Annotated in this window: 47 protein-coding genes (1 of these 47 running past the window's edge); 21 read left to right on the forward strand and 26 right to left on the reverse strand. The window is 48.6% G+C overall.

Annotation, left to right across the window (positions count from 1 at the left end; all coding sequences use genetic code 11):
• Positions 1-115 precede the first annotated feature (115 nt).
• The 11 genes from BTV99_RS07370 to BTV99_RS07415 all read right to left on the reverse strand — a co-directional run bounded on the left by BTV99_RS07370 (position 116) and on the right by BTV99_RS07415 (position 11,855).
• Entirely contained in the window at positions 116-1,642 is a 1,527-nt protein-coding gene (locus BTV99_RS07370; protein WP_256713750.1) for a GPI inositol-deacylase, read from the reverse strand.
• Between the two features lie 261 nt (positions 1,643-1,903).
• A complete protein-coding gene (locus BTV99_RS07375) occupies positions 1,904-4,105 on the reverse strand; it encodes a PhoX family phosphatase (protein ID WP_075101737.1) in 2,202 nt (733 codons plus the stop codon).
• Between the two features lie 91 nt (positions 4,106-4,196).
• Positions 4,197-4,436: a hypothetical protein gene (locus BTV99_RS13290; protein WP_143507101.1), complete on the reverse strand. Its 240-nt coding sequence runs from the start codon at positions 4,434-4,436 to the stop codon at positions 4,197-4,199.
• 15 nt (positions 4,437-4,451) lie between these two features.
• Entirely contained in the window at positions 4,452-5,168 is a 717-nt protein-coding gene (locus BTV99_RS07380; protein WP_083608572.1) for a fumarylacetoacetate hydrolase family protein, read from the reverse strand.
• 60 nt (positions 5,169-5,228) lie between these two features.
• Positions 5,229-5,954 (reverse strand): ABC transporter permease, encoded by a 726-nt coding sequence (locus BTV99_RS07385; protein WP_075101738.1) that lies wholly within the window; start codon positions 5,952-5,954, stop codon positions 5,229-5,231.
• Positions 5,955-5,966: 12 nt separating this feature from the next.
• On the reverse strand, positions 5,967-6,701 hold the full coding sequence (locus tag BTV99_RS07390; RefSeq protein ID WP_075101739.1) for an ABC transporter permease: 735 nt from the start codon (positions 6,699-6,701) through the stop codon (positions 5,967-5,969).
• 488 nt (positions 6,702-7,189) lie between these two features.
• Positions 7,190-8,095, reverse strand: coding sequence for an ABC transporter substrate-binding protein (locus BTV99_RS07395; RefSeq protein ID WP_075101740.1), 906 nt, complete (start codon positions 8,093-8,095; stop codon positions 7,190-7,192).
• Between the two features lie 101 nt (positions 8,096-8,196).
• The gene (locus BTV99_RS07400; RefSeq protein ID WP_075101741.1) at positions 8,197-9,132 is read right to left on the reverse strand and encodes a transporter substrate-binding domain-containing protein; all 936 of its coding nucleotides are present in this window, start codon (positions 9,130-9,132) and stop codon (positions 8,197-8,199) included.
• 106 nt (positions 9,133-9,238) lie between these two features.
• On the reverse strand, positions 9,239-10,039 hold the full coding sequence (locus BTV99_RS07405) for a transporter substrate-binding domain-containing protein (RefSeq protein ID WP_178377939.1): 801 nt from the start codon (positions 10,037-10,039) through the stop codon (positions 9,239-9,241).
• 381 nt (positions 10,040-10,420) lie between these two features.
• Positions 10,421-11,218 (reverse strand): ABC transporter ATP-binding protein, encoded by a 798-nt coding sequence (locus BTV99_RS07410; RefSeq protein ID WP_075101743.1) that lies wholly within the window; start codon positions 11,216-11,218, stop codon positions 10,421-10,423.
• A gap of 316 nt (positions 11,219-11,534) precedes the next feature.
• Positions 11,535-11,855 carry a hypothetical protein gene (locus BTV99_RS07415; RefSeq protein ID WP_178377940.1) on the reverse strand — a complete coding sequence of 107 codons (321 nt, stop codon included), beginning with the start codon at positions 11,853-11,855 and terminating at the stop codon, positions 11,535-11,537.
• A 381-nt stretch (positions 11,856-12,236) separates the two neighbouring features.
• On the opposite strand from BTV99_RS07415, the gene BTV99_RS07420 reads away from it, so the two are divergent.
• The 5 genes from BTV99_RS07420 to BTV99_RS07440 all read left to right on the forward strand — a co-directional run bounded on the left by BTV99_RS07420 (position 12,237) and on the right by BTV99_RS07440 (position 17,240).
• Positions 12,237-13,538, forward strand: coding sequence for a glutamate-5-semialdehyde dehydrogenase (locus tag BTV99_RS07420; protein ID WP_075101745.1), 1,302 nt, complete (start codon positions 12,237-12,239; stop codon positions 13,536-13,538).
• Between the two features lie 554 nt (positions 13,539-14,092).
• A complete protein-coding gene (locus tag BTV99_RS13190; RefSeq protein ID WP_218607469.1) occupies positions 14,093-14,626 on the forward strand; it encodes a ribonuclease domain-containing protein in 534 nt (177 codons plus the stop codon).
• A 1-nt stretch (position 14,627) separates the two neighbouring features.
• Entirely contained in the window at positions 14,628-14,969 is a 342-nt protein-coding gene (locus tag BTV99_RS07430) for a barstar family protein (protein ID WP_075101746.1), read from the forward strand.
• A gap of 88 nt (positions 14,970-15,057) precedes the next feature.
• Positions 15,058-16,332 carry a sodium/glutamate symporter gene (gltS, locus tag BTV99_RS07435; protein WP_075101747.1) on the forward strand — a complete coding sequence of 425 codons (1,275 nt, stop codon included), beginning with the start codon at positions 15,058-15,060 and terminating at the stop codon, positions 16,330-16,332.
• 209 nt (positions 16,333-16,541) lie between these two features.
• Positions 16,542-17,240, forward strand: coding sequence for a ZIP family metal transporter (locus BTV99_RS07440; protein ID WP_075101748.1), 699 nt, complete (start codon positions 16,542-16,544; stop codon positions 17,238-17,240).
• A gap of 341 nt (positions 17,241-17,581) precedes the next feature.
• Here the strand turns inward: BTV99_RS07440 and glyA are convergent, their stop codons facing one another.
• From glyA to BTV99_RS07455, 3 genes are all read right to left on the reverse strand, one after another.
• The gene (gene glyA / locus BTV99_RS07445; protein WP_075101749.1) at positions 17,582-18,838 is read right to left on the reverse strand and encodes a serine hydroxymethyltransferase; all 1,257 of its coding nucleotides are present in this window, start codon (positions 18,836-18,838) and stop codon (positions 17,582-17,584) included.
• 284 nt (positions 18,839-19,122) lie between these two features.
• Complete coding sequence (locus tag BTV99_RS07450; RefSeq protein ID WP_075101750.1) at positions 19,123-19,668, reverse strand: chorismate lyase; 546 nt, start codon at positions 19,666-19,668, stop codon at positions 19,123-19,125.
• 56 nt (positions 19,669-19,724) lie between these two features.
• The gene (locus BTV99_RS07455; RefSeq protein WP_075101848.1) at positions 19,725-21,101 is read right to left on the reverse strand and encodes a GNAT family N-acetyltransferase; all 1,377 of its coding nucleotides are present in this window, start codon (positions 21,099-21,101) and stop codon (positions 19,725-19,727) included.
• An 852-nt stretch (positions 21,102-21,953) separates the two neighbouring features.
• On the opposite strand from BTV99_RS07455, the gene BTV99_RS07460 reads away from it, so the two are divergent.
• Positions 21,954-24,173: an NADP-dependent isocitrate dehydrogenase gene (locus tag BTV99_RS07460; protein ID WP_075101751.1), complete on the forward strand. Its 2,220-nt coding sequence runs from the start codon at positions 21,954-21,956 to the stop codon at positions 24,171-24,173.
• 181 nt (positions 24,174-24,354) lie between these two features.
• Here BTV99_RS07460 and icd read toward each other — a convergent pair whose 3' ends face one another.
• On the reverse strand, positions 24,355-25,614 hold the full coding sequence (gene icd, locus BTV99_RS07465; RefSeq protein WP_075101752.1) for an NADP-dependent isocitrate dehydrogenase: 1,260 nt from the start codon (positions 25,612-25,614) through the stop codon (positions 24,355-24,357).
• 527 nt (positions 25,615-26,141) lie between these two features.
• On the opposite strand from icd, the gene BTV99_RS07470 reads away from it, so the two are divergent.
• Positions 26,142-26,774: a pseudouridine synthase gene (locus tag BTV99_RS07470; RefSeq protein ID WP_075101753.1), complete on the forward strand. Its 633-nt coding sequence runs from the start codon at positions 26,142-26,144 to the stop codon at positions 26,772-26,774.
• Positions 26,775-26,884: 110 nt separating this feature from the next.
• The gene (locus BTV99_RS07475) at positions 26,885-27,754 is read left to right on the forward strand and encodes a DUF305 domain-containing protein (protein WP_075101754.1); all 870 of its coding nucleotides are present in this window, start codon (positions 26,885-26,887) and stop codon (positions 27,752-27,754) included.
• Positions 27,755-27,871: 117 nt separating this feature from the next.
• Here the strand turns inward: BTV99_RS07475 and BTV99_RS07480 are convergent, their stop codons facing one another.
• A complete protein-coding gene (locus BTV99_RS07480; RefSeq protein WP_075101755.1) occupies positions 27,872-29,869 on the reverse strand; it encodes a M61 family metallopeptidase in 1,998 nt (665 codons plus the stop codon).
• Between the two features lie 346 nt (positions 29,870-30,215).
• Here BTV99_RS07480 and BTV99_RS07485 point away from each other — a divergent pair, with 346 nt between their 5' ends.
• A complete protein-coding gene (locus BTV99_RS07485) occupies positions 30,216-30,701 on the forward strand; it encodes a peptidylprolyl isomerase (RefSeq protein WP_075101756.1) in 486 nt (161 codons plus the stop codon).
• A gap of 541 nt (positions 30,702-31,242) precedes the next feature.
• On the opposite strand, the gene BTV99_RS07490 is transcribed toward BTV99_RS07485, so the two are convergent.
• Entirely contained in the window at positions 31,243-33,459 is a 2,217-nt protein-coding gene (locus tag BTV99_RS07490; protein WP_075101757.1) for a carboxy terminal-processing peptidase, read from the reverse strand.
• 606 nt (positions 33,460-34,065) lie between these two features.
• On the opposite strand from BTV99_RS07490, the gene nagZ reads away from it, so the two are divergent.
• A complete protein-coding gene (gene nagZ / locus BTV99_RS07495; protein ID WP_075101758.1) occupies positions 34,066-35,148 on the forward strand; it encodes a beta-N-acetylhexosaminidase in 1,083 nt (360 codons plus the stop codon).
• A gap of 149 nt (positions 35,149-35,297) precedes the next feature.
• On the opposite strand, the gene BTV99_RS07500 is transcribed toward nagZ, so the two are convergent.
• Together BTV99_RS07500 and BTV99_RS07505 are read right to left on the reverse strand one after the other, a co-directional pair.
• The gene (locus BTV99_RS07500; RefSeq protein ID WP_075101759.1) at positions 35,298-36,893 is read right to left on the reverse strand and encodes an OmpA family protein; all 1,596 of its coding nucleotides are present in this window, start codon (positions 36,891-36,893) and stop codon (positions 35,298-35,300) included.
• Between the two features lie 321 nt (positions 36,894-37,214).
• The gene (locus tag BTV99_RS07505) at positions 37,215-38,738 is read right to left on the reverse strand and encodes a hypothetical protein (protein ID WP_075101760.1); all 1,524 of its coding nucleotides are present in this window, start codon (positions 38,736-38,738) and stop codon (positions 37,215-37,217) included.
• A 684-nt stretch (positions 38,739-39,422) separates the two neighbouring features.
• Between BTV99_RS07505 and BTV99_RS07510 the strand changes: the two genes are divergently transcribed.
• The 6 genes from BTV99_RS07510 (at position 39,423) to BTV99_RS07535 (ending at position 44,724) form a co-directional block, all read left to right on the forward strand.
• Entirely contained in the window at positions 39,423-40,031 is a 609-nt protein-coding gene (locus tag BTV99_RS07510; RefSeq protein WP_075101761.1) for a rhomboid family intramembrane serine protease, read from the forward strand.
• Between the two features lie 114 nt (positions 40,032-40,145).
• On the forward strand, positions 40,146-41,096 hold the full coding sequence (locus BTV99_RS07515) for a metallophosphoesterase (RefSeq protein ID WP_075101762.1): 951 nt from the start codon (positions 40,146-40,148) through the stop codon (positions 41,094-41,096).
• 142 nt (positions 41,097-41,238) lie between these two features.
• Complete coding sequence (gene purE / locus BTV99_RS07520; RefSeq protein ID WP_075101763.1) at positions 41,239-41,793, forward strand: 5-(carboxyamino)imidazole ribonucleotide mutase; 555 nt, start codon at positions 41,239-41,241, stop codon at positions 41,791-41,793.
• 213 nt (positions 41,794-42,006) lie between these two features.
• Complete coding sequence (locus BTV99_RS07525) at positions 42,007-43,374, forward strand: 5-(carboxyamino)imidazole ribonucleotide synthase (protein WP_083608574.1); 1,368 nt, start codon at positions 42,007-42,009, stop codon at positions 43,372-43,374.
• On the forward strand, positions 43,374-43,823 hold the full coding sequence (locus BTV99_RS07530) for a YaiI/YqxD family protein (protein ID WP_075101764.1): 450 nt from the start codon (positions 43,374-43,376) through the stop codon (positions 43,821-43,823). The genes BTV99_RS07525 and BTV99_RS07530 overlap by 1 nt, the downstream gene beginning before the upstream one ends.
• A gap of 262 nt (positions 43,824-44,085) precedes the next feature.
• Positions 44,086-44,724 carry an NAD(P)H-binding protein gene (locus BTV99_RS07535; protein ID WP_075101765.1) on the forward strand — a complete coding sequence of 213 codons (639 nt, stop codon included), beginning with the start codon at positions 44,086-44,088 and terminating at the stop codon, positions 44,722-44,724.
• 113 nt (positions 44,725-44,837) lie between these two features.
• On the opposite strand, the gene epmA is transcribed toward BTV99_RS07535, so the two are convergent.
• Genes epmA through BTV99_RS07550 form a run of 3 tightly spaced genes read right to left on the reverse strand, consistent with a single transcriptional unit; the run spans position 44,838 to position 48,265 of the window.
• Positions 44,838-45,896: an EF-P lysine aminoacylase EpmA gene (gene epmA / locus BTV99_RS07540; RefSeq protein ID WP_075101766.1), complete on the reverse strand. Its 1,059-nt coding sequence runs from the start codon at positions 45,894-45,896 to the stop codon at positions 44,838-44,840.
• 44 nt (positions 45,897-45,940) lie between these two features.
• Complete coding sequence (locus BTV99_RS07545) at positions 45,941-47,098, reverse strand: 4-phosphoerythronate dehydrogenase (protein ID WP_075101849.1); 1,158 nt, start codon at positions 47,096-47,098, stop codon at positions 45,941-45,943.
• A gap of 39 nt (positions 47,099-47,137) precedes the next feature.
• The gene (locus BTV99_RS07550) at positions 47,138-48,265 is read right to left on the reverse strand and encodes an AI-2E family transporter (RefSeq protein ID WP_075101767.1); all 1,128 of its coding nucleotides are present in this window, start codon (positions 48,263-48,265) and stop codon (positions 47,138-47,140) included.
• Positions 48,266-49,100: 835 nt separating this feature from the next.
• Here BTV99_RS07550 and BTV99_RS07555 point away from each other — a divergent pair.
• Positions 49,101-50,792, forward strand: a complete 1,692-nt coding sequence (locus BTV99_RS07555; RefSeq protein ID WP_075101768.1) for an NAD+ synthase — start codon at positions 49,101-49,103, stop codon at positions 50,790-50,792.
• A 220-nt stretch (positions 50,793-51,012) separates the two neighbouring features.
• Positions 51,013-52,287, forward strand: coding sequence for a hemolysin family protein (locus BTV99_RS07560; protein ID WP_075101769.1), 1,275 nt, complete (start codon positions 51,013-51,015; stop codon positions 52,285-52,287).
• Between the two features lie 34 nt (positions 52,288-52,321).
• On the opposite strand, the gene BTV99_RS07565 is transcribed toward BTV99_RS07560, so the two are convergent.
• Positions 52,322-53,017, reverse strand: a complete 696-nt coding sequence (locus BTV99_RS07565) for a YggS family pyridoxal phosphate-dependent enzyme (protein ID WP_075101770.1) — start codon at positions 53,015-53,017, stop codon at positions 52,322-52,324.
• A 351-nt stretch (positions 53,018-53,368) separates the two neighbouring features.
• Between BTV99_RS07565 and BTV99_RS07570 the strand changes: the two genes are divergently transcribed.
• Together BTV99_RS07570 and BTV99_RS07575 are read left to right on the forward strand one after the other, a co-directional pair.
• Positions 53,369-54,424 (forward strand): type IV pilus twitching motility protein PilT, encoded by a 1,056-nt coding sequence (locus BTV99_RS07570; protein WP_075101771.1) that lies wholly within the window; start codon positions 53,369-53,371, stop codon positions 54,422-54,424.
• Positions 54,425-54,548: 124 nt separating this feature from the next.
• On the forward strand, positions 54,549-55,670 hold the full coding sequence (locus tag BTV99_RS07575; RefSeq protein WP_075101772.1) for a PilT/PilU family type 4a pilus ATPase: 1,122 nt from the start codon (positions 54,549-54,551) through the stop codon (positions 55,668-55,670).
• A gap of 154 nt (positions 55,671-55,824) precedes the next feature.
• Here BTV99_RS07575 and fur read toward each other — a convergent pair whose 3' ends face one another.
• Positions 55,825-56,259, reverse strand: coding sequence for a ferric iron uptake transcriptional regulator (gene fur / locus BTV99_RS07580; RefSeq protein WP_075101773.1), 435 nt, complete (start codon positions 56,257-56,259; stop codon positions 55,825-55,827).
• A gap of 362 nt (positions 56,260-56,621) precedes the next feature.
• Between fur and BTV99_RS07585 the strand changes: the two genes are divergently transcribed.
• Entirely contained in the window at positions 56,622-57,041 is a 420-nt protein-coding gene (locus BTV99_RS07585) for an outer membrane protein assembly factor BamE (protein ID WP_083608584.1), read from the forward strand.
• Positions 57,042-57,060: 19 nt separating this feature from the next.
• Here BTV99_RS07585 and BTV99_RS07590 read toward each other — a convergent pair whose 3' ends face one another.
• The gene (locus BTV99_RS07590) at positions 57,061-57,393 is read right to left on the reverse strand and encodes an RnfH family protein (RefSeq protein WP_256713751.1); all 333 of its coding nucleotides are present in this window, start codon (positions 57,391-57,393) and stop codon (positions 57,061-57,063) included.
• Positions 57,381-57,671 carry the 3' portion of a hypothetical protein gene (locus tag BTV99_RS07595; RefSeq protein WP_075101775.1) on the reverse strand. The gene runs 852 nt beyond the window's last position, so the window shows 291 of its 1,143 coding nt (coding positions 853-1,143); the start codon falls outside the window, past its right edge; the stop codon is at positions 57,381-57,383. The genes BTV99_RS07590 and BTV99_RS07595 overlap by 13 nt, the downstream gene beginning before the upstream one ends.

Raw genomic sequence — 57,671 nt, forward strand, 5'->3', positions numbered from 1 at the left:
TGCTTAATGTAAAAAAGCCAGATACATAAGGTATCTGACTTAGCAAAAAAACTATCAATCTATTTTAGGACGAGACATGCTGTGCTTAGCAAAGGCAATCTAGCCTAACCTACCTTTATACCATCAGTCCCAGACTTTTGGGATAAGAATATATCCGCGGCTGCTCGGCGTAGTCACTGCGGCCATTGTCTAACAGCCACGCCACTACTTGCTCGCGCACCCGTCTACTATGAATCAGATTCATATGACTGACGCCATAAAATAGTGCTTTATGCCCATCAGGGACAAACAAAGCATGTTCGGCATCATCTTCTCCAAGCGCTGAGGCGACAGAGACCAAACCATCGCCCAGCAGGTGCGTCATTCTCGATTCATAATGGGTCTCGACCAATGCACTGGCGACAAAATACGTCTTGATACCACTTGGCAAGCGCGCAGGATGCCGAAAGTCTTGCGGCAGCACACTACGACCCTCCAGCGCCCGCCAGTCTGCATCGCGAATACTACCGTGACGCAGATCAATGATACCCGCGCTGCGCATCTCGCCCAACTTGGCAAGCGAGCCTGCAAACGGCAGCTTGGCGATGATGTCTTGTACATGATGACCGATACGCTCTAGCACCGCGCCGTGGTGCGGTGAGCCGAGGGTGATGAGGTTGCCGGCCCGCTTAACCCAAGCCAGATGGTCTTGCTCGCCATAAAACAGCGCACTACGAGCGACCAAGCCGCCCATACTGTGACCGACCAGATCGATCTGACTGATATTGGGATGCTGCTCGATCAAGTCTTGTAGTAGCTGACACAGCTTACGGCCACTGCGCGAGATACGCCGCCCCGTATTATAATCAAGGTACAGCACTGTCGCTTCAGGCTGACTGCGCGCGATGGCCTCCCCCAAATGATTGCCTGCTGCGGATTGCCAACTGAGATGACTCATACATAAGCCATGACATAAGATTACCACTCGCCCTGAGAGCGTTGCTAACTGCGTATCACCATTGCTATCATAGAGCTGCATCGGTATGGCCAGTGCGTTTTTATGATGGACCAGATGATCACCCATCACGCCGTTTAGCACATTGACCAGTTTTTTTAGGGTGTCGGGCAATGGCTGAGTGTTTTTTTGGCGCATCATGGTTTTGTAGATACGCAGCACCGCGGCCAGATTGTTGCCCACCAGTAGCATGACCTGGCGTATGGTGCCATATATACGCCCCGTGATACCCCGTTGCCAATTGTTAAGGTGGTTTTCATCAAACCGCCCCAAAGGGCGTAAAATCACCTCGCGGTGAATGGCTTCCACAATCTCTGTCACCTCCACCACGCCCATCGTCGCCAGCTGCGCAAGCCCTTCAAAAAAATCGGCATACAGCACAGGATGTGTCGTCACGGCATTGGCATCATCGGCTTGCAGCTTGATGATTTCGTCGATATCGATGGCGGCTAGCTGATCGATTTGCTCATACAGGTCGCTATGCGGCGCTACTGTGTGGTCTGCAGTAGCATTCTCTGAGGCAAAATGCGCGGCCAGCTCATGACCCGCCTCATCATCTGCGCTACCAGACCTCATGTTGTCTTTCCTCATGCTGTCTTTATAAATAATCTCTACACTGTCCATAGTGTTACTCGTTAGTGCGTTCATAAAATGGACACATTTGGTCAAAAGATAGTTATATACTAGCCTGTAAACGCTTGAAATAGAAAAAAATGATGTAACTGGTAGCCGCTTTACGATAAAACGTCGTGACATATACCGCTACTCACAGAAAAAAACCCCAAGCCAGCGCTTGCGGTTTTAGCTAGCATCACTATCCGTATTTGCAATCACCGTGCCGCCGCTTTACCATCGTGGCCGTTCACTATTGCAGCCGTTTCACTATCGCAGCCGAGTCACCCAAGCGCTCTAAGCAAAGGATTCTGCCAATATAACATCGCCATCTTCGCGCGTAATCATCACGGTGGCCGAGCGCGGCGTACTACCCCCAGCCACCGCGCCCCATGTGTTGCCAGGATGCTGAATGTTGATAAATAACGTTTTAAAATCTGGCGTCATGGTGATGCCTGTCACCTCACAGCCTTCAGGACCGACAAAAAAACGTTTGATACTGTCATCACTAGCAGTCATTCCGACTCGGGTTTGCTGGCCTGCAGATGTGGTGATCGTCGTGCCATCATTGACCTGACCAGGCAACGCGGCCAATAGCATACAACTGCTGGTATCGGTATACGCACCATCATCGGTCTGAATCCATAAAACCCCGCGCGGATCAAAGTACAGACCATCAGGCGATGACAGGTCATTGTTTTTGTTTAATTGCGATAAGTTCTCTGCCGCCAGCTCACTGGGCGCGGCAAACAAGTATATATCCCACTCAAAACGAGTCGCCGCATGGTCACCGCCTGCTTCGGCCCAGCGAATGATATGACCATTATCATTTCCGCGGGATTTGCCGCGCGCCTCGTAGCTGCGCGGGTTGGCTGCTGAGAGAGGCTGATCCTCACGCTCGCCGCGATATTTGTTGTTGGTCAAGGTCACATACACCTCGCCTGTCATGGGGCTCACCGATACCCACTCTGGACGATCCATCTTGGTCGCACCCAAGGCATCGGCAGCAGCGCGCGCAAAGACCAACACTTCATCTTGCCCAGCAAAGGGCAGCTCAGCATTGGTCGCATCTAGTCCATTTTGTCCATAGACCAGTGGCCGCCACTCGCCTCGACCGTCTTCGTGAAACACCGCCACATACAGCGTGCCTTCATTTAGGTATTTGTCGCCAGCTTTGAGGCCGCCGCCAATATCTGCATTGGACCATCGTGCCTTTGAGACAAACTTATAAATATACTCGCCACGCGCATCATCCCCCATATAAAACACCACAGGTTTACCTGACTCGACAGGTGCATACGCGCAGTTTTCGTGTGCAAAACGACCGAGTGCCGTGCGCTTTTGCGGTGCTGAGTGCCGATCAAAAGGATCGATTTCGGTGATGTAGCCAAAGGTATTAAAACCATTGCGATAATCCTCAGTAGCATCAGCGCCTGTCGCGGTCATATTCCAGCGGGCAAACTCATCAGCTATGATTTCATCTTTGGCATAAGGCGTATGCCACAGATACTCCCAGCCAGGGAAGTTTTCGCTGGCCCCATAGCGCTCACGCCCGTAGTTATGACCTGCGCTTAGCTGCTCGGCGTCTTGACCACGCGCAAATACGCCCAAGAAATTTTCCTCTGTCGTCAGATAGGTACCCCACGGCGACAGTCCTGCGCCGCAGTTGTTGTTGATGCCGCGCGTCTGAAACCCTGTTGGATCAAACTTTGTCTTGACCAAATCAGAGCCTGCCACAGGGCCCGTCAGCTGGGCGGGCGTACTGCTGGTGATACGGCGATTGTATTTTGAATCCTTGACCATCTCATAACCCACCCCATCGGCACGTCGCGTCATCTCAACGACAGCGACCCCGTGGCAGTTGACCTCACGGCGCACATCACTGGCCAAACGACGGTTTTGATAAATGGGTGCCGCATTGTTATCCGAGATGACATGATAACCGAATGGGCTAAGCTCGCTGCTATTGACATACTCATGGTTCATGACCAGCAGGCCGTTTTTAGAGGCTTTGGCATCGTAGTTATTGCCTTTTTTGCCAAAAAACCACATGCCATCATGGTTGTCGCCCATGCGCCACTCAAACGACTCAGCGGACTGCTCACGGTTGTCCTTCCAGTCGGCGATACCAGACATCAGCGGTGTCCCTAGTGGCAATATCATCTCTGCCTGATAGCCTTCCGCCACACTCATGGTATCGGCTGTCGAATGCGCCACTGCAGTGAATTTTAGGGTATCGGGACGTTTGAGATTCCCTTGTGCTGGGATGGCGGCTTGGTCATCGTCGCTGGGCAGGCGAGATGGGCTGTCGTCATCGTCGTCACTACAGCCAACCAAAGGCAACGCCCCAAAAAACGCCGCCGCCGTCAGCCCTGTACCGCCTTTTAAGATATGGCGGCGATGCATACGGCGATTGATGATGGTTTGAAATTCGATATTATTGCTCGTGTTTGAGTCTTCTACGGCTTCATGAGCGAGCGGTTTGTTCAATAACGTCATGTTCAGTCACCTTGCTATTTGGCTAGAGTGGCGTAAAGGATGGGTTGCGGCTTTATCAAATCCACCACAACGATATAAGTTACGCACAAGTCTACCGAGCATTTATGACAGTACGTTGACAATAACCGCTCAATCTATCACTCAGCCGCCCACCAAAGGCTGCTAGATTGTTACAGAGATAAGCGTCAACCATGCTCATCAAATAGCTTCCTAAAACAGTCTTATAAAAACCACTCCCACAAAAGTCGTTTTCATAAAAAACATCGCCAATAAAAAATCCCAAGCGGTCACTTGGGATTTTTTGAACAACTTCATTAGATAAAGTACGCACTAGCTAGGCAATGTCCTAGTGTACTTCTGCCTGCCACTCATGCGCGCCAAGCTTTAGAGTCAGCGTATCACCAGCATGTAACACCCCAACACCACTTGGCGTACCCGTCATAATCACATCGCCTGCCTGTAAGCTAAAGGCATGACTGATATTGACCAGCAGCTCATACACCGGAAACAGCATCAAAGCAGTATCGCCGTCTTGCTTGAGGCTATCATTGATATACAGCTGATAGGCGACATTGCGAAAGTCGCCAAACGCTTGGGGATCGAGCCAATCAGCCAGCACACAAGCACCATCGAAGCATTTGGCGCGCTCCCATGGATGGCCTTTTGCTTTTAGCTCAGACTGCAAATCGCGCAAGGTCAAATCCAGCCCCACCGTCACCGCACCGATGGCTTGCGTTGCTTCCTCCATCGTCGCAGCAGATAAATCCGTTGCCAGCTGGATACACAGCTCAGTCTCATAGTGCGTGTCACCAAATACTGCCGGATCTGGACGGACCACGCCTTGGCGGATAGACACCACCGAAGAGGCGGGCTTCATAAACAGCATCGGCGAGGTAGGTACCTCATTGCCCAGCTCGCGAGCATGCGCGGCGTAATTGCGACCGACACAAACCACTTTACCAATCGGCGCACGCAAGCTTTGATTGGCATCGGTCATGCTCTCATCATTATTGGCATTGGCCGCGATGGCATTGACCAGCGACATATGGGGCGATTGACTCATACTCGGCTCTCACAGCAAGTTATTCACAGACATCAAAAGCAGCGATGCTGACTGATATCCTTAAGGGATGGTATTGGTCGCCACATCGGGTGGTACATAGCTGGCATGGCGATTCATACGTTTTTCAAACATTCTAAAGCTAAACAAGATCACCCACGACAATAGCAGATAAATGACACCTGCTGCAAAAAACAGCTCCATCAAGGTATAGGTTCGCGCACTGATCGTCCGCGCCACCCCTGTGATGTCCATCAAAGCGATGGTCGAGGCCAGCGCACTACCTTTTAGCATAAAGATGACTTCATTACTATAAGCAGGGATGACGATACCAAAGGCGCGCGGCAGTGTCACGCGGGTCAGCTTTTGCCACTTCGACATACCCAGCGCATCCGCAGCTTCTAGCTCGCCTACGGGAATGGCCTGAATCGCACCGCGAATGATCTCCGCCAAATACGCACTGGTATTCATGGTAAAGGCGATGATCGCACACCAGTAAGCTTGACTAAGCACCGGCTCCCATAAAAACGAGTCGCGCACCGCCTCAAACTGACCCAGACCATAATAAATCAAAAATATCTGTACCAGCAGCGGCGTACCACGGAAAAAGAAAATATATAAAAACGGTAATACCTGTACTGCCCAATTTTTCGATAGGCGTAACAGCGCTAAAATCAGACCAAAAAACAATCCGATAATACCTGATACCACCACCAGCTGTACGGTCAGCACCGCACCACCCATCAAATCAGGGATATGGTCAAAGATGACCTGCCAATTCCAATCCATAGTCTCTCTCCTCTACCCTATGGTCGATTGACGTTGTGTTGACTGACGGCTGATTTTTTTGGCGTAGCGCGCCGCTGGATTGGCACGCCACTCAAGCCACATCATAAAACCGGTAATCAACATGGTCAGACCCAAATAAATAATGGCCGCCGCCATATAAAACGTAAATGGCTGCTGTGTCGACTGCGCGGCCCGCGAGGACTGATACATGATGTCCTTGAGACCCACAACCGAGACCAGCGCTGTGTCTTTGAGCAGTACCAAAAACAAATTGCCCAAACCTGGCAAGGCAATCTGCCACACTTGCGGCAAGGTGATACGATAAAAAGTCTGCAGCGGACGCATACCAATTGCTTGCGCGGCCTCGCGTTGCCCAACTGGAATCTCTTGAATCGACATGCGAAAAATTTCGGTCGCATAAGCACCAAAAGCAATCGAGAGCGCCATGACCCCGCCCCAAAACGCACTAATCTCGATATAATCGTTATAGCCGAATTTTTTGAGGATGCTCATCAGCAGTATGGAGCCGCCATAATAAATAAACAGCACCAACAACAGCTCAGGTATGCCGCGCATCGTGGCAGTATAGACAGTCGCCAGCTTACGCAGCACCCAGATATTGGACATCTTTGCTGTCGCGCCGAGCAAGCCCAAAGCCATGCCGATGACTAGGCTAGTCAACGCAAGCTTTATGGTGACGGTAGCGCCGCTTAATAAAAGCGCGCCAAATCCTTGTAAATCAAACACAATTATCCACTCAGTCTCTTTATATTAGCAAGTTGCAAAATATGAGTTAAAAGAATCAGCATCAATAGCTGAGCGCGGCTGATAGTCGTATAAAAAACTGCATAGACGGGCGGTTTTTTACGTCATAGAGTGACGTGATATTCATACGACTATGGCGACGGTAATTGACACAGTAGAAATGAGCGCTGATTTTATCATATTCGCTCGCCGCTATGTTAACACTCAGACGTAAAAGCGTTGCCTAAATAGACACTTATCAGGATAAATAGCAAACAAATCAGATAGATTTGATAAAAGTCGACCCTTCTTTGTAGCCATCACGCACCGATTTGCCCAAAACAAAAAAGACATCGCCACTGGCAATCCAATGGCAATGTCCTTGTGCTGACTAATTAATAGCTAATGACTTTATAATGACCTTATAAAGACAACCACGCCATAAAATATCTCAGCAGACCTGTGGTTTTACCAAGCATGTGGCGACAAACTTACTGCGCTGCGTCATCTACTGCTGGCATTGCCGCTGCACTGGTAGGCACGGCAAAGTATTTTTCATTGATTTTATCATAAGTGCCATTGGCCTTGAGATTGGCCAGCGACTGATTGATTTTGGCTTGCAAGGCTTCATCGTTAGGACGCACGGCAATCGCAAAGTTATCATTGATATCGATCTCCTCGCCTTTGAGCGCATAATTGCTGCCTGATGGCGAGCTAAGCCACTCTAGCGCTGGCAGTTTATCAGAGATCATGGCATCGACGCGATCTGAGCCCAAATCCAAAAAGGCATTACTCAAGGTATCATACAGCTTGATATCGGCCTTTGGATAGGCGTTCTCCAGCCACTGCGATGAGATGGTCGAGCGCTGAGCGGCGATAGAGTGCGCATTGATGTCGCTGCTATTGGTAGGATCAAAGCTGCTGTCTTTTTTGGCCAAAAACACCAGCGCATTACTAAAGTATGGCTCGGTAAATGCTACCTGCTTGGCGCGCTCAGGCGTGACCGACATCGCCGCGACGATGGCATCGTACTTACCCGCCTTGAGTCCTGGAATGATACCATCCCAGTCTTGCGCCATGATCTCACACGTCATCTGCATGTCAGCGCAGATGGCATTGGCGATATCGACATCAAACCCGCCAAGGCTGCCATCAGCATTGGTATAGTTGAACGGCGCATAAGCACCTTCGGTACCGATACGCAGCACCTCACCTGTCGCGGCGGCGGCTGTGTCTTGAGGGTCATCAGAGGCGGTTTCATTTTGACCAGTACCACAACCGACCAACGTAACAAGCGCACTTATCGCGATAAACGGTGCTAAACAACGTCGCACGCTGATAGGGCTTTTGGTAGGTACAGTGGCGACGGCGCGGCGGTGGTCAAAACGATTATTCATGATCATCCTTGAGAGTTGTGATAAAAACAATACCCATCGCTACCCTACGCCAGTAGTCACAGGGATGACCCTATGCGCCCAAATAGCGATGAGCGGTAAGATTAGTTCGTTGCGGCTTCTGCTTGCTCTTGGTCAGCGATGACCGCATTGGCATCGATATCGCCATCATCAACGACCAGCACTTCTTCTACACCTTCTGTGGCGACGGCTTTTTGCGCAGCGGCGGTTGAGCTGGTGCCAAAATAGCTGCCCGTGATTTGATCGTAGGTGCCGTTGGCTTTTAGCTCAGACAAGGCTTTGTTGAACTTCGCTACTAGCGGATCGCCTTTACGAAAAGCAATACCCATCGCATCATCGTCGCTGCTGATCTCATTGCCTTTGACTTCGTAGTTTTGTCCAGCTTCTGTTTTTAGCCAGTCAATACCTGTCACTTTATCAGACATCATACCGCGCACGCGACCTGAGGTAAGGTCTAGATACGCGTTGTCTTGTGTGTCATAGAGTTTGATATCCGCATCGCTGTGCTCATCTTGTAGATACTGTGAAGCAACAGTTGAGCGCTGAGACGCAATCGGCTGGCCTTTTAGCGAATCGATAGCGAGGTCATCGCCTTTTTTACCGATCAAGATGATACCGCTGTGGAAGTAAGGGTCACTAAAATCCACCACTTCTTTACGCTCAGGGGTGATAGACATACCCGCGATGGCGGCATCAAATTTTTGTGCATTGAGCCCTGGAATCAAGCCATCCCAGTCTTGTGAGATGACCTCACATTCTGCTTTCATTTGCGCACATAAGGCATCGACCAGCTCAATCTCATAGCCGATCAGTTTGCCATCAGCATCGGTATAACTAAAAGGCTTGTAGCTGGATTCGGTAGCGATTTTGATGTTTAACGGGGCGTCTGCTGCATCTGCCTCGGCGCTGTCTGCTGGTGCCGAGCTATTGTTACAGCCTGCCAGCATTAGCATGGCCGCGCTTAGTGGCGCAAGCCAAAGGGCTTTTTTTCTCATAGAGCGAGTCATTGAAATTGTCATAGGGTTATTCCTTAATATATTTACCAGCCGTTTGTCACTCATGACTTATGGATTACTGTTTGTTTATAAGGCGGGTCAGTATTCGTTTGCTGACACGCCCGACAGCTTACTGACCAAAATTTATCTGCTCAAGACGCGCCAATTCACCGTTGCTACGGATTTCGCTCAGAGCTTTGTTAAAGTCTTCTTTGAGTGAGTCGCCTTTGCGCACGGCAATGGCAATATTATCGTCATTGTCAATTTCATCGCCTACAATACCAAAGCCTTCGGTATTGTCTGCCAGCCAAGATTTGGCTGATACTTTTTCGGCCAATACCGCATCGCTACGGCCTGATTTTAGGTCCAAATAAGCGTTGTCGTAGTTGTCGTACAACTGCACGGTGTTGCCGTCTTTGCCTTCGTAGTTATCTTGTAGATAAGCGCCAGGCGTGGTCGAGCGCTGACCACCAAGCGTGAGGTTTTCGACCGAGTTCGGATCAAAGCTACCATCGGTTTTGGTCAGCCAAACCATGGTGTTGGCAAAGTATGGCTCGCTAAAGTCTACTTTTTCTTGACGCTCAGCGGTAATAGACATACCTGCGATTACCGCATCGTATTTTTGTGCCAATAGACCTGGGATAATACCGTCCCAGTCTTGAGCGACGATTTCACAATCCGCCTGCATTTGCTCGCATAGCGCATTGGCCACATCGATATCAAACCCGCCCAAGCTACCATCGGCATTGGTATAGTTAAAAGGAGGGTAAGCGCCCTCGGTGGCGATACGAATGGTCTTGCCAGCGGTTTCTGCTGCCGGTGCGTCAGCATTGGTATCAGCAGTTTCATTGGCTGGTTGGCTACAAGCGCTCAGCATCAACGCTGCAGTAACGGTCATCGACGACCACAATAGGCGAGAATTCGACATCATACATTCCTTAAATTCTGATGAGTTTTTGATATAGGGTTCTGATATTTTGTTCTCTGACGTCCCTGCCAGACAAGCAATATAGATAGCAGAATAGACAGACAGCCGTCATGCACGGCCGCCTATAAACCTTCTGATAATACCTGAGTAAAATATCAAAAACAAACGTTTTACATACGGACTGTTATTGTTGGGTAATAAACCATCAATGCTAATGACCACATAGCCATGACTAAAAATCATGACCAAGCGTTAGATTTTATTATAGAGGTGGTTTTCAGACTTAGTTAATTAGTTAACTCGCTTTAGGACAGCAACGGCCGCGCTGTCCTAATTTTTTAATGCTATCTTAGTTTTGTAATACAGTGCATAGCAGCCATGCGGCTAGCTTTGGCGATGAGAGGACATAAAGTCCTTGACGCGCTCAGAGGTAGGATTGTCAAATACTTGCTCAGGCGTTCCGATTTCTTCAATGACGCCTTGGTGTAAAAACACCACCTTACTTGAGACTTCGCGAGCAAAGCGCATCTCGTGAGTGACAATGAGCATGGTACGCCCCTCTTCTGCCAGCTCGCGCATCACCGCCAGCACCTCATTGACCAGCTCAGGATCGAGCGCCGAGGTCGGCTCATCAAATAGCAGTACTTGCGGCTGCATGGCAAGCGCACGAGCGATGGCGACACGCTGACGCTGACCACCAGAGAGATTGGCCGGATAGGCGTCTTTTTTGTCAAGCAGCCCTACTTTGTCGAGCAGTTTTTCGGCATCACTGATGGCTTGGTCTTTTTTGATTTTTAGGACCTGCGTCGGGCCTTCGATGATGTTTTGCAAAATGGTCTTGTGCGGCCACAAGTTAAAGTTTTGAAAGACAAAACCCACGCGCGCGCGCAAGCTTTCTAACTGCTTGATATCTGCCGCTTGTAGCTCGCCTGATTTGGCAGGCTTTAGCATCAGCTCTTCATCACCGATGAATATACGACCTTGATTGGGCTTCTCTAATAGGTTAATGCAGCGCAGCAACGTAGATTTGCCTGAGCCGGACGAACCCAAAATCGAGATAACATCACCATCATAGGCGGTGAGCGACACCCCTTTTAGCACTGCTAATGAGCCGTAGCTTTTATGGATATCTTGTAAATCTAAGGCGATAGGCCGAGTCGGATTTTTTGCAGTATCAAGCATGGTTTAGCAGACTTCCAATAAATATGAGTGAAAACACGAATAAAAATGTGCCATTGTCTCTTATTCCGCAGCAAAAAGGCAAATATTATCTATGTCAGGTACCTAGGCGTTTGGCCCGTGTACCACGTTGGCCGCCCTTTACCCACATAAAAAAACCCAGTCTGCATCGACAGCACTGGGCGCTATTTTATCACTTTAGCAGGCTCGGCGTGCTGTTATCTTATCGCCTTTGACGCCTACTTGCTTTGATGCCTACTTATCTGCAAAAAACATCAGGCACCACCTATCATCTAATTATCTTGTCTAGTCAGACCGCTTAATAAGTCGAGATGTGCTCTGAGCTCTCTGTACCATCCAGCACTTCGGCATCGTCAGCAGTTGCCACCGCGACATCGTCATTGTCACCTACCGCCATTGCGTCGTCGACACTGGTATCAGTACTTGCCACTGCCACATCATCAGAAGACTCTGCAGTCGCAACACCCGTCGCCTCGGTCTCTACTGTGGTTTGTGCGTCGACAGCAGGCTCGGTCTCCATCGGCGCATCGTCTTTTTTGCCACAAGCGCTGAGTGTCAAGGCTGCCGCCACCAATCCAACAGTTAGCCAGTTTTTGTCCATTTTATAGAGCATAGCCATGTCATTCTTCCTCATTAGTACAGAGTATATTGATTCACTTAACAGGGACATTGGCGTTCGGCTGCCCCCTACTTGACCCTTCACTATACTAACGATGTCGTTTGACTACCTTAGTAGTTACAGCACAATTGTGTTAAAAACAGGTAACTGTCATGTAACCGCCCTTGGCACACCGCTGAAAGTCGACAAATAGATGCGGTCAAGCGGGCGCTGTTCACAAAATCGTCTTTACTATCGAGGCAATCTCCTCTATGTTAAATAGCACAATGCCATCTGAGCATTTAACCTTCTATATTTGTTAAACTTTTGCCTTGCTAGGCGCTTTTATTATTTATGGCATTGATCGCCCTGTCAGACACTGATAACCATAAGGACATATTTATGACTCAAACCACTACCACAGACGTTACCACTTATATGCAAACGGTCGGTAAGCAAGCACGCGCCGCCTCACGCGCCCTCGCGGCAGCCAATACTGGCGATAAAAACGCGGCGCTGATGGCGATTCATGACGTACTCAAAAACGCCAAATCAGACATCTTGGCCGCCAACAAAATCGATATGGACAACGGTCAAAAAAACGACTTGGACACCGCGCTACTAGATCGCCTTGAGCTAAACGACGCGCGCTTCGATGGTATGTTACAAGGCCTAAAAGACGTTGCGGCATTGCCTGACCCTATCGGTGAGGTCACTGACATGACCTACCGCCCCTCTGGTATTCATTTAGGCAAAATGCGCGTCCCCCTCGGTGTGGTCGGTATGATTTATGAGTCGCGCCCCAACGTCACCTTAGAAGCCGCCTCTTTGGCGCTAAAATCAGGTAACGCCATCATCTTGCGCGGTGGCTCTGAGGCTTTTGAGTCCAATCAAGCACTGGCCAAATGTATCCTACAAGGCCTAAAAAAGGTCGGCCTATCTGAGCACAGTGTGCAGGTCTTACAAACGACGGATCGCGCAGCAGTCGGTGAGCTGATCACCATGACAGACTACGTCGATGTCATCGTACCTCGCGGCGGCAAAGGCTTGATCGAGCGCATCAGCCGCGATGCCAAAGTACCAGTCATCAAGCACTTAGATGGTAACTGCCATACCTTTATCGACAGTGATGCCGATGCCGAAACGGCGATTAAAGTCAGTGTCAATGCCAAGACCCATCGTTATGGCACCTGTAATACCATGGAGACACTATTGGTCGATGAGCATGTCGCAAGTGAGCTGTTGCCAAAGATTGCCGAAGCCATCATAAAAGCGGATGACGCCATGCAACTGCGCCTTGATGATAAGTCACAAGCCATCTTAAATGACAATGCGACCTTGCAAGGTCATCTATCAGCAGCCACTAGCGATGACTGGGATACCGAGTATCTGGCCCCTATCTTGGCGGTTAAGGTGGTATCTGGTATCGACGAGGCCATTGAACATATCAATACCCATGGCAGCCATCATACCGACGTTATCATCACCGACAACTATACCAAGTCGCAGCGCTTTATCCGTGAGGTGGATTCGGCCAGTGTGATGATCAATGCTTCTAGCCGTTTTGCCGATGGTTTTGAGTATGGCTTGGGTGCTGAGATTGGTATCTCAACCGACAAAATCCACGCGCGCGGCCCTGTAGGGCTCGAAGGCCTGACCTCACAAAAATGGATCGTCTATGGTCACGGCGAGACGCGCGCGTAACTTATCACATATTTATCGACCACTTATCAAAGGTGAATTGGACGCAAACCTATCATCCATCGCCTAACTTAACGTATAATCCACCAAAAACGTCAGCTAAGTTGCTGGCGTTTTTTATTAAATTGCTACTGTGTGGTATTCAGCAGCCAGCGATAGCAAACAAAAAATAACTCTTATCTATCTAGGGCGTGTCCTCATTTTAAAAATGGCGATAAAAATGAGATAAATCGCCGTCGAACAAGGAAAATAGCGCAGATAATATTGAGATATTAGTCAGCTATTTGACACCGTTTGGCCAGATTTAGCCATTTTTAGCCCATTTAGATGACTATCGATCGAATTGAGGACACGCCCTAGCATATTCTTACCGCGTTATTACCTTGATATCCGCCATGAGCAAGGTATTGATTTTGAGCCGAACTTACGATATAAACCCACCCTTTGATAACGTTTTGCCCACGTCCGTATCGGTTGTGGCGCAAACCATCATGCGATAGGCTTTGCTGAGATCAGCAATCATGTGATAAGTAGTCCCATCATGTGATGAGTAGTCAATGGCTTCCAACGACCTAAAGGACGATGCCCTTATGCAAAGCGGCAAGCAAAACAATAGCAGCCCACGTGCCACGTTATTTGGTGTGTTGGCTCTGATTGTCGCGGCGATTTATTTTTTCGCTGATATAAATGCTGATATAAATACTGGGGCATTGGTCGATCGCACTGAGGGTGCTGCGGTCACCGAGTATCGCGATAGCGCCGAGCCTGACCCGAGTATCGACTCAGCTGCCCTATCGCTGCCAGCTAACAGCGCCAACCCTATCACCGGTGACGCACAAATAGACCATACCATCGCGCTGATTCAACAAGGCGGGCCGTTTCCTTACCCTCATAAAGACGGCTCGACTTTTTATAATCGTGAAGGCAGGCTACCGATACAGACGCAAGGCTATTACCGTGAGTACACTGTGCCCACGCCCGGCATATCGCACCGCGGTGCTAGGCGTATCGTCACAGGCGGTCATCCGCCCACCATTTACTATCTGACCGTGGACCACTACGATAGCTTTCGCAAACTGGAAGTAAAATAACATGAGCCAAGCCATTTACTATGTCAATCCTGACAGCGCCGAGCACGATAGGGCGCTACAGCAGGCAACTGTCATCCCTATCGCTGACGTACTCAACAAGCACACGTTGCTGAGCAGTCTGGCAGCAGCGTGCCACTTCCCCAGTTATTTTTCGCACAACTGGGACAGCGCTTGGGACTGTTTGACCGACAGCGATGTGACCAAGCTGGTGCTGGATTTGACGACGGTAACCAACATAATGACTAAAGACTTTACGATGTTTCAACGCATCATTGAGGACGCCTATAAAGAATTTGGCAAGCCGCAACTGTGGGTCATAACACCGCCGACAGACTCCGCTTAACCAAAAACCATCACCAAACCTGAATTCGAGATAAAGCCATATTTATCCCGAATTCAGGTTAATTTATTTTTATAGAAAGGATTAACGTATGGAAATTACCTTAAACGGCTATTACACGCTGATACTGGCCACTTTAGTGCTGCTAATGGGGCGCTTTTTGGTCAAAAGGATTAAATTCTTAGAAGACTTTAATATTCCAGAACCAGTGGCTGGCGGCTTGGTCGCGGCAATCGTGGTCTATATTCTCAATATGGTGTGGGGCTATACTTTCAACTTTCATCAGGGACTCCAAACCGCGACCATGCTGATGTTTTTTGCCTCCATCGGTCTCAGTGCTGATTTTAGTCGCCTAAAAGCTGGTGGCACGCCGCTGCTGATTTTTACGATCGTGGTGTCGGTGTTTATCGTGCTACAAGACATCGTGGGCGTCGCTATGGCCAGCGTGTTGGGACTCGATCCTCTGCTTGGGCTGGTGACAGGTTCCATCGCTCTGACGGGCGGACATGGCACCGCAGGCGCTTGGGGCATTACGCTAGAAGAAGACTATGGCGTGGTGGGTGCGACCACACTTGGTATCGCAGTGGCCACTTATGGTCTGGTCGCAGGCGGTATCATCGGTGGCCCTGTGGCGCGCCGCTTGATTCGGCGGCTCGGTCTCAAGCCAACCCCTGCCAATCCCAACCCTAGTGATATCGAAAAAGTCGCTGGGGCGCAATCGCTATATAGCACCAAACATGATGAAGACTCTGCACACAGCAACAAAGAAATCTTTGAAAGACCTGACAGTATGCGTTTTATCACCGCCTCCTCGACCATTGAGACGTTGGCGCTATTTGCAGCCGCTTTGGCGTTTGCCGATGTGATGACGCTGCTGGCCACCGATACTTGGTTTGAGCTACCTACCTTCGTTTGGGCGCTGGCAGGCGGTGTTATCATTCGTAATGTGCTCACCACTTTATTTAACTTCGATATGTTTGATCGCTCAATCGATGTGTTTGGTAACGCCTCTTTGAGCTTGTTTTTGGCCATGGCGCTACTGTCTCTCAAGCTATGGCAGCTGACTGATCTGGCAGGCCCTGTGCTGATCATCCTATTGGTACAGACCGCTATTATGATCATCTATGTTTACCTGATTACCTTTAAGGTCATGGGCAAAGACTATGACGCGGCGGTGTTATCAGCTGGGCACTGTGGGTTTGGTATGGGTGCGACGCCGACGGCGATTGCCAACATGCAGGCGGTCACTGATCGTTACTTGCCTTCGCCTAAAGCGTTTTTGATTGTGCCGATGGTTGGGGCGTTCTTTGTCGATATCGTCAACGCCACGATATTACAAATATTTATCAAACTGCCGTTTATGTAAGCTATTTAATCAAAAGTTAACCTGAATTGCGCTTTATAAGCCTCGATTATTTTTATAATCGGGGCTTTTTTGGGCGTTTGAGGTTTTTTTGGACGTTTAATATAAAAAAGCATAGCGCTAACAGTACCTAACCCGGTCGTTACGCAACTTCTAATGACACAAAACCCATCAGCCGTTATCAATACCTTATAAAAATAATGAGGCATACTATGTTGATATTTGCAGTGATTGTTGTGGTATCCGGCGCTCTGATTATCGGAGCACTATGGGGGCTTTATGGCCGCTTGCCAAGCTGGCTTGAGGGGAATTTATTGGCGGTCGCTGGTGGCGCGCTAATGATATCAGTGGTCATCGAGCTGGTACAGCCGGCAGTGACTGACAGCGGGGTTTGGATTACCGCAGCTTTTGCACTGTTGGGCGCAGTGGTATTTGCGAGTGTCGATTATCTACTCGATGAAAAGCTCAATGCCGATGGCGGCTCGGGGCTGCTGGCAGCCATCACTCTCGATGGCATCCCAGAAAACTTAGCGCTGGGTGTGGCATTAATCAGCGGCAACGTCATGCAAGTGGCGGCTCTGGCCGGCTCTATTTTGTTATCGAACCTGCCAGAAGCAGCAGGCGGTGCCAAAGAAATGCGCCGTAACGGTGCCAGCAATAAAAAAGTGCTGATGCTATGGGTTGGGGCCGCAGCTTTATTATCACTGGCGGCTATCTTGGGCAAGATACTGCTAAAAAATGTCGATGACGCCGTTATTAGTGCGATCAATTGCTTTGCCGCTGGGGCAGTCATTGCCTCTTTGGCCACCGAGGTCTTCCCGACCGCCTTCAAACGCAGCAACCATTGGGCGGGTATTAGCACCACCATTGGCCTCATCTTAGCATTGGCTCTAAACCAGCTTGGTGGCTAAAAGGTGTATTAGGTAACTTTGTATAGTCAGTTCAAATTAAAATTGTTATAAACCTAAACGCGCTACTGGTATAAATTTTACTTGCGTGCTGTTATCACAGAGGCTGCGCAAAATTCATCCCAGCAGCGCTATGTCATTTTTAGAATGAATTGACTATACTATCAAGTCGTATTAACAGAGAGTTTTTTAAAGTGACGGATTGCCCAGCTTTGTATGTATAGACGGTTTAATTCGCATAAACTGACCACTTAAAAAATAAACGCCAGTGCAATAAAAAACCGCCTAGCCATTAAGCTAAGCGGTTTTTTTCAACCTAACGGTAAAAATCAAGCAATCGAAAATTACTGGTTTTTTTCGTAAACTGGTAACTCTTTACAGATGGCTTCTACTTTGCCGCGTACTTCAGCAGCGACTTTTTCGTCACCGCGGCTGTCTAGTACGTCACAGATCCAGCCTGCCAACTCGCCTGCTTGTGCTTCGTTAAAGCCGCGCGTGGTAATCGCTGGCGTACCGATACGGATACCAGAGGTAACAAACGGCGATTTTGGATCGTTTGGTACAGCGTTTTTGTTCACAGTAATGTGGGCATCACCAAGCCATTTGTCTGCTTCTTTACCCGTCATTTCTTGCTTGACTAGGCTGATGAGCATCAAGTGGTTTTCAGTACCGCCAGAGATGATTTCATAGCCACGCTCTTGGATGACTTTTGCCATTGCTTGGGCGTTTTTGACCACTTGCTGCTGATAGGTTTTAAAGTTGTCTTCTAGCGCTTCTTTAAAGCAAACCGCTTTTGCCGCGATAACGTGCATGAGCGGGCCACCTTGGTTGCCTGGGAAGACAGCAGAGTTTAGCTTTTTCGCCAGCTTCTCATCACGCGCCAAGATCATACCTGAGCGCGGGCCGCGTAGGGTTTTATGCGTGGTGGTGGTGACCACATCGGCAAAGGGTACTGGGCTTGGGTAAACGCCGCCTGCAACCAGACCCGCCACGTGTGCCATATCAACCAGCAAGTACGCGCCCACTTCGTCGGCGATATCACGGAAACGCTGCCAATCAACGACTTGTGAATACGCGGAGAAGCCTGCGATGATCATCTTTGGCTTGTGCTCACGAGCCAGAGCATCAACTTGGTCATAGTCGATCAGGCCAGTGCCTTCGACGAGGCCATACTGTACGGCGTTGTAGTTCAAGCCTGAGAAGTTGATGTGCGCGCCGTGGGTCAAGTGACCACCAGCGTCTAGGCTCATGCCAAGTACGGTGTCATTGGCCTCTAGCAAAGCCAAAAATACAGCAGAGTTTGCTTGGCTACCAGAGTGCGGCTGGACGTTGACGTATTCTGCACCAAACAGCTCTTTTGCGCGGTCGATGGCCAATTGCTCGATCACATCGACGTGCTCACAGCCGCCGTAGTAACGCTTGCCTGGATAGCCTTCCGCGTATTTGTTGGTTAGGTCGGTGCCTTGTGCTTCCATGACCGCTTGTGAGCAGTAGTTTTCTGAGGCAATAAGCTCGATATGGTTTTCTTGACGCACGCTTTCGGCGGCCATGGCTTCTGCAAGTACTGGATCAAACTCTTTGATAGAAATATCTTTAAACATAATAATGTCCTAGGTAGTGGCTATCGTTAATGGTAGTGTTTATCGAAAAGAAGCGAGTAGCAAAAGGAGGTAAAACAGGCAAGCACAGGCAATTGGCCTGTCATTGACGTGTCTATATCGACAATCAAATCGACACGCAGGCGTCGATATCATCGCTAAAGTTTAAGTGTAACATGAAAATTTGTATGGTGAGCGCAAAAAAACCTCACGCTAAGCTGAACAAATTAAATGGCCTTATAACGCAAATAAATAGCCAATAAAATAAAGTATTTATCACGGTATATTTATATGCTTGGATATAAATTTTTCTGTTCTCTGTTGCAGCCTATCTGTGATTGTCTATTTTGGCTGAACGCGGGCAAAAACGTCTCGCTGATCAGCAGCGTACGCCCATACCAGTCATAACGCGTTTGCCGTTGCCAGCCTTTGGCCGTCTGCGAGATAAAACGCTGATTGGGCAAGGTGCGGCTGCGCTTAAATAACACATAACCGATGGGCGTACCCTTGAGCTGCTGCAAACGGCGGGCGCGGCCTTTAAGACTGGGCAACGGAAAGATGCTCTGTGCCTCGACCCACGGCTGCTCATCATTGCCATATAGGTACACCTCGCGTACCCACGCCAGCATCGGCCGATTTAGCTGCGCGCCTCGTACACCCAGCTGGCGTTTTTGTGCCAGTGTCAGCGCGCGATAGCCTTCAAATCGGCGCTCAACGCGCAAGGGCTGCCGAGCTTTTACCTCAAGCACAGCAGTCAAAGAGCCTTCGACATTGAGCCAAGCGTGTAGCTCGGCAGGCGGCGGTACAGAGCAAAACAAAGGATTATTAGGCATAATAAGCGGCTAATGATGACGGATAAAAGACAGATAAAAAATAGATGAGAGCAGCGCTAGCGACTGGCAGCAGCGGCGGGCATATTATCAGCATTGAACGGTAAGGCGTCAAATGCTCGTCGGCGATACTCGGCCATATGCTCTTTGTCTCTACGGCAAAAGTCCGCAATTGCTGGCACAAACCGCCCATCATAAACACGGTGCAACGAGTGGGTGGTCGTCGGTATAAAACCGCGAACCAGCTTATGCTCGCCTTGCGTCCCTGGATCAAAATAGCTCAAACCCTGCTCGATAGCAAACTCGATGCCTTGATAATAGCACAGCTCAAAATGCAAGCTGTCATAATCCGCCAACGCGCCCCAATAGCGACCGTATAAAGTCGCGCCTTTGCTATCGGGCTTATCGTACAAAAACAAACTACTGGCAATGATATCACCATGCGCATCACGCGCTTGAGCCAGCATCAGGTGCTCAGGCATACTCGCGGCCAACGCCATAAAAAAATCTAACGTTAAATAAGGCTGCTGGCCGCGCACCGCATAGGTCATCACATAGCAATGATAAAAAGCGTGCCAGTCCTCCTCACAAATCGTATCCCCGCATTTACGCTGACAACGGATGCCTTGCTCGCCGACCTTGCGGCGCTCAGCGCGGATGGTCTTGCGCTTTTTGGCTCTTAACGTTGCCAAAAACGCCTCAAAATCTGCAAATGGCTGTGCGTTTTTTAATAGTTCTTTGTTTTGCCACAAAAACTGACAGCCCTGACGCTCCAGTATCGGTATGTCGATGGCCGCCGCTGCGCCGCCCTGCTTTTGCGCCGCCAGTGCACGCCTGACATCGCTATCTGTCGGCATGGCGGCAGCTACAATATCGGCCAGCTCAGGCGTGACAAACAGTCCATGCCAGCTTGATGCCCCCACTTGCTGAGCAATATCATCTACGCCTACTAGGGCGGTCTTTATGATATCGGCACGCAGGCGCTCGCCATCAGCCAGCCAAAACCGCTGACCGGTAATCGGCGTATAAGGTACGCTACTGACCAGCCGCGGATAGTAGTCGACACCATAGCGCGCGTAGGCCTCTGCCCAAGCATGATCAAACACAAACTCACCGCGGTGATGACCCTTAATAAAGACTGGCAGCACCGCTATAGGATGCGTGACGGATACCTTGTCGCCTGCAGCTAATGCCTTATTGTCACCGTCAGAGTGTGCCTTGCTGTTTTTGATGTCAGCGGCGTTTGGCGGCGTTGTACCCTCATCGACCTGATGGATCAAGACATATATCGGTAGCCAGCCTGCCTGCTCACCGATGGCGCCCGTGTCTGCCAGCGCTTGCCAAAAATCAAAGGACATAAATGGCGTGTCTGGCGTTTGCCACTCTGCCATCTGCTGCCAGCTGGTATCACTCATCAGTGCGTATTTTAAACGTATGCTCATGGTCACTCTAGCCGCTCTATGTGTGTCAATTTTTTATTTAGGGCGTATATCAGTCAATCACTTATAAGAGACAGCCAAACATGGTGAGATGCCTGCTCGCGTCAAAACGGCAGCAAATATCAGCCATCGCCGCTTTAGCTCAGGTTTGTCGCTATATGTGAGACAAAGGTATGCCCTCACCTACAATAGCCTAGCAAATTTTTGCCGGTTTGCTGTCACAATTTGCAAAGCACACTCACCATTTTATAAAAACCACTGACAGTAAAGGCGCGGTTTTAGAATGACGCTTGATAATAAGAATTGATAATAGAGGTTTGGGAATCTGGCAAATAAGAATGACGCACGGTTTGGATTTACTTAATTGATAACGGGTAAGCACCCATGAAATGACAGTAATCGCTGGGAAGGGATGATATAAAAGCGGATGACTGGTAGAATAACGCTGTTCTTAGCTTAATATAATTTTGGTACATAGGACATAAGCGAAAACAGTATACTTAGTTCATGATATAGGATTGACACCGTATCGAATTTATAGTGGATCCTTTATAATATACTCTTAGCCATTTGCTTTTAGGTCGCTTTTTTTAGATGGTGATATCATCATTGCAAGCGCCTTTTGAATAAAAACCAATCAAAGCTAGCCACTACGGTTATAAAGGCTAGCCAACAGCAACAAGAAACTTAAGTAGCCTCAACCATTGCAAGAGACTACATATAATGTACGGGATCGAACCATAGCGTTTGCTATTGCATAGTATTATTTAACGATATGTCGTTTAACGATTTGTAGCATTATATTTGAGCTTTATTATTCACTACAGCCTATAGGAATATTCTACTAATATGTCAAAAATTATTTATACAAAAACTGACGAAGCCCCAGCGCTGGCGACCTTATCATTCTTGCCGATTGTCAAAGCCTTTACCAAGACAGCAGGCGTCTCTGTCGATATCAGCGATATCTCTGTGGCCGCGCGTGTGTTGGCCGAATTCCCTGAGCACCTCACTGAAGAGCAGCGCGTAGCTGACAACCTCGCAGAGCTAGGTCGCCTAACCCAAGACCCAAATGCCAACATCATCAAACTGCCGAACATCAGTGCCTCAGTACAGCAGCTAAAAGCCGCTATCAAGGAATTGCAAAGCAAAGGCTATGCCCTACCTGACTTCCCTGATGAGCCAAAAACTGAGGAAGAAGAAAGCATCCGTAAGCGCTACGGCAAAGCACTAGGTAGCTCGGTCAACCCCGTACTGCGTGAAGGTAACTCTGATCGCCGCGCGCCAAAAGCGGTCAAAAACTACGCACGTAAGCATCCGCACTCAATGGGTGAGTGGAAACAGTGGTCAAGCACCCACGTCTCACACATGCACAGCGGCGACTTTTATGACGGCGAGCAATCGATGACCCTCGACAAGGCTCGTACCGTACGTATGGAGCTGTTGCTCGAAGATGGCACCACCAAAGTCCTAAAGCCAGAGATTGCTTTGTTGGACAAAGAAGTCATCGATCTGATGTTTATGAGCAAAAAAGCGCTACTTGAGTTTTATGAGCGCGAAATGGAAGACTGCCGCGAAGCAGGTATCTTATTTTCATTGCACGTAAAAGCCACGATGATGAAGGTATCTCACCCTATCGTCTTCGGTCACGCGGTCAGAACGTATTATAAAGACGCTTTTCAAAAACATGGTGCGCTCTTTGATGAGTTAGGTATTAACGTCAATAACGGTATGGCATCACTTTACGACAAAATCAAAGAGCTGCCAACCTCTCTACAAGAAGAGATTGAGCGCGACTTGCATGCTTGTCAAGTACATCGTCCACGTCTGGCGATGGTTGACTCCTCAAAAGGCATCACCAACTTCCACTCACCAAGCGATGTGATCGTCGATGCCTCAATGCCTGCGATGATTCGCTCCGGCGGTAAGATGTGGGGCGCGGATGGCAAAATGTATGACTGTAAAGCGGTTATGCCAGAGTCTACCTTTGCGCGTATTTATCAAGAAATGATTAACTTCTGCAAATGGCATGGCAACTTTGACCCAACCACCATGGGTACAGTACCAAACGTCGGCCTCATGGCTCAAAAAGCTGAAGAATACGGCTCACACGACAAAACCTTTGAGTCAAGCGACGCTGGTATCGCGCGTATCGTAGATGTGGATACTGGTGAAGTCCTCATGGAGCAAGCCGTCGAAAAAGGCGATATCTGGCGCATGTGTCAGACCAAAGATGCCCCGATCCAAGACTGGGTAAAACTGGCCGTACGCCGTGCCCGTGAGTCAGACACGCCAGTGATCTTCTGGCTAGACCCATACCGTCCGCACGAAAACGAGCTGATCAAAAAAGTCAAAATGTACCTAAAAGACCATGACACCGATGGCCTACATATCGAAATCATGTCTCAGGTTCGCGCCATGCGTTATACCTTAGAGCGCGTCGCTCGCGGTCTAGACACCATCTCTGCTACTGGTAATATCTTGCGTGATTACTTAACAGATTTGTTCCCTATCTTAGAGCTTGGTACCAGTGCCAAGATGCTATCGGTCGTGCCACTCATGAAAGGCGGCGGTTTGTTTGAGACAGGTGCAGGCGGTTCAGCACCAAAGCATGTCGAGCAGTTGGTAGAAGAAAACCACTTGCGCTGGGATTCACTAGGCGAGTTCTTAGCCTTGACCGAATCTTTAGAGCATTTGGCCAAAAACGACAACAATGCCAAAGCGCAAGTATTGGCAGATACCCTCGACAAAGCCACAGAAAAACTGCTAATAAACAACAAGTCACCATCGCGTAAGACAGGCGAGATTGACAACCGTGGCAGCCACTTCTACCTAGCGATGTACTGGGCAGAAGAGCTGGCGGCTCAAGACAAAGATAGCGAGCTAAAAGCACAGTTTACACCGCTGGCAGAACAACTGCAGCGTGACGAAGCGGCCATCATCAAAGAGTTGAATGATGCCCAAGGCAAGTCGGTAGATATCAAAGGCTACTACTTAGCCGATGAAAAACTGGCTGAGCAAGTGATGCGTCCAAGCACGTTGTTCAACGAAGCGATCGCCTCATTATAATCTGATGCGCCGCTGATATGCCTGAGCGCTGGGCGTAAAGGATGTATTTAAGCCTTTACGCCCACTTTTAGCATAAAAAACACCCTTTATATCTGAAATCTAAAGGGTGTTTTTTTGCTTATTTTTAGGGTGAGTCCTTATGTAAAGACGCATTGATTAAGTTGCAGACATGCCCCGGCGTTTAAGCGTGCATGTGCTTGACAATGGCTTTACCAAACTCAGAGGTACTCAGCAAAATAGCATCTGGCATCAACCGCTCAAAATCATAGGTCACTGTCTTATTAGCGATAGCACCTTGGATGCCGCTGATGATCAAATCGGCCGCTTCCGTCCAGCCCATGTCTCGCAGCATCATCTCAGCGGATAAGATAAGCGAGCCTGGGTTGACCTTGTTTTGTCCAGCGTATTTGGGCGCCGTACCATGCGTCGCTTCATAAACCGCGATTGCGCCGCCTTTATTGGCACCTGGTGCGATACCGATGCCGCCCACTTCTGCTGCGAGGGCGTCGGATATATAATCGCCGTTTAGGTTGAGCGTCGCCACCACCGAATAATCAGCAGGGCGCATGAGGATTTGCTGCAAAAAAGCATCAGCGATGACGTCTTTGATGACGATGTCATTGCCTGTTTTTGGGTTTTTCATCGTCATCCAAGGCCCGCCATCCAATAGCTCGGCACCGAAGCGCTCGGCGGCAAGCTCATAGCCCCAATCCTTAAACGCGCCTTCGGTAAATTTCATGATATTGCCCTTGTGCACCAAGGTGACACTAGGCAAGTCATTGTCGATGGCATACTGAATGGCCTTACGCACTAAGCGCTGCGAGCCTTCTTTTGAGACAGGTTTGATGCCGATACCGCAGTCATCATCAAAGCGAATCTTGGTGACGCCCATCTCTTCTTTTAAAAACTTAATGACTTTTTTAGCCTCATCACTGCCTGCCTTCCATTCGATGCCAGCATAGATATCTTCTGAGTTTTCGCGGAAGATTACCATGTCTGTCAGCTCGGGATGCTGCACTGGGCTTGGCACTCCTTCAAACCAGCGCACGGGTCGCTGGCACACATACAAGTCGAGCTCTTGGCGTACCGCGACGTTGAGCGAGCGAAAACCGCCGCCCACTGGAGTCGTCAATGGTCCTTTGATACTGATGACATAGTCTTTTAAAATCTCCAGCGTCTCGTTGGGCAAATAATCCCCATCGTATACTTTTGCCGCTTTTTCGCCGAGATAGGTCTCCATCCAAATGATGGATTTTTTGCCATGATAAGCCTTGTCCACTGCTGCATTGACGACTTTTATCATCACAGGCGTGATATCGACTCCGATACCATCACCCTCGACAAAAGGGATAATCGGATGATTGGGCACATTTAAAGACAAGTCAGCATTTACCGTGACTTTTTCGCCGTCTCTTGGGACGATCACTTTATCGTAGGACATGAGTAACACTCCTTAATGATTTAATTATGAGTTATTTAATTATATATCTTGGTCATTTATCGTACTTTTGCCAATCTGATGAGTAACTCCTTATGTCATTTACCATACTGCAAAACCTGCCTAAACCATAGAGGACAAAAACACAATTGGCCCATAACGAGCATAATTATAAAGATAGTTTATACAGTATTAACAAATCACAAGGCGTTATATGCTAGGGTTTTGATGAGACGTTACTGTATGCTGCTTCGCCATTTATTGTTTAAAATCGAATACGTGGCTATCAATGCGCTCCAATGAAACGTTGTGTCGTTTTATATCGGATTGACTATAGTGCCTATCAGGATGTCAAAGACATAAAACCATAATAATAACATGGTGTTTATTCGCTGATGGGACGGTGTTATAGTCGCAGCACTTAAAACCGATACCACACCAACGGTTACAACCGGCGCTGTTTATACTTGTTTTATACTTCATAGTGCCCTTTGACCGCTTTGTCAGTTTATTTTAGGAATGTTTACATCATGCCGAGCTCTAGTCTCATTTTGTTCAATAAGCCTTATGGGGTGCAAAGTCAGTTCCGTGACGACAGTAATAATGACCACGCCACCCTATCGGCATACTTTACCGATAAGTCGCTGCGAGTGGCGGGCCGGCTTGATGCAACTTCAGAGGGGCTACTGATTTTGACCAGTGATGGCCGAGTCAACAAAGCCATTACCCAGCCACCATCGGCGGCGAGCTTTAAAAAAGACAAGCACAAGCAAGGCAAGACCTATTTGGTACAGGTCGAGGGGATGGCAACGCCTACACAGCTACAAGCCTTGAGCGAAGGCGTGCACCTAAAAGACGGTAAAACCTTACCTGCACTCGCCCAGATGGTCACAGAGGCGGACTTGCCAATAGCCTTATGGCCCCGCAATCCGCCGATACGTGAACGCAAAAACGTCCCAACGTCTTGGCTAATGCTGACCATCTACGAAGGCAAAAACCGCCAAGTCAGGCGTATGACCGCTCATGTGGGTCTGCCTTGTCTGCGTTTGATACGCTGGTCGGTTGCAGGGTTTGAGTTAGGCCGTTTGGGGGTCGGTGAGTTTGTCCGTATTCATCTGAATGACGAGCGCTGTCGACAATTAGGGATTGGGCACGCACTCTAAACATCATGTCTCGAACTGGTAAGGTTTATCTGTTAAGATTCAGCACATTACGGATATTATCTCATCACTCGTCTGTTTTTATCATTGCCGCTTTATAATAGGAATATATCATGATTGCTTCTCGTCGCTTTTCTTTGCTTGCCACCAGTATTGCTGCTGCGCTGATATTAAGCGCCTGTCAGCCGGCGACTGAAGATGAGGCGACGCCTAGCGATACCGCAACGCCGCCCATGACCGACCTAGAGGTCAACCCAGCTGATGCACAAACGGATGATGGGCTGGCTAAAGATGATGCAGCAAACGAGACTCAAATGACCGATATGCTCAGAGACTATACGAGGGCGATGACACGTATGCACGATGAGATGATGATCGGTATGGGTTATAACGATCCTGATACCTCGTTTGCCAAAGCCATGCTTGGTCATCATCGCGGGGCGATCGAGATGGCAAAAATCCAGCTAAAACACGGGACAGATGATAGCATGCGGCAACTGGCGCAAAACGTCATTGACGCCCAGCAGCTAGAGCTCGATACGTTAAATAAGTGGCTTGCCAGCCACCCCGACACCGTCAAAACCAACCCGCACACAGAAGCCATGCAGCAGGCCTATGCCAGAAGCATGGATGTCTTACACGGTGATATGGTGCTTGGTATCGCCGACCCGCAGCCAGACATGGCGTTTGCTCGCGGTATGCTGCCGCATCATATCGGCGCGGTAGATATGGCCAACGTACAGCTCAAGTACGGCACTGACGAAGAGATGCGCCAGTTGGCACAAAGCATCATCGACACCCAGCAAGCTGAGATTGAGCTGATGCAAAACTGGATTGCAAACCGCAGTGCGGACGCCGCTGAGACCAATACCAATGCAGATGCGGACTCTATGATTGACGCGTCAGACGATCAAGCTCAATCGTCTCAATCTCAGCCGTCTAAGGAGCCTGCTACAGCACCTGCCAAAGATGGTGAGTCGTAAATACACACAAACATAGCAAGGCAGCTGTGTCACCAAGCCTCTCTTTGGCGACACAGCGAACAGTCTTTAGCCCTTAGCCTCTAATCTACTCTCAGACAAAGAAAGGGCGACTTTAGCCTACCTATCTGCCCACACATTTAGCCATGTATGCCAGCCTGCTTGGGTTGGCGATGCCGCCTCATCACTGGGCGATGTGCTCGTGGGCGTTGCAAGATGCAAAGTGACTTTATAAGGGCAATCTTGATAGAGGCTGTCTTGCTCAGTATCTACTGCTGCATTTTTCTTCTCAGCGGCCGCTTTGGGTAATACGGTGACCGACATCAGCTCATCTCGGCGAAACAAATGACAGTCAATCTTGCGCGCAGACGTACTCAGAGACGATAGCTGTTTGGCATCGGCTTTGATACCGTCGATGGCGACGATCACATCATGGGCGGAGATACCCGCACGCGCCGCCGCACTACCGCGTAGGACTCGATTGACTTTGAGACCTGCTGGGGTGTCGCTACAGCGCATACCCCAAGGCACATGCTTGTCCGCCGTCTCCTTACTATTGACATGTAACTTGACACCATTGGCACTCAGCAATGTCTGTATCGGCAACGCCTCAACGCCATTGACGTAGCGGCGCTCAAAGTTCTGCCAGACATCAAGCGGCATAAACTGACTGATGACCGCGCCCATATCGGCACTGCTGATACCGATGCGCTTTTTGTCATTTTGCTTGGCCTGTCGATAGAACTCCTGTATCACATCAAACAAGCGATAGCGACCCTTGGTTTTCTCAAGCAAAGTCAAATCCAAGCAAAGCGCCACCAAGGCGCCTTTATTATAATAGCTGATACCTGCGTTGCCTGTGTTTTCATCATTGCGATACAGCTTAATCCAAGCATCAAAGCTCGACTCAGCCACGCTCTGATATGCGCGTCCTGGCGTCTGGTAGTAGCGATTGATTTGCTCAGTCAGCAGCTTCAGATAGCTGGCTTTATCGATGACACCTGATGCTTGCAGCATAAAGTCGTCCACATAGGAGGTAAAGCCCTCAAACACCCACAGCAAAGGCGTAAACGCCTCTTTTCGTAGATCAACCTCGAGCATCACATCGGGGCGCACCGTCTTGACCCACCATGCGTGGAAGTACTCATGACTACACAAGCCCAAGAAACGCTGATAATCGCTGCTGGGTATTTTTGGCTCATCGACACTTGGTAGGTCGCGGCGCGGGGTGATCAGGCTGGTAGAATTGATATGCTCAAGCCCGCCATAGTCCTGCCCACTAGCAAAGGTCATAAAGGTATAATCTGCAAAAGGCGCATCGCCTAGCCAGTCTACATAGCTCTGGCATATCTGAGTGATGTCCTGCTGCAACCTGCCCATATTGCTGCTGTGCTTGCCTGACAGAGAAAAACGGTGACGCAGCGTCTGATGCGCACTGTCTTGAATAATAAAATCAAACCTATCTTGCTCGGCAATCTCAAACGGATAGTCAATCAAGTCATGGTAGCTTGGCACTTGTAGCGCAAAGCACAGCTGCCCCTCTAGCTGCAGCTCTGTGTAGTCCATGCCTATTGCCAGACAAACACGCGCCTCATCTTTATCTGCCAAAAACGTTGCAGGAACGATGAGACTGACTTGCAGCTTTTGCTGTTCTTGTCCTTCAACAGCCAATGCAAGCGAGGTAAAATTGCCATACAGTCGCTGCTGATCGACGTAGGCGGTGCGCACCGACAGATCATAACAGTAGACCTCATAATGAACGCTGACGCTCTGTCCTGCCTTTATCTGCGGGAGCTGCCATGTGTGCTTGTCTATTTTTTGGCCACGGTAAGGCTGTGACGACATATCACGAGCTGTATCCTGCTCATCTAGCACCTGATAATGGACAGCGGTGATATTGCGAGCAAACTCGCGCATCAAGTAGCTGCCTGGTATCCATGCAGGTAGCCAAAGCTGCGGCGCATCGGTGCTGGCGGTAAAGCTCAGCGTCACATCCACCAAGTGCTCAGCAAAACGGGCAAAATCAAAACGATAACGAATATCGATGTCTGCTGTGCTCTGTACGTTGGCATCATAGTTGGCTGGCTGCTCATTGGTCTTTGAGGTAATCTGTGTCATTTTCTTGTCTCATTTTTATGGTTATCATTATGGTAGAAGCCCTACAGACAAAACGCAACTGATAAGCGTTTTATACTGGAGCGTTCAGGCATATGACGAGCCCATCCGTTTATATTTCAAAAAAAATAGCTATTTAACGTGATTAATTGGCATTTTTTCTGTTTTTTGCCTTGAAAGTTATCAAAGCCATCTCAATTAAAGATGCTAACTGCTAAAGTTACTTTTACAAACCGAAATAAACTGATGATAATTGACTAATGACGTGGCTATTTGGCTGGCTGATTGGCTTTTTTAGGTTTATTGCAACCGTATTTAATTTTTTACATCGATATATTTAGGATATTTTATGACTACTATCGCAAAAGACACCGCCGTCACATTCAATTACACGCTAAAAGACGACGAAGGCAACATCCTTGACCAGTCACCAGAAGGTCAACCACTTGCCTATCTACATGGTCACAGCAATATCATCCCAGGTCTAGAAAAACAACTAGAAGGCAAATCTGCTGGCGAAAAAGTAAACGCTGTCGTAGAGCCTGCTGACGGCTACGGTGAGTACCAAGAGCAAGCGGTACAGCACGTGCCACGTGAAAACTTCCAAGGTGTCGACGATATCCAGCCTGGTATGCAGTTCCAGTCAGAAGCGGGCGGCCAAGTGATGTTAGTGACCGTCACGGCAGTAAACGACAAAGAAATCACTGTCGATGCCAACCATCCATTGGCTGGTAAGCGTTTGACGTTTGATGTTGAGATTCAAGAAGTACGTGCTGCTACTGAAGACGAGCTAAACCACGGCCATGTACATGGCGCTGGTGGCGTTCAGCACTAATCGCTACTTGCATTTGGTAAGCAGTAAAAGGTCTGGTGGCTATAAGATATATCAGCCAACTGGCCAACAGGGTCGACTCAATTGAGTCGGCTTTTTTTATGCCTGCTGTTTTGTGCCTGCTCGTTTATACGATGCTTTTGTGGGAGCAGCGTTTTTAGCAGCTGACCGAACCATGCTAGCACAAGCGTCATTGAGAGCGGCGCAATGGTTTATCAATAAATCGCCATCCTTTAGACGTAACAAAGCCGCATAACGACAAGCATTATGCGGCTTTTATCACTAACCATCCATGTTAATGTTATCAAATACCTAATCCCGGGGTATCTCATAACTGACAGGCATCCAGCCTTATCATCCCTAATCAGCAAACCACCTATCCCTGATGCGACCTTTAAGATACCAATCCCTAGTATCCATGAACCGTTCCGTTCAATCGTGCCGTACAGTTATAATCGCAGATTGCCCTATCGTAAGTAAGAGGTCGAAACGTCAATCGGTGTAAGCATATGCTTACATACTATTGTTGTTTCGATAGCACTCATCATTTCTCTAGCGCCTCTTTAGGGCTCAGCAGCTGCTTTGGTTCTGCGCTTAACATGATATAGGCAGCTTCATTGATAAAGACTTCGTCCTCTGGCAGCTCTGGGCGCTCATTGGCTTTCATCTGACTGCGCTCTTCAAACTTTGCATCCATCGCCGCTTGATAGGTATTCCAATCACTATAAGGCTTTTCGCCCGTTGCAATCAGACGCTTGTTTTCTGCCTCAAGCGAGCGTTTTTCGATCAGCTGCATCTTGGCGCGGCGGCTATTGATATCTAAGCGAATGGGTTTTTTCTCATCTTCCATATCACGGATATCATTGAGCGTTGAGAGATAGACGAACTGCGGGTTTTGCTGTTGGCGAATCTTGGATTGTTGATTGAGTGTCGCCAAGGTATCGCTGCTAAACTTGCCCTCAGGCTTGTACGGCGCTGTTTTGATGGTGTCCCAAGGCAAGGCTTTTTTCTGCGCGCGCTCACCAAAGGTCGCATCATCATAGATATTGACCAGCTCGATATCTGGGACGACACCTTTGTTTTGCGTACTGCCGCCCGTCACACGATAAAACTTACGCTGGGTCAAGGTCGCTGTCCCAAGCGCTAGGCTATCGAGCTGGATTTGAGCAGAGCCTTTACCGGTGGTCGTACTACCAACGACCAGTCCGCGTCCGTAGTCTTGGATAGCGGCAGCAAAGATTTCGCTGGCCGAGGCAGATGCTAAGTTGGTCAGTACCACCATTTTGCCATCATACAGCTGCTCGCCGCCATCATTGTCGCGGTAGACTTGGATGTTGCCACGGTTGTCACGAATCTGCACGAGCGGCCCGCTCTTGATAAAAAAGCCCAGCATCTTGGCTACTTCATCCAAAGAGCCGCCAGGGTTGTTACGCAAATCCACCACAAGCCCATCGATATTTTCTTTATTAAGGGCTTTTAGCGCCTTTTCGGTATCGATGCTGACGCTGCGATAGTCTTCGCCATTGCGCCGTGCGCGGTAATTGAGATAAAAACTTGGTATCTCAAGCACACCGATACGTTTGGCCGTTTTGTCAATATTAGGACGCTGTACTTCGACGACGCGCTGCTTGACGCCCGACTCTTCTTGTTGAATGATATCGCGCACCACCGTCACGGTGCGAGCACTTGAGTCTGGCGTATTGGGCTGGCGTAGTTTGAGAGTCACTGAGGTACCGCGCTTACCGCGAATCAAACTGACAATCTCTCGCGTCGACCAGCCGACCACATCGGTCATGTTTTTGCCGTCTTTGGCGATACCGACGATCAAGTCATTGGGCTTTATCTGGCCAGTTTTGGCTGCAGGACCACCATCGACTAGCGTGACAATGCGCGTATAGTCTGGGTTTTTGCGATCTGGGCGAATAGATACACCAATGCCTTCTAGTTGCAAGCTCGACTGAATTTGCAGCTCAGTCGCTTGAATAGGCGCATAATAGTTGCTGTGTGGGTCATAGGTCAGCATCGCTGTATTTAAAATCGTCTCCATGATTTCATCGTCTTTGAGACGTTTAAACTGCTCTTGCTGACGTGTGAGACGCTTGAGTAATATCTCACTTGGTGTGCGTTTGTCATCACGGACGAGGTCTTGACCACGCGTGATATCAGGGTTGTTTAAAAACACCTGCTCTTTGGCTTTTTCGTCTTCTTGCCCCAAGGTGATGCTGATCAGCTGAAATTTTAGCTGGCGCGTCCAGTAGTCACGTTGCTCTTTTTTGGTCTTAAAATGCCCAAGATTTTCACGGTCTAAAACGATGGTCTCATCACCCGTCAAATCAATATCGGTCTTGAGCATTTTACTTGCCATGGCGAAGTACTCACTTGAGCGCTTGCGATAACGCTCAAATATCTCTACCCCCGCCGACAAATCTCCGCGCTTGAGGCGTGCGCCAAACTCGTCGGCGTATTTTTTCTTAAACTCATCGACATCAGATTGCAAAAACAAGGTGTGATTGGGGTCTAGGCTATCGATATACATCGATAAAATCTCGCTACCCATTTTGCTATCGAGTGGCTGATTGAGATAATGACTACGATCTAGCAAGGCGGCGACTTGGCGCGTAGTGACTTTTTGTTCAGGTGTCTGTACAAAGCCTTCGGTGCTGGTCTCTGCCACAGCGGTGCTATAGCTTTGGGTTAAAATAATACCGGCGATGCCCACTGACACTGCACTGAGTAACCACTGTGCTGGTTGTTTTTTCATCATATATACCTAGTTTTTTAAGTGAGTAATAATATCGTTATTGTAAAAATCCAGAAGGCTTTGCTCTGCTGCTATCTTGATACCCTCTCTGTTATTACAATCATTGGTATCGCAGATTGTAGTGATTGTAATAGCTGACTACCTATACGGCATTCTATACAGAAGTGACCAGATAGCATTAAAATATCGTGAAAAATCAATCAATATTATCACGAGCATCCATATAAAACTGTCTTAAACTGTATAAACAATCTTACACGCTACGCCGCTCTGTACCAAACTTTCTGTCATATTTATCGCAGTCCATCTTTGCGCTGCTAGCGCTTTTCGTACATCGACGAGATCACTCATTAAACCCCATAAGCCCATCAATTTAAAGCCATTTATCTGGCGCATTATACGCCGTGCCTAATAACTGTCATAATAAGGCCATCTACACAATATACTAAGGCGTGTCTGTAACGAATCGATGGGGCTTAAACGGTACAGTCTTCACAAACACCGTCACCCACCTTAGTACTCCTTATTGTCAATTCTATTAAATAACAGTAACAGTCGCATTTTAAGATAACCACTTATCAAGTAATAACCAAAAAGGATAACGCAATGTATGGCGTTTTAATGATTGATATCGATAGTACTGCTCTGACCGCTGAAGATGTCAGCTTAATCAAACAAGCACAAGTCGGCGGTGTGATTTTGTTTGCCCGCAACGTCACTGACGCCGCGCAAGTGCGCCAGCTGTGTGATGATATACGCTACCATAACCCTGATATCTTGATCGGCGTCGATCAAGAAGGTGGACGCGTGGCACGACTACGCAACGGCTTTAGCCCTTTGCCAGCGATGGGCAAGCTGGGTGAACGGTTTGAGCAAGATCCGGCGCAGGCGCTGAGCCTCGCTTATGACTGCGGCTATCTGATGGCGACAGAGGTGCTGGCCGTGGGGATTGATTTAAGCTTTGCGCCTGTGCTTGATAGAGGCGGTATCAGCCAAGTCATCGGCGATCGCAGCTTTCATCAAGAGCCGCAAGCCATCATTGCCTTGGCCTCTCAGTTTATGCGCGGCATGAAAACCGCTGGCATGGCGACCACAGGCAAACATTTCCCTGGGCACGGTGCCATCGCACCTGACTCACACGTGGCAGAAGCGATCGATAATCGCAGCTTAGATGAGATCATCAATAGTGACATGCAGCCCTTTGCCCAAACCCTACCATGGCTCGATGCGCTGATGCCCGCCCATGTGATTTTTTCGCAAGTGGATAATAAACCTGCAGGGTTTTCAAAGATTTGGCTACAAGACATCATCCGCGAGCAGTTAAAGTTTGATGGCGTGCTGTTTTCAGATGATTTGTCGATGGCAGGTGCGCAGGCGGCAGGCGATGTCAGTGCGCGGGTAAAAGCGGCCATCAACGCAGGCTGCGATATTGCTTTGGTCTGCAATGACCGTATCGCGGCTCATGAAGCCGCCCAAGCAGCGCAAGAGCTGCCCTATCCCAACCAAAACCGTGTCAAATCTATGTCCGGCAAGATACCTGCATGGCAAGGCGATCTTGAGTCAACTTGTCAGCAGTTTGACCACTGGCAGCAAGCCAAGCAAAACGTGACGCAGGCGTTTTTTGCAGCGGCCGAGACCCCTGCTAATCATTCTGCTAGTGACACAATAGACCCTACCGCTTATAAATAAGCGCTGCTCGTTTTTATCGCCATTTTTAAAATGAGGGCACGCCCTAGATTCAATACTTTATTTTGTGATCATTGCATTTTTGACAAATAAAAACCGCATTTTAAAATGCGGTTTTTTTAAGAGTAGCTGATATTTGAACGCAGCTGATATTAATTTGCTGGATCGATAGCGCTACCTTGAGTGACATCATCACCATCTGGCAATAAGTCATCGTTGTTACTATCTAGCGGGTTTAAGTCTGGATCAAGCGCATCGTTACTGATTACCATGCCTTCATTTGCTACATTGATCTCATCATTGACGACAAACTCGATGCGGCGATTGCGGAAACGGCCTTGTTCAGTTGAGTTATCGGCGATTGGCTCTGACTCACCCATACCTTTGATGGACAGTTTGCTGGCATCGACCCCTTGGGCGACCAAATACTCTTTGACAGCATCGGCGCGCTCTTGTGACAGCTCGATATTGTAGTCGTCAGATGCTTGGCTATCTGTATGGCCGATAATCATCAGCTCCATATCTGGTACTTCATTGATGATTTTAGCCGCGCGGTCCAGTAACGCTTTGTTGGCATCAGGGATGATCGCTTTGTCTAATTCAAAATTAATCACTTGTATGCTCAAGGCGCGCGCCACATCACGAGGGTCTGGATTGTCACCCAAGTTGGTCATAGCGGCATCAGCGGCCGTTAGACTGTCGTCAATCTCGCCTTGTAAGTCCAGTGGGCCTTCCGCTTGGACAGTCATGGCAGGCGCAGCCGCTTGTAAATCGGTCACTAGCTGTTGTAATGCTGCCTCGTCTGGGGCGTTAACGGTGATGGTATCACCTTTGATGACCATACTGGCGTTTGGTACGTTTTTGACGATGGGCAAAATAGAAGCAAGCTGAGCAGCGGCTGGCATATCGGTGGCAAAGTTATCATCGACGTCTGCGCGGCATTTATTGGCTTCATCGCCAAATGCGGCAGTCAACGCATTCATCACTTTGCTTTGTAGGGTTTCGTCACCGGCATTCATACGGCAGGCATACAACTCATTGTTTTCGCCTGTCGCGATACGCAGTGAAGCAGGCTCTACATCTGCTGCAACTGCTACTTGCTCATTGCCTGCTGCTTGTTGCTCACTGGCAACTGGTGTGGCAACAGGTTCAGGGTTTTCTTGACAGCCTCTGAGTAGCGCCCATGCCAGCGCCCCCAAAATGATCAAACCAATAATCGGTAGCAGCGCTTTCATAAAGCTGCCTTTTTCTTCTTCGGTATGCTGCAATGGTGCGGTGCTGGTGGTATCAGAGATACGAGTACCACCCGCAGCTGGGGTAGCCGCCAACATGCCAGCTGGCAAGACCGTACTTGCCCATGCAGGAATATGATGCTGATAACTGGCCAAATTATCATTTAAGAACTGCGGCACAGGTGTGGTGCCTGCTAAACTTTTGATTTCATGAAATGCGAGCGGTGCTGCCATCGCAATCAAGCCGCGAGCGGCGGTAGCATCGACATTGTGCTTGCCCGCCAGCTCACGCGAGATTTGATCGCGGTGAGCGCCTTCTGTCCAGACGCGGTCATAAAACTCTTGATCGTCACGGGCGATGTTTTCATTTGCAAAGCGTCCATAAGTATCATGATCAGCAAGACGCGCGGCAAAGATAGCATAAAACTGCTCAAGCAAGCTTTCTTTGGCTGGGCTGTGATCATCTCCTAGTACTGCAGGGCTGACGGTCCGTGTTAGATGACTGATAATATCCATTGGATAATTCCTCCGTTAATACCTATTTATGTAATTACACTCTTCACAATGCTTTTTTTAACAATACTTTATAAGTTCAACGCTTTGTAGGTTCAACTCATACATTCAACTTTTGTTATTATAAAAGTATTAAGTATCCGTTCACAATCAACAGGTTGTTGTGCAAATGCTACGTTAAGTAATGTTTCAGTTGAGACACGTAACTATCCCACCCTGCGACCCGCCCAAATGCGACTGTCCGACAAAAGCTTAGAGAAAGACTTAAAGGAAAACACAGAGATAACTGTTTAGTAAAACGAGCCATCTGTAGCGATCACATCGCTACCTAACTTGTGCTGGCTCGGCGACGATCACACTACTTGCCATCTCATCTACCTCTGATAGCGAAATAGGGCCTGACGGCCTAGTTTGGTTGTTATTAGACGTATTGTTATTAGACGGTATATTGTTAGTCGGTATATTACTGTGCAAGTTATTAGGGGCAGTGTTGGGCGTATCGGCAGGTATACTGGCATTATTGTTGGGCGCAGGCATGACGCTATCGCCTGTTTCATCGTCTGCCGCCTGATATTCGCCAGCACCAGTAGCATTATTGGGGTATTGATCATTGCTCAGACCTTCAGCATCACCCAGTTCGCTGGTTGCGACGTTCGGGGCATCAGGTAAAGGGATGGGCGCGGTACTATCGATGACCATGGCTGGCACCAAAGTCCGCATCTCACTGAGCAAACGCTGTAGCAGCATGGCATCTGGCGCTTCTAGCGTAAGTCGATCGTTTTGTAGATGCAAGCGGGCAAAGGGCGTGGACCTCAGCATCGTCAACACATTGGGCAATAGCTCTGCTGGTAGGTTGGCAATACTGTTGGCAACCCCTTGTTGTACGGTAAACTGACAGATCGCTGCCTGCTCGCCAAAGCTTGATCTGAGCGCTTGCTGTAAGGTGTTTTGTAGTGCTGTATCACCGACAATCGCGCTACAAGTGTATAAACTACCACTATCGTCCACACCTACGATAAGCTCAACAGGCGTCGGCGCGGCTACTGGTTCAGGCGCAGGCGGCACGGCCACAGGCTCGGTGACAACAGGCTCGGCTGGCGGCGCGCTATTGGGTTTTAGGACAAACGCCCATAAAGCAAGGCCAAGCGCAGCCACCGCCAGCAACAACAAAAACACCCGCACCAACAAGTCGCGGCGCTGATTACGGCTGCGTACTCTTTCTTGCTTTAGACTGATGTTTTCGGCCAGATGATGCGCCGCTGGACTGGCGTGGATAGCGCTACCTGCTTTATTAAAACGCCCCTCAGAACCCTGTGTATCATAGGCACGTGCATCAGAGTCATCGGTATCGTTTGGGTTAATAGGCGCATTGGTAGCCATCTCAAAATTCGTTAAGCCGCCGCTGGCTGCTGCGGTGATGATAGGTGCTGACCATATCGGTAAATATTGGCGCAGCGCTGACGTCTGCTGCTGTAGAAATGCGGGCAAAAACTGACCATTTGCCAAGATCATAAGCTCCCGATAGACCAGCGGCGCGGCATTTGTCAGTAGCTGTTTGGTCGCAGTTTCATCAATATGATGATCGGCCGCCAGCGCTTGTATCATCCCTTGCTGTACGGCAGAGTCTGGCCATAGCTGCACAAAAAACGGACGCTCTACAGCCGCCTCTGTACTGATTGTCTCATCACTACGCAATAGCTCAGAGTATATATCTGGCTGCGCCAAACGGGCAGCCAAAACCGCATAGAACTGCTCAAGCAAACTGATATAAGCCACGCTTTGGTGACTCGCCTGCTCACCTAAGACAGCTGGGGTCACGGTTTGCTCTAGTTGATCGATGATACTCATAGATGACTGCCTCTATCGGCCATTGATGGAAATTTACAAAATGACAAGCTTGTATTTTATTATGACTAGGGTTGACGCTATTGAAAAGCAGTATCGGTAAAGAAAAAGTACTGGCTGTATGCTTTCAATAACAGCGCCAGTGTAGCAAAATCACATCGACATTGATGACCTATCATGCTAGCTCAAACTCATGCCAGCTCAAACACTACCTAAGTCAGGTTTGACTGCTATCAATCATTGCATGGCTACATTATTCACCAGAAAAGCATAAAAACGCAGCGTTTTGTCACATAATAGGTTTTGGCATTGGCTCAACTACTGTTAGTATTATGACTTACCTCGGTGCTCGATCAGCGATAATTTGGTTCACTATAAAATATAACACCACTAGCGCATGGCTGGGATAAATATGGCTTATGCTGAGATTACCTAGACTTAAGTTATGTAAAATAAAGTCAGATAGCTTCAGTAAACACAGTCGATAAGTAAAATATATCCCTCTAAGAGCGCATTTTTAGCGTATTGACTTTTAAGCAGACTATCGCTAAAAAAATCAATTTATCATAAACCCTTGGTTATGAAGTTAGTAACGATCGTCAGTTTTTATGCAGCCGTAACGCTTAGGCTTTGAACGTTGTCATTTCTCGCATTGTCATACATCAGGCGCGGCCTAAGGATTTTTCTTTGTTAAACCATACCACTCTTATCATTATTATTACGGTTATCATCAGCTTGTTGGCATGGCAAAACAAACGCTTGTTTAACCGTTTTATTTTTTATCCGCCAGCGGTAAACAACGGACAGTGGGATCGTTTTGTGACACATGGTTTTATCCATGCCGACAGCATGCATCTATTGTTTAACATGTTTACGCTGTATTTTTTTGGTCGCGCCATCGAAGGGCTGTACCAGCCGTTTTTGTTTGGCTATGGATTTGTGGTGTTTTATGTGCTTGCCATTGTTATCGCTATGGTGCCAAGCTATCTAAAAAACAAAAACAATGCCAGCTATTTGAGTCTTGGCGCGTCAGGCGGGGTTTCAGCAGTGCTGTTTGCCTTTATCTTGCTGGCACCGTGGGAAAGCCTTTACTTATTTGCCATTGTTCCGATTCCGGCGATTTTGTTTGCAGTAGCGTACGTGGCTTATAGTATTTATGCAGATAGGCGCGGCGGCTCAAATATCAATCATATGGCACATATGTGGGGCGGCGCGTTTGGGGTGGTGGCCACGATTGTTTTAGAGCCGCGTGTCTTGCCGCACTTTATCAACGCGCTGCTGTCGCCAGGTTTTTAGCGCCGCTATGGCTATGGCTGATAATGACCGATAGACAATCATCTCATTGATGGTTTGACTTTCTATGTATTGCGTTTTTATAAGCGCATAACTTCTCCTTTATGTTGTTTTATTATGATTATAGATGTTATTGGTGATATTCACGGCTACGCGGACAAGCTTGTCGGTTTGCTTAAACAGTTGGGTTATGTCCATAATGGTCAATACTTTGTGCCGCCAGAGGGTCATCGAGCGCTGTTTATTGGCGATTTGATGGATCGTGGGCCACAGCAAGTGGCGACGTTGGAGATTGTGTTTGCCATGCTAGATGCTGATGTCGCCGATGCGGTGATGGGCAATCATGAGTATAACGCGCTGGCTTTTGCCACACCCGACCCAGACGCGCCTGGCGAGTATCTGCGCTCGCACGATACGGTGCATACCCGTCAACACGAGGCGTTTTTGGCAGAGGTGCCTTTTGGCTCGGCGGCGCATCAGTACTGGCTTAAGCGTTTTTATGAGATTCCGTTGTGGCTCGAGACTGACTATGCCTGTTTTGTCCATGCTTGCTGGGATGTAGATAGCATGGCTGTGCTAAAGCCGTTGCTCACCGCAGATAATTGTTTGACGCCGCATGCGCTTGAGGTGACCTCGCGTGAGTTTAGCACAGCCTTTGATGCGCTAGAGCGGGTGCTAAAAGGTGTGGAGACACCTTTGCCAGACGGCTTAGTGATGGTCGATAAAGAAGGCACGGAGCGCAAGCGGGTACGGGTACGCTGGTGGCTGGATGCGTTGAACCAGCGTACGCTGTATGAAGTTGCTCGCGCGCCCGCTTCGGCATTGGCGCAGATTCCTCAAGACGTCTTGGCTGATAATATCGATTTTGCCTTAAAAACCCACAAACCTGTGTTTGTCGGGCATTATTGGCTGACAGGTACGCCTGAGCCGCTCAGCGCGCAAGTCGCTTGTACAGATTATTCTGCCGCTGTAGACAGCGGCTATCTAACGTGCTATCAGCTTGATACGACCAAACCACTACCACTCACCGCAGATAGTTTTGTACAGTATCGTCACGATCAGCACTAAGACCGCGTATGATGAGCGCTACCTGCTGACGCTTCTGTGATGCCTGAGGGGTCAAAGACGCGATAATATAGCGAAACCTCAATCTTGGCTTTACGAATGCGGCAAAACTTTTGTATGATGGTCTTTTTGAGGATATCGCATCATGAGCACCCAATCAGCTACGACTCAACCTAATCCTATCGCCTCTCCTGCTGGCCAGCCAAAAGTCGGCATCATCATGGGCTCACAATCTGATTGGGCCACCATGAGCGCCGCCGCCCAGCTACTAGCCGACTTTGATATTGCCTTTGATTGCGAAGTGGTCTCAGCGCACCGTACGCCTGATAGATTGTTTGACTACGCCAAGTGTGCAAAAGACAATGGCCTACAAGTGATTATCGCGGGTGCTGGCGGGGCGGCACATCTGCCTGGTATGTGTGCCAGCCAAACGCCGCTCCCTGTCTTTGGTGTACCGGTCAAGTCCTCCATGCTCAGCGGCTGGGACAGCCTACTCTCTATCGTACAGATGCCAAAAGGCGTGGCGGTCGGCACTCTCGCTATTGGGACGGCAGGCGCATATAACGCCGCGTTGCTGGCGATTCAAGTGTTGGCATTACATGACGAGGCGGTGGCCAGCAAGCTCGATACGCTGCGTCAGACGCAAACCGATACCATCCTTGCCAGCCCAACTCCAGGTATCATTAATCAATCCGCTTAGCGACTTATGGTATCTGGGCTGATGGTTAATTATACGAAACAACCATGCAAAAACATGCAAAGCCAAGCGATCACTCATCTTAGCGCGTCTAGCGATTGTTTTAAAGTGCGCGTTTAGCATGCGGGTTCACCCAAGAATAAGGTGCAGACATTGCGCCTTTTCCTATTTTAATACGTTCGTTTTCATCCATTATTTATTCAAAGAGTTACTATCATGACCACAGCCAATGCTTATCCTGTTACTCAAACTATCCGTACCATCGGTATCTTAGGTGGTGGTCAGCTGGGCATGATGCTCGCCCAAGCTGCGCTACCGCTCGGCTACCGATGCGTGTTTTTAGAGGACAATGCTGACTGCCCAGCCAGCCTTTATGGTACGGTGTTTTCAAGCGCGCAGCTCGATGACTTTATCGCAGCGGCCGATGTCTTTACCTTAGAGTTTGAAAACACACCAACTGCCACGGTCGAAAAACTGGCCAGCCTCTCAACATCAGGCAACAAGCAAGGTATGTTTCCGCCGCCAGTGGCCTTAGATATCGCCCAAGACCGCTTAAAAGAAAAGCGGATGTTTAATGACTTAGCAATCGCCACGGTACCTTTTCAAGAAGTCAGCTCTGAGGCTCAGTTAAAACAGGCCTGCGATGAATTAGGGCTGCCTATCGTTCTAAAAACCAGCCGCGGTGGTTATGACGGCAAAGGCCAGTATGTCATCAAACAAGACAGCGATATCACCAAAGCTTGGCACGACCTCAAAGACGCGGTCAGCGGCAAAGGTAGCCTAACGCCTACCCCAGCGCCACTGATTGCCGAAGGTTTTATCAACTTTAGCCGCGAGGTGTCTATCATTGCGGCGCGCGCCCAAGACGGTAGTGTGCGCTGTTATGATTTGGTCGAAAACCACCATCATCATGGTATTTTGGCCAAGACCCAAGCGCCTGCTGTCGGCACCAGCCACATCTTTAGCCAAGCCAAAGAAGCCATCACCACGATCATGAACCACTTAGGTTATGTAGGCGTGATGGCGCTTGAGCTGTTTGTCACCAAAGATGCGCGCGGTCATGACTATCTGCTGGCCAATGAGATTGCGCCGCGGGTACACAACTCTGGGCATTGGAGCATCGAAGGGGCGATTACCAGTCAATTTGAAAACCATATCCGCGCGGTGGTCGATTTGCCATTAGGCGATACTGATAACGTCCATCCAGCGATTATGGTCAATGTGCTGGGTCAATACCCTGACATCAGCGACGTACTGGCTATCGATGGTGCCCATTATCACAGCTACCACAAGGCTGAGCGCGACGATCGTAAAATCGCTCATATCACCTTGATGCCCAATGACGTCACTGACTTAGAGCCTTCGATGGCCAAGCTGGTCGCCATCTTGCCCAACAAAGTCGGTTTGGATAAAGAGTACGCTGCCGTCCAAAAGCTTCAAGAGCTGGCCAGTCCACAAACAAACAGCACTGCCCAAAATACCAAATTGCTCGATAGCAAGGCCACTAACACCGCTGTAACCCAAGCGGTAGACCATCAAGTGGACAGTGAGGCGAAAGCACAACCCACACAGGCCAAAAAATAATGCAGATTTGGGTAGATGCAGATTCAGTACCATCCATTGCCAAAGACTTGATTATCAAGACTGCTGAGCGCACGCAAACGGCGGCGATATTCGTCGCCAATCAGCCGATTAAACTGCGCCGCTCACCCCTGCTTACCATGACGGTGGTACCATCGGGGTTTGATAAAGCCGATGATTATATCGTTGAGCAAATACAGGCAGGCGATCTGGCCATCACCAGCGACATTCCTTTGGCCAATGATATTTTAGACAAAGGCGCGTTGGTCCTTACCACGCGCGGCGTCATTTATAATAAAGAAAATATTAAGCAAAAGCTGAACATGCGTGACTTTATGGATACCATGCGCGGCACTGGCGTCCTAGAGCCACAAGAGATGAGTGGACAAAAGCCTTATGGCGAGCGTGACAAAAAAGCCTTTGCTGATGGTCTAAATAAGCTGGTACGCTGATCTCTCGCGTATTTTTGCCACTCTTGCAAACCCTATACACTCTATAACCAAACACTATGCAAACGGCACGCTTCATAACGAAGTGTGCCGTTTATTATTGTTAGCCTATATACAGTTTTTAAGATGTACGTTTTCAGACACGCTTTGATAAGGCGATGACATTGGCAACATGCAGTATCGTTTAAAACACCGCACTATCAAATGTTCAATGATAAAAACGAGAACGTCATCGTAATTTATATATATAACAATAGGAATGCATATGAAAATTTTAGTGATTGGAGCAAGTGGCCGTGTGGGTACAGATTTGGTCGAGCAACTATTGGCAGACGACCATCAGGTCATCGGTACCACGCGTCAGGATAAAAAACTGTTTGATAACGACAATTACCGTCAGCTAGACTTAGATATCACCGCCGAAAAAGACGCCATCGCCGAGCAAATAGAGCAAGATATCGATGCGGTCTATTTTGTCGCAGGCTCAGGCGGCAAAGACGTTTTAGAAGTGGACTTACATGGCGCTGTAAAGACCATGCAAGCGGTAGAAGACAAAGGCATCAAACGCTATATCATGCTAAGCACGGTGTTTTCGTTAGACACCAGCAAGTGGGACACTCCGGGCATTGCTGATCTAAAAGAATACTATATCTGTAAGCATTACGCCGATCAGTGGCTGGTCAACGACAGCACGCTTGACTATACCATCGTACAAGCAGGGGCTCTAAAGGAGCGTGCAGGTACTGGCAAAATCACCATCAACGATGACAATGCAGGCGAAAATGCGATTGCAGATGTGGCGGCGACCTTGACTGCGGTACTGGACGCAAACAATACCATCAAAAAAGTCTTTAGTCTGCATAATGGTGAGACCGCCATCAACGAAGCCATCGCCACTTTGTAGTAAATAAACGACCGTTACAGCTAAAAAAGATAAAAGCGAGTCAGCCTTTTTGCTTGACTCGCTTTTTTATGATGGTCTCTTAAAAGACTTAACGCAGAACGCTTATAGCACAGTTACGCCAAACCACTAGGAAAGGCAATCACATCCTCTAAGCTGCGCGCCCCTGTTGTCACCATCAATAACCGATCGATACCAACTGCGATGCCGCTACAAGGCATCAACGCATCAGAGGCTGCCAATAGATGCTCATCGATTGGCATGGCTGGCAGGTCATGCTGCTGACGCCGTTCATTGTCCTGCTCAAAACGCTGGCGTAACGCTGTCCCATCTGCCAGCTCATCATACGCATTGGCAATCTCGATGCCATTGATATAAAGCTCAAAGCGCTTGGCAACGGTATTACCCTCTTTATCCACCGCGGTTTTTGCCAGTGCTGCCGTCGCTGGTGGATATTCAATAATCAGCGTCGGCAGATCATGACCTAAGTTTGGCTCGACGACGTGGCTAAACAGCAAGTCAAGCCAGCTTTGGCGGATGCTGCCCTCGCTCTGACCGGCGTCGTTTTTTTCGGCCTCGTTGATGCTCGCATTAAAATCAAACCCCATCAGCCCTTTATCTTCTGCAACTGCTTGTAGCGTCGCAAGGCTGGCGGTCAGCGGATGAATCCCGACAAAATCCATAAAAGCATCAACATAGCGATAGTGACTTAGCACCACTGAATGACCATATAGCGCTTCTAATAGCGCTCCCAGCTCGGCGGCCATATCCTCAAGACTATAATGAGGCTGATACCACTCCAGCATAGTAAATTCGATATTATGCCGCGCTCCTATCTCATTGTCTCGAAACACAGGACAGATCTGATAAATCGGCACTTGCCAGCTGGCGAGTAAACGCTTCATAGCAAACTCAGGCGAGGTATGCAAATAGTAGGTGCGCGGTTTGTCTTGATAAGTGACCGCCGCGGCGACCGACTGCAAAAAAGTATCGGTATTGCCCGCTTGCGACAGTAGCGGCGTCTGCACCTCTAATACGCGGCGCGCTGCAAAAAACTGCCGCACCTTACTCATAAAATGCGCGCGCTGCTGTGCCATGGCAAGCGTCATGGTCGGCGCATAACTGGGCTGAAAGCAAGCGTTTGGGCTTGATGTGACTGATGCTTTGGAACTCATGATGATGTACTACAACTTTTTATAAAAACCTATGGAGGATACGCTTAAAACTGCCACTCGCGGCGCAAATGATAATCACGACGAAGCTGATCAAAAGCCGCGGCCTTTACCTGACCCTCAGCGAGCGTGGCTCGTAGCGCTTTATCATCTTGCATGATGTCATAAAACTTAACCAGCCTATCAGGGTGTGCCTGTAGCTCAGACCACAAAAACATATTGAGCGGTAGCAGCTGATGCATCGACTGCGCAGGGCTGATTGAGAGTTTTTCACAGAGCGCATCATAGATCATTTGAGTGCCGCGCAGCTTACCTTCCAAGGTGTAGCCAGCGATATGCGGGGTGGCAATCGCCAGTTTGCTTAGCAGTGCTTCCTCAATTTGCGGCTCATGCTCAAAGACATCGAGCACCACTTGCCGACCGGTACGCTCAATATCCGCCTGCAAGGCAGCGGCATCGATGACGGGCCCGCGAGCGCTGTTGATTAATAAGGTACTGGCTGGCATCGCATCCAGAGCGTTTTTGTCGATTAAATGCCGCGTTGGATACTCACTGGCATGACTACTATGATTGGTACTGCCCGCCGCACTGGTCGCATTTGCTTTGTCGGTCAAGGGCACATGCAGGCTGACCACATCGCTTTTTTCGATGACTTGCGCAAAGCTGGCATTATTGAGGCTTGAGGCTGGTAGTAGTGGATCATAGCCGAGCACTTGCCAGCCCAAACTACTGGCATATTGCGCCAAGGTACTACCGATATTGCCCAGCCCAATGATGCCCAATGTGGGCGGCGTCGATGACCGCTGCCAGTACTCAGGCCGCAAGGTCAAAATAGCGCTCAGCACATACTGCGCCACAGAGTGCTTGCTACAGCCTGCCGCATTGGCAAAGTGAATACGACGCGCCGCTAAGTAATCTTGATCGACATGATCGGTGCCAATCGTCGCCGAACCGACAAACCTCACACTGTCGTTGTCTTTCAATAAATCTGCGTTGACGTGGGTTACTGAGCGTATCAGTAAGACATTGGGCTGCGTATCCGCCAATAGCTGCGCATCGATATCGCGCCCTGCCACCTTGATCATACGCACGCGCCGTCCTGTCGCCCCACTGAGCGTGTCATTATTAAAAAACTCAGACAAGCTGGCGATATTGCTATCGGCCACGATGGTAAGATCTGTTGCCGCATTTGGTTTATTTTCCATTGCCACATCCGCGCTCTTATTTAACATAGTCGTGTACCTCTATTCTGATTTAGTCACAGTTGGCAACGTCTGAGTCTCAGACAGTACCACGTCTTGCTGAGCAAATATCTCATTTTTATGCTGAGATATCCACTCACGCCACACGGCCAGACCGATGGCTAGTACCACAGGCCCGATAAACAGACCGACAAAGCCAAACGCTGTTAGCCCGCCCAATACCCCGATAAATATAATGATAAAAGGAATCTTGGTGGCACCGCTGATGACGATAGGCCGAATCAAATTGTCCACCCAGCTAATGACAAATATCCCCCACAGTGCCAGACCGATACCTTCTACTGTATGGCCTTGGCTTAGCAGCCAGACCGACACCCCGCCCCACACAAACGGCGTCCCAAACGGAATCAAGGCAATAATAAAGGTAACGATGGTCAACAAAATAGGACTGGGCGCGCCTGAGAAATAATAGCCAATACCCGCAAGCAAAGCCTGCGCCAGCGCGGTCAGCCCGATGCCATAGACCACCGCTCGCGTCGTCGTGCCGACCGAATCAATATAGCCATCGATGCGATTGCCAATGATATTGCGCAGGGCTTGGCGTATTTGCCGTACCAAACTGGTGCCATCTCGGTAAAAAAAGAACAGCGTCATCAATGCCATACCCAGCTTGGCAAGTCCACTAAACACCACATCAAAGGCGACTTTGCCATAGTATAAGTGCGACTGCACCCACATCCGAAACGCTTCTAGCGTGCCCTCTGGGTTTTTATTGATGCGCCACAAGATATCTTTGACCTGCTGACCGATAACTGGCAAGTCCTTGATAGACTCTGGCACATCCAGATAGCCCACCTTGATACGATAGATCAAGTTGCTGATAAGGCTCAACGCTTCTTGTTGTAAAATAAAAATCCCAATGACCAGCGGTATACCGATGATAAGTGAGATACTCACGGTCATAATCGCCGCGCTAAAGTCTGGACTGAGCTTTACTTTTTCATAAAAAAAACTATAAATAGGAAACGTCACATACGCCAAAATCGCCGCCCACAAAGCCGGCACAATAAAAAACTGTACCACCTGAAAGCACAGTACAAATAACGCAACCAATAAGGTAATGGCCAGCAGGCGCTGAATAATAAATTCTTTTGTCCAGTTTTCAATCATAGCGTATAAACCAAGGGCGGACAGCAAAGACCATCACAGTTTTGCTGGCAAGTTTATAAATGGGTGATGAATATCCGTCTATAGATCATGTCCATAAGTCGTATTCACAAGCGAGGGTTTGTCCAACATTCATAGCGATAACACCATCACGATAGCAGTAGCAAGTCCTATGATACCGTAACACATTTAGCGGCCATTCTTTTTATAAAAACACGCCAAAAACAAAGCGATCATCACCCCTCATTATGCAACAAAATATCCCAAATAAATAACGCTATGTTGTAATCTTTACTTACAACTTTCTCTATACAATCCTACCGAGCTATGAGCACAATAACCACACTGCACCATAGGGTTTTGGTCGATAAAAACCATCACCGACAGCAGCGCGCTTCTGCCCATTTGCAGCAGCTATCTCATCAGGTAATTCACCGGCGCGTTCTATTTGTCACGGTAATTGATGTTATACTAAAGCGATTATTTTACGCTTTTTGGGCGCATCAATGGCAATCCATCATAAAATAAAGACCGTTACAAAGCCGCTATCACATGGACATCGCCATTTTGATATCAAATCAAGAGGTTAGCGTCGTGTTATCGATGACGCTAATTTGAGAGATTAGCAGGATATTGGCGCACGTATCAGTTGCCGCTTCACGCCTTCTCTCAAAGCGAAAGTTTCATCTAGGCGCTGTATGATTTAATAATCAAGCGGTCTATACCAGTGCTGTATAACCGCATTATTTTGCATAAATGTTGTTTGAATGAATGTTGGATTCTTAGACCCACACTGCCTGACCACATTTTAAATACTATATCGATAGGAAAAATAACAATGTCAAAAGACACTGATAATCCCAATCTAAACCCCTCGAGCGAGGCCAGTCATACCAGCAAGCCGCCAGAGACCGTTACTTTTGCACTGGCACAGTCACACTTTTTGGTCGGTGATATCACTGCCAACGCCGAAAAAATGCGCACCTTAGCGCTGCAAGCACGTGAGCAAGGCGCCGACGTTATCGTCTTTCCAGAGCTGGCCTTATTGGGTTACCCACCACAAGACCTATTGCTGCGCCCAAGCTTGTCAGGCCGCGTCAAAAGCGCGCTATCGACCCTAAGCGATATCGACGACATCGTCATGATTGTCGGCTATCCGCACGTCGATCATCACGGTACCTTCAACTCAGCGGCTATCTTACATAATGGTCATCAAAAAGGCTTTTATCATAAGCAAATTTTGCCAAACTATGGCGTGTTTGACGAGCGCCGCTACTTTGATAAAGGCCGCAATCAAGTGCTGTTTGACTATAAAGGTATCACCATCGGTCTGCTCATCTGCGAAGACTTGTGGGAAAAAGGCCCAGTCGCCGAGCTAAAAAAACAAGGCGCTGATATGATCGTCAGCCTAAACGCCTCACCGTTTGAGATCGAAAAACAAGAAAACCGCAAGACCATGCTGGCCAAGCGCAGCCGCGAAAACGACTTACCTATTATCTATATCAATGCCGTGGGCGGACAAGATGACTTGGTGTTTGATGGCGGCTCGATGGTGATACAAGCAGATGGCAGCGTCGCCCACGAAGCGCCGCGTTTTATGAGCCAATTACTGCTGGCCACTTTAGATGTCAAAACAGCCAAGTTCGACAGCCAAACCAAAGCGCCACTGAGCTTGAGCCGCGAGTCGGAGATGTATCAAGCATTGGTAGTGGGGCTACGTGATTATGTCAATCTTTCTGGATTTTCAGGTGTCATCGTCGGCCTGTCAGGCGGTATCGATTCTGCCTTGACGCTTTGTATCGCGGTCGACGCGCTGGGCGCAGATAAAGTCTATGCAGTGATGATGCCGTACGAATATACCTCACAGATCAGCTTAGAGGACGCGCAAGCACAAGCGCGCCGCTTAAACGTTTCTTATACTGTCTGCCCAATCTTTGATGCAGTGGAAGGTATCCGTCATACGCTAGCGCCACTGTTTAACAAATCGCCTGCTGATACCACCGAAGAAAACATCCAAGCGCGCGCGCGCGGTGTGGTACTGATGGCACTGTCCAACAAGTTTGGTCATCTGGTCATCACCACTGGCAACAAGTCAGAGCTGGCAGTTGGTTACTCAACATTATATGGCGACATGGCAGGCGGTTTTGATGTACTAAAAGACGTCTATAAATCACAAGTATATAAGCTGGCAAGCTACCGTAACCGCCTAGAGGACACGCCTGTGATTCCAGAGCGCGTCATCACACGTCCGCCGTCCGCTGAGCTGCGTCCTGACCAAAAAGACCAAGACAGCCTGCCTGATTATGATGTATTGGACAGCATCTTGATGTCGTATATCGATGAAGACATGGGCTATCAAGAAATCGTCGATAAAGGGTTTGAGGCAGCTATGGTGGCCAAGGTCATCAAGATGGTGGACAACAGCGAATACAAACGCTGTCAGGCTCCTATCGGCACCAAAATCAGCCACAAAGCCTTTGGCCGTGAGCGCCGCTATCCACTGGTCAATAAGTGGTCAATCAAAGGCTAAACGCTCAGCGCTTGCGCCTTTAGCATCTAAGCCTTTACCAACTGATACCAACTTAGATGCAAGAGCAGCGCTTAATACTACTTTACTGCCTTATGATTAGCTGGGTGCTTGCCCAGCTTTTTTGGTTTTTATACATAAGGATTCTATACCCATGCTGTTTTTCTTTTTATGCTAATCCTGCATTATTTTTAATGAACCTTACCTTTTTACCGAGTCTGTCATGAGTTTGCTAACCGCTAGTGTGTTTTTGCTTTTATTACTTGCCTTGAGTGCCTTTGTCTCTGGCGCTGAGATTGCCATTGCTGCTGCTCGCAAGATCAAGCTACAAATCATAGCAAAAGAAGGAGAAGTACGCGCCCTTGATGTGCTACATATGCAAGACAATCCTGGTGGCTTTATCACTGTGGTGCAGGTGGTGTTGAACGCCGTGGCCATCTCCGCAGGTGCTATCGGTGAGTCTGCTATCAGCCCTTATTTTCAATTGGTGGTCAAAAACGAAGCCGTCTCGTCAGTCATCTCCTTTGTCCTCATCACCAGCCTGTTTTCTTTGCTCGCAGACTTGATGCCCAGACGCTTGGCGATGTCCAATGCCGAGGCTTTTGCCGTGCGTTTGGTGCGGCCAATGATGGCGCTGACGTTTATCTTTAAGCCTGTTATTTGGGTGTTTGACGGCGCGGCCAATATGTTGTTTAAGTTTTTTGGTATCTCCACCATTCGTCAAGATGACATCACGCCAGAAGACATCTATGCGGTGATGGATGCTGGTGCCGAGGCAGGCGTGCTCAAAAAACAAGAGCATCATTTGATAGAAAACATCTTTGAGATGCAGGAGCGCACCGTCACCTCAGTGATGAACCCTCGCGAGCATATCGTGTACTTCGATACAAAAATGAGTACCGAACAAATCGTCGAGACGATGATTGAACAGCCGCACAATAAGTTCTTGGTCTGTCATGACGATGATTTAGAACATATCATCGGCTATGTCGAATCTCGTAGTTTTTTGGCGTTGGTACTCAATAAACAAGAAGTCAGCCTCACGGACAAGTCCCTGATAAAACCAGCGCTGTTTGTGCCAGATACCTTATCATTGTTTGAGGTGCTGGAGATGTTTAAATCCACAGGTGCTGACTTTGCCGTCATCGTCAATGAGTATGGCTTGGTGGTGGGCGTCATTACCTTGAGAGATGTCATGAGCATCGTCATGGGCGAGCTTGTGACATTAGAGGAGCAGCCTATCGTTCAGCGCACCGACAACTCATGGCTGATCGATGGTATGACGCCTATCGAAGATGTGGTGCGCGCGCTCGATATCGTCAATCTGCCGCGCAATCAAAACTATGAAACCATCAGCGGCTTTATGATGTATATGCTGCGCAAAATCCCCAAAAAGACCGACTCTATCGAATATGCCAACTATCGTTTTGAGATCATCGCCACCGACAACCTCAAAATCACCCAAATGCTGGTTACCAGACTTGATGAGACAGTATAATTGGAGAATAGTTAGAGAAAAGATAGGACGGCATCTACTCTCGCGACCCAAATATGGCGGTACCCACGCGCACCATCGTCGAGCCATGAGCGATGGCGTCCGCCATGTCCTCACTCATGCCCATGCTCAGCGTATCCCAATGCGCCAAGTCTGGGTGCTTATCTTTAATGCCTTCAAACAACTGCTGGGTACGGGCAAAGGCATTGGTATCTGTCTTGGCAGGGATAATCATCAGTCCGCGCAGTATCAGACGCTCATAGCGCTTCATGGCACTTATTAGCTCAGGCAACTCGGCTGGCAGACAGCCTGACTTACTGTCTTCATCATCAATATTAACCTGCACCAATACGTTCAATGGCGGTAAATCCTCTGGCCGCTGATCATTTAAGCGCTTGGCGATAATGCCGCGCTCGACCGTTTGCACCCAATCAAAATGCTCAGCGATATCACGGGTTTTATTGCGCTGAATACTGCCGATGTAATGCCAAACGATATGCTCAGCGTCAGGTTGACTTTGTAGCTCATTGATTTTTTCGAGCGCCTCTTGTAAGTAGTTTTCGCCAAAGTGGCGCTGACCCTGCTGCGCCAGAGTCGCGATCATCTGTGCAGGTTTGGTTTTGGAGACGGCCAGTAGTGTTACCTGCTCGGCGTGAGAATCCGCTTGCTTACAAGCTACCACCACCTGTGCATGAACACGTTGCCAATTGTCGATTAAGTATTGCTTATCCATAGTGTTTTCGCTGTTGTTATATAGGTTTGTTTATAAGCTTCGCCCGTTGCGGTTAGGTCTAGCAGTTGGGTCTAACATTAAATGTCTCGCTCCCCATCTGCGACCTACAACGCTAGACAAATTTTACATTTTCTTTGGGCAGTAGATGGTTAAATGCCAGCAGTCTTGTTATGATATTGTTACATGGTCTAACATATGCTACTGAATATAAGCGTCATGGTAAAGACAAGATAGGCTGGCGGATCGCTTTATTCAAGGTTATGTTCTGCTGCGCTAGACATGCGCACCACACTATCATTGACTTTTATCATCTTTTGTTTGACCTTTTTTGACTGATAGGACTATCCGATTATGGCTGAAAAAAACACCTTAAGCATCGAAGACTTGTTGCGTTTTACGGTTAAACATAAAGCATCTGATTTACATATTTCAGCCGGTATGCCCGCCATGATTCGTGTCGATGGCGAGATGACGCGCATCAATATGCCAGCGATGACGCATCAAGCGGTGCATCAGCTGATTTATGACATCATGAATGACAAGCAGCGCGCCGATTTTGAGGAGTTTTTTGAGACGGACTTTTCTTTTGAGATTCCCAACCTTGCCCGCTTTCGGGTAAACGCCTTTAATCAAAACCGCGGCGCAGGTGCTGTGTTTCGTACCATTCCCTCTAAGGTCCTAACGATGGAAGATTTGGGCATGAGCGATGTATTCAAACGCGTGTCAGACTTCAAACGCGGCGTGGTGCTGGTGACAGGCCCGACAGGCTCTGGTAAATCCACGACGCTGGCAGCCATGATTGATTATATCAATGAGAGCCGCAAAGAGCATATTTTGACCATCGAAGACCCGATCGAATTTGTCCACGAATCGAAAAAAAGCCTCATCAACCAGCGCGAAGTACACCGCGACACCTTGGGGTTTGAGCCAGCCCTACGCTCGGCACTGCGTGAGGATCCCGACGTTATTTTGGTGGGTGAGCTACGTGACCTTGAGACCATTCGCTTGGCTCTAACGGCAGCTGAGACTGGCCACTTAGTCTTTGGCACCCTGCACACCAGCTCAGCGGCCAAAACCATTGACCGTGTGATTGATGTGTTTCCTGCCGCCGAAAAAGACATGATTCGCGCCATGCTCTCAGAGTCGCTACAGGCAGTCATCTCACAGACCTTGCTGCGCCGTCAAGCAGGTGGCCGTATCGCCGCCCACGAGATCATGCTAGGTACGCCGGCCATCCGTAACCTCATTCGCGAAAACAAAATCGCCCAGATGTATTCGGCGATTCAAACAGGCGCAGGCGACGGTATGATCACCCTTGATCAGACTTTAAAAAACCTCGTGGCCAAAGGCACCATCAGCAAAGACGTGGCGCGCCCTTATGCCAAGCAGCCTGAGACTTTTTTATAGGCGGTAATTTGCCATTAAGACAGCACTGACGCAGTGCTCTGCAGTATCAGCATCACTGCGGACATCACGGATCACATAATTTTAGATATTTTTTTAGGCGATTGACATCGAAAGCGGGTACAACATGGACATTGATAAACTATTGCAGTTAATGATCAATAAAAACGGCTCTGACCTTTTTATTACTGCTGAAGTGGCACCTTCGATGAAGGTGAACGGCAAGATACTGCCTGTGGGTAAGACCCCGCTGACCCCTGCCCAAACTCTAAAACTGGTCCAAAGCGTCATGACGGCCAGTCAGCAGCAAGAGTTTGAAGAGACCAACGAGTGTCAGTTTGCCATCACTGATGAAGCCAAGCAGGCACGGTTTCGGGTCAGCGCGTTTGTACAGCGCGACATGGCTGGGATGATTTTGCGTAAAATTGAAAATAAAATCCCAACCGTCGAAGAGCTGCGCCTGCCACCTGTCCTCAAAGAGCTGGCGATGAAAAAGCGCGGTATCATCCTACTGGTCGGTGCGACAGGTACGGGTAAATCGACGACGCTTGCTGCCATGATCGGCCATCGCAACCAGAACTCGCAAGGCCATATCATTACCATCGAAGACCCGATCGAGTTTGTCCATAAGCATCGCGGCTGTATCATCACCCAGCGCGAGGTCGGTATCGACACCCACTCTTTTGAAGCAGGTTTAAAAAACACCCTGCGCCAAGCCCCTGATGTCATCTTGATTGGTGAGATTCGTAACCGCGAGGTCATGAGCTACGCGATTCAGTATGCTGAGACGGGGCATTTGGTATTTGCCACGCTACACGCCAACAACGCCAACCAAGCCATTGATCGTATTATTCACTTTTTTGAGACCAGCCGTCACAACCAGCTGTTTATGGATTTGTCGCTCAACCTGCAAGCGATCATCGCCCAGCAGCTCATCCCAACACCGGATGGCAAAGGGCGACGCGCGGCGATTGAGATTTTATTGAACTCCCAGCTCATCAGCGACTATATCCGTAAAGGCGAGATTCATGAGATTAAAGATGTGATGAAGCGCTCACGAGAGAGCGGTATGCAGACCTTCGATCAGGCACTGTTTGATTTATATGAAAACGGCGAGATTACCTATAAAGAAGCGATCTTGCATGCTGATTCACCAAACGATTTGCGCCTAAAAATCAAGCTCAGTAGCAAAAACAGCGCCCACCTTTTGGACGAAGGCGCAGACGGTTTGTCGCTAGATATCACATAAGCTTAGCGCTTCAATCAAGCCCGTAAAAAAAGCCCTCATAAAAATCGTGAGGGCTTTTTGCTGCGTGCTAGTATTTGAGTGTTTAAACATTAAACAAATAACAAAACGGTTAAAGGTGATAAAACCTTATCAGACTTTGATAACTTAACCGCTATTATTTGACGCTGTCCTTACATTCTTGATCATCACAAATACCGTATAGCACCAGTGAGTGACCCGATAATTTAAAACCATGCGACTCTGCAACTTTGAGCTGCTCCTCTTCGATAGCTTCATTATGAAACTCGACGATTTTGCCGCAGTGGTCACAGACCAAGTGGTCATGATGCTCTTCTTGGGTGATCTCAAACACCGATAGATTGTTTTCAAAGTTATGACGCTCGACGATGCCCGCTTGTTCAAACTGGGTCAATACTCGATACACCGTGGCCAGCCCCACATCTTCGCCTTGGTCGATCAGCGCCTTGTACACCTCTTCGGCACTCATATGATGCAGCTCTGCATTTTCTAGCAGCTCTAAAATTTTGATACGTGGTAAGGTGACCTTCAACCCTGCTTTGCGTAAATCTTGATTGGTAAAAGAAGCCATAATATCCCTTGTGACTGTGACAGTCTTAGCAAATAAAGAACCAAAAAATAGGAGGTAGATAAGCTAATAAATTACTTTATAAAGCGTGTTTTATCTAAGACATGCCAAACATGCCTTTTGCAATTCATTGATATCTCGCGTATGACCCTTGCTTATCTTTAACGCCTATATGGTCTATCATTTCGCCGGAAATATCAATGCAAGTCCATGAATTTAAAAAACAAATAACCAAATCACCTTGGTAGCGTTTGGTAAATAATGTCGTAAGTGGTAGGCAATTGCAAGTAAATGACGTATCATTTGTTCAAGATAGTCGGCCAGACACCTTATCATTGATGGTGGCCGCACCTAACCCATTTCTTATGAGTCATCTTACCATGATAAAGACATTAACTTTTCGTCCGTTCAGCCCTGCACGCGCATTACGTAACATTATCCTAACCAGTATGCTCAGCGCTACCGTCGCGATGTCCGGCTGCTCTTTACTGAGTGTTTATAAGATTGATTTACCACAAGGCACTGCCATCACCCAAGCTCAAGCACAAAAGCTGCAAGTGGGCATGAACCAAAACCAAGTGCTATACATCCTCGGCAGTCCTGCGATTAAAGATACCCTAGAGCCAAAGCGCTGGGACTATATCTACGACTATCAAGCGGGCACCGAGGGCCAACGCCAAGGCATTGCTGATGTCAAAAATGCCAGCCAGCACCTGATTGTCTACTTTGATGATAATGGTTTGGTCAGCCGCATCGAGGGTATAGAGAGCTTGCCTGCGTCATAACATGAAGGCTGACAAGCCGCTAGCTTCGTGATTTGTTTTTGCGCTGAGACATCGGATCAGCGCTCAAACTACGATAGACTTCGATACGATCAAAAGGCTGCAAGCAATAGCTAAGCGGCTGTTTTTTTGCATAGACACCCACATGCCAGCGCTTCGCCATTGGGGTTGCCACCTCCGCCATCTCCTCGCACCACGCGGCCAAAGCGGCAAACTGCGTCAGCCACCCTGCTTGCGATAGCGCTTCATACAGCGTGGTATCAGGGCGCACCTGTAGTGACTGGTAGTGCTGACGCGTGGCATCCTCGGCATAGGCCAGATATACGGTGATAGCGTCGTTATTTAGCTCAGCCACTGTAGCACCCAACCCAGTAATGCCAATATCAGAGCCAGTGGTACCACCAACCGTATCGCCACGCGCCACAAGTTATAAAACCCTTCACTACCGAAATTAAGCGACTTGCGCAAATGACTGATTTTCATTTGCCATCCCGCAAATATCGATAGGAGCAGCACCGCGACACTACTGATAATGACCAAGATATCAACCAACCAAGTGGCAGGAATCACAACGGCCAACGCCAATGCCACCACCAAAGTGATCGCCAAGCTCACCACCAGCCCAAACTTATG

It is taken from the genome of Psychrobacter sp. Rd 27.2 (assembly GCF_001921755.1).
Taxonomy (GTDB): domain Bacteria; phylum Pseudomonadota; class Gammaproteobacteria; order Pseudomonadales; family Moraxellaceae; genus Psychrobacter; species Psychrobacter celer.

Excerpts from the sequence above, each read along its gene's own strand:
- BTV99_RS07370 (WP_256713750.1), bottom strand. The coding sequence starts at position 1,642 with ATGAACGCACTAACGAGTAACACTATGGACAGTGTAGAGATTATTTAT.
- BTV99_RS07440 (WP_075101748.1), top strand. The coding sequence starts at position 16,542 with ATGTTGATATTTGCAGTGATTGTTGTGGTATCCGGCGCTCTGATTATC.
- BTV99_RS07570 (WP_075101771.1), top strand. The coding sequence starts at position 53,369 with ATGGCTGAAAAAAACACCTTAAGCATCGAAGACTTGTTGCGTTTTACG.
- BTV99_RS07535 (WP_075101765.1), top strand. The coding sequence starts at position 44,086 with ATGAAAATTTTAGTGATTGGAGCAAGTGGCCGTGTGGGTACAGATTTG.
- BTV99_RS07555 (WP_075101768.1), top strand. The coding sequence starts at position 49,101 with ATGTCAAAAGACACTGATAATCCCAATCTAAACCCCTCGAGCGAGGCC.
- BTV99_RS07395 (WP_075101740.1), bottom strand. The coding sequence starts at position 8,095 with ATGAATAATCGTTTTGACCACCGCCGCGCCGTCGCCACTGTACCTACC.
- BTV99_RS07485 (WP_075101756.1), top strand. The coding sequence starts at position 30,216 with ATGACTACTATCGCAAAAGACACCGCCGTCACATTCAATTACACGCTA.
- BTV99_RS07525 (WP_083608574.1), top strand. The coding sequence starts at position 42,007 with ATGACCACAGCCAATGCTTATCCTGTTACTCAAACTATCCGTACCATC.
- BTV99_RS07420 (WP_075101745.1), top strand. The coding sequence starts at position 12,237 with ATGACTCAAACCACTACCACAGACGTTACCACTTATATGCAAACGGTC.
- BTV99_RS07515 (WP_075101762.1), top strand. The coding sequence starts at position 40,146 with ATGATTATAGATGTTATTGGTGATATTCACGGCTACGCGGACAAGCTT.
- BTV99_RS07430 (WP_075101746.1), top strand. The coding sequence starts at position 14,628 with ATGAGCCAAGCCATTTACTATGTCAATCCTGACAGCGCCGAGCACGAT.
- BTV99_RS07505 (WP_075101760.1), bottom strand. The coding sequence starts at position 38,738 with ATGAGTATCATCGATCAACTAGAGCAAACCGTGACCCCAGCTGTCTTA.
- BTV99_RS07400 (WP_075101741.1), bottom strand. The coding sequence starts at position 9,132 with ATGACAATTTCAATGACTCGCTCTATGAGAAAAAAAGCCCTTTGGCTT.
- glyA (WP_075101749.1), bottom strand. The coding sequence starts at position 18,838 with ATGTTTAAAGATATTTCTATCAAAGAGTTTGATCCAGTACTTGCAGAA.
- fur (WP_075101773.1), bottom strand. The coding sequence starts at position 56,259 with ATGGCTTCTTTTACCAATCAAGATTTACGCAAAGCAGGGTTGAAGGTC.
- BTV99_RS07545 (WP_075101849.1), bottom strand. The coding sequence starts at position 47,098 with ATGGAAAATAAACCAAATGCGGCAACAGATCTTACCATCGTGGCCGAT.
- BTV99_RS07375 (WP_075101737.1), bottom strand. The coding sequence starts at position 4,105 with ATGACGTTATTGAACAAACCGCTCGCTCATGAAGCCGTAGAAGACTCA.
- BTV99_RS07560 (WP_075101769.1), top strand. The coding sequence starts at position 51,013 with ATGAGTTTGCTAACCGCTAGTGTGTTTTTGCTTTTATTACTTGCCTTG.
- epmA (WP_075101766.1), bottom strand. The coding sequence starts at position 45,896 with ATGAGTTCCAAAGCATCAGTCACATCAAGCCCAAACGCTTGCTTTCAG.
- BTV99_RS13190 (WP_218607469.1), top strand. The coding sequence starts at position 14,093 with ATGGCTTCCAACGACCTAAAGGACGATGCCCTTATGCAAAGCGGCAAG.
- BTV99_RS07480 (WP_075101755.1), bottom strand. The coding sequence starts at position 29,869 with ATGACACAGATTACCTCAAAGACCAATGAGCAGCCAGCCAACTATGAT.
- BTV99_RS07380 (WP_083608572.1), bottom strand. The coding sequence starts at position 5,168 with ATGAGTCAATCGCCCCATATGTCGCTGGTCAATGCCATCGCGGCCAAT.
- BTV99_RS07500 (WP_075101759.1), bottom strand. The coding sequence starts at position 36,893 with ATGGATATTATCAGTCATCTAACACGGACCGTCAGCCCTGCAGTACTA.
- BTV99_RS07415 (WP_178377940.1), bottom strand. The coding sequence starts at position 11,855 with ATGGCTATGCTCTATAAAATGGACAAAAACTGGCTAACTGTTGGATTG.
- BTV99_RS07385 (WP_075101738.1), bottom strand. The coding sequence starts at position 5,954 with ATGGATTGGAATTGGCAGGTCATCTTTGACCATATCCCTGATTTGATG.
- BTV99_RS07490 (WP_075101757.1), bottom strand. The coding sequence starts at position 33,459 with ATGAAAAAACAACCAGCACAGTGGTTACTCAGTGCAGTGTCAGTGGGC.
- BTV99_RS07460 (WP_075101751.1), top strand. The coding sequence starts at position 21,954 with ATGTCAAAAATTATTTATACAAAAACTGACGAAGCCCCAGCGCTGGCG.
- gltS (WP_075101747.1), top strand. The coding sequence starts at position 15,058 with ATGGAAATTACCTTAAACGGCTATTACACGCTGATACTGGCCACTTTA.
- BTV99_RS07575 (WP_075101772.1), top strand. The coding sequence starts at position 54,549 with ATGGACATTGATAAACTATTGCAGTTAATGATCAATAAAAACGGCTCT.
- BTV99_RS07470 (WP_075101753.1), top strand. The coding sequence starts at position 26,142 with ATGCCGAGCTCTAGTCTCATTTTGTTCAATAAGCCTTATGGGGTGCAA.
- BTV99_RS07410 (WP_075101743.1), bottom strand. The coding sequence starts at position 11,218 with ATGCTTGATACTGCAAAAAATCCGACTCGGCCTATCGCCTTAGATTTA.
- BTV99_RS07405 (WP_178377939.1), bottom strand. The coding sequence starts at position 10,039 with ATGATGTCGAATTCTCGCCTATTGTGGTCGTCGATGACCGTTACTGCA.
- BTV99_RS07530 (WP_075101764.1), top strand. The coding sequence starts at position 43,374 with ATGCAGATTTGGGTAGATGCAGATTCAGTACCATCCATTGCCAAAGAC.
- BTV99_RS07565 (WP_075101770.1), bottom strand. The coding sequence starts at position 53,017 with ATGGATAAGCAATACTTAATCGACAATTGGCAACGTGTTCATGCACAG.
- nagZ (WP_075101758.1), top strand. The coding sequence starts at position 34,066 with ATGTATGGCGTTTTAATGATTGATATCGATAGTACTGCTCTGACCGCT.
- BTV99_RS07550 (WP_075101767.1), bottom strand. The coding sequence starts at position 48,265 with ATGATTGAAAACTGGACAAAAGAATTTATTATTCAGCGCCTGCTGGCC.
- BTV99_RS07585 (WP_083608584.1), top strand. The coding sequence starts at position 56,622 with ATGAGTCATCTTACCATGATAAAGACATTAACTTTTCGTCCGTTCAGC.
- BTV99_RS07450 (WP_075101750.1), bottom strand. The coding sequence starts at position 19,668 with ATGCCTAATAATCCTTTGTTTTGCTCTGTACCGCCGCCTGCCGAGCTA.
- icd (WP_075101752.1), bottom strand. The coding sequence starts at position 25,614 with ATGTCCTACGATAAAGTGATCGTCCCAAGAGACGGCGAAAAAGTCACG.
- BTV99_RS07475 (WP_075101754.1), top strand. The coding sequence starts at position 26,885 with ATGATTGCTTCTCGTCGCTTTTCTTTGCTTGCCACCAGTATTGCTGCT.
- purE (WP_075101763.1), top strand. The coding sequence starts at position 41,239 with ATGAGCACCCAATCAGCTACGACTCAACCTAATCCTATCGCCTCTCCT.